Annotated in this window: 54 protein-coding genes and 2 pseudogenes (1 of these 56 cut by a window edge); 38 read left to right on the top strand and 18 right to left on the bottom strand. The window is 70.8% G+C overall.

The features are described 5' to 3' along the window. Nucleotides 1-1,154 precede the first annotated feature (1,154 nt). The 17 genes and pseudogenes from ACFQS1_RS24985 to ACFQS1_RS25065 all read left to right on the top strand — a co-directional run bounded on the left by ACFQS1_RS24985 (nt 1,155) and on the right by ACFQS1_RS25065 (nt 16,717). Nucleotides 1,155-1,616 carry a hypothetical protein gene (locus ACFQS1_RS24985; protein ID WP_378972612.1) on the top strand — a complete coding sequence of 154 codons (462 nt, stop codon included), beginning with the start codon at nt 1,155-1,157 and terminating at the stop codon, nt 1,614-1,616. 309 nt (nt 1,617-1,925) lie between these two features. After that, nucleotides 1,926-2,471: pseudogene (locus ACFQS1_RS24990) on the top strand (FtsK/SpoIIIE domain-containing protein); the annotation flags it as partial. 3 nt (nt 2,472-2,474) lie between these two features. Further along, nucleotides 2,475-2,699: pseudogene (locus tag ACFQS1_RS24995) on the top strand (NUDIX hydrolase); the annotation flags it as partial. A 380-nt stretch (nt 2,700-3,079) separates the two neighbouring features. Then, nucleotides 3,080-3,364: a hypothetical protein gene (locus tag ACFQS1_RS25000; protein WP_378972614.1), complete on the top strand. Its 285-nt coding sequence runs from the start codon at nt 3,080-3,082 to the stop codon at nt 3,362-3,364. Between the two features lie 307 nt (nt 3,365-3,671). Continuing rightward, complete coding sequence (gene epsC, locus ACFQS1_RS25005) at nt 3,672-4,220, top strand: serine O-acetyltransferase EpsC (RefSeq protein WP_378972616.1); 549 nt, start codon at nt 3,672-3,674, stop codon at nt 4,218-4,220. Continuing rightward, nucleotides 4,193-5,149, top strand: coding sequence for a cysteine synthase A (gene cysK, locus ACFQS1_RS25010; protein WP_378972618.1), 957 nt, complete (start codon nt 4,193-4,195; stop codon nt 5,147-5,149). The genes epsC and cysK overlap by 28 nt, the downstream gene beginning before the upstream one ends. A gap of 145 nt (nt 5,150-5,294) precedes the next feature. Beyond that, nucleotides 5,295-8,879 (top strand): nitrate reductase subunit alpha, encoded by a 3,585-nt coding sequence (locus ACFQS1_RS25015; protein WP_378972841.1) that lies wholly within the window; start codon nt 5,295-5,297, stop codon nt 8,877-8,879. Then, on the top strand, nt 8,879-10,378 hold the full coding sequence (narH, locus tag ACFQS1_RS25020; protein ID WP_378972620.1) for a nitrate reductase subunit beta: 1,500 nt from the start codon (nt 8,879-8,881) through the stop codon (nt 10,376-10,378). The genes ACFQS1_RS25015 and narH overlap by 1 nt, the downstream gene beginning before the upstream one ends. Further along, nucleotides 10,378-11,025: a nitrate reductase molybdenum cofactor assembly chaperone gene (gene narJ, locus ACFQS1_RS25025; RefSeq protein ID WP_378972844.1), complete on the top strand. Its 648-nt coding sequence runs from the start codon at nt 10,378-10,380 to the stop codon at nt 11,023-11,025. Before narH ends, narJ begins: the two co-directional genes overlap by 1 nt. Then, on the top strand, nt 11,022-11,846 hold the full coding sequence (gene narI / locus ACFQS1_RS25030; RefSeq protein ID WP_378972622.1) for a respiratory nitrate reductase subunit gamma: 825 nt from the start codon (nt 11,022-11,024) through the stop codon (nt 11,844-11,846). Before narJ ends, narI begins: the two co-directional genes overlap by 4 nt. A gap of 34 nt (nt 11,847-11,880) precedes the next feature. Next, nucleotides 11,881-13,089 (top strand): MFS transporter, encoded by a 1,209-nt coding sequence (locus ACFQS1_RS25035; protein WP_378972624.1) that lies wholly within the window; start codon nt 11,881-11,883, stop codon nt 13,087-13,089. Between the two features lie 47 nt (nt 13,090-13,136). Then, nucleotides 13,137-13,622 (top strand): hemerythrin domain-containing protein, encoded by a 486-nt coding sequence (locus ACFQS1_RS25040; RefSeq protein WP_378972626.1) that lies wholly within the window; start codon nt 13,137-13,139, stop codon nt 13,620-13,622. Beyond that, on the top strand, nt 13,619-14,326 hold the full coding sequence (locus ACFQS1_RS25045) for a Crp/Fnr family transcriptional regulator (RefSeq protein WP_378972628.1): 708 nt from the start codon (nt 13,619-13,621) through the stop codon (nt 14,324-14,326). Before ACFQS1_RS25040 ends, ACFQS1_RS25045 begins: the two co-directional genes overlap by 4 nt. 128 nt (nt 14,327-14,454) lie before the next feature. Next, entirely contained in the window at nt 14,455-15,222 is a 768-nt protein-coding gene (locus ACFQS1_RS25050; protein ID WP_378972630.1) for a hypothetical protein, read from the top strand. A gap of 62 nt (nt 15,223-15,284) precedes the next feature. After that, nucleotides 15,285-15,443 (top strand): hypothetical protein, encoded by a 159-nt coding sequence (locus tag ACFQS1_RS25055; RefSeq protein ID WP_378972632.1) that lies wholly within the window; start codon nt 15,285-15,287, stop codon nt 15,441-15,443. Nucleotides 15,444-15,689: 246 nt separating this feature from the next. After that, nucleotides 15,690-16,469 (top strand): DUF2975 domain-containing protein, encoded by a 780-nt coding sequence (locus ACFQS1_RS25060; protein WP_378972634.1) that lies wholly within the window; start codon nt 15,690-15,692, stop codon nt 16,467-16,469. Next, complete coding sequence (locus ACFQS1_RS25065) at nt 16,469-16,717, top strand: helix-turn-helix domain-containing protein (RefSeq protein WP_378972636.1); 249 nt, start codon at nt 16,469-16,471, stop codon at nt 16,715-16,717. Before ACFQS1_RS25060 ends, ACFQS1_RS25065 begins: the two co-directional genes overlap by 1 nt. 43 nt (nt 16,718-16,760) lie before the next feature. Here ACFQS1_RS25065 and ACFQS1_RS25070 read toward each other — a convergent pair whose 3' ends face one another. The 15 genes from ACFQS1_RS25070 to ACFQS1_RS25140 all read right to left on the bottom strand — a co-directional run bounded on the left by ACFQS1_RS25070 (nt 16,761) and on the right by ACFQS1_RS25140 (nt 28,556). Beyond that, on the bottom strand, nt 16,761-17,042 hold the full coding sequence (locus tag ACFQS1_RS25070) for a hypothetical protein (RefSeq protein WP_378972638.1): 282 nt from the start codon (nt 17,040-17,042) through the stop codon (nt 16,761-16,763). 275 nt (nt 17,043-17,317) lie between these two features. Continuing rightward, nucleotides 17,318-17,899 (bottom strand): carboxymuconolactone decarboxylase family protein, encoded by a 582-nt coding sequence (locus tag ACFQS1_RS25075; RefSeq protein WP_378972640.1) that lies wholly within the window; start codon nt 17,897-17,899, stop codon nt 17,318-17,320. Beyond that, complete coding sequence (locus ACFQS1_RS25080; RefSeq protein ID WP_378972643.1) at nt 17,899-18,204, bottom strand: hypothetical protein; 306 nt, start codon at nt 18,202-18,204, stop codon at nt 17,899-17,901. Before ACFQS1_RS25080 ends, ACFQS1_RS25075 begins: the two co-directional genes overlap by 1 nt. Further along, nucleotides 18,194-18,694, bottom strand: coding sequence for an SRPBCC family protein (locus ACFQS1_RS25085; protein WP_378972645.1), 501 nt, complete (start codon nt 18,692-18,694; stop codon nt 18,194-18,196). Before ACFQS1_RS25085 ends, ACFQS1_RS25080 begins: the two co-directional genes overlap by 11 nt. After that, a complete protein-coding gene (locus tag ACFQS1_RS25090) occupies nt 18,691-19,011 on the bottom strand; it encodes an ArsR/SmtB family transcription factor (RefSeq protein ID WP_378972648.1) in 321 nt (106 codons plus the stop codon). The genes ACFQS1_RS25085 and ACFQS1_RS25090 overlap by 4 nt, the downstream gene beginning before the upstream one ends. A gap of 87 nt (nt 19,012-19,098) precedes the next feature. Next, the gene (locus ACFQS1_RS25095) at nt 19,099-20,031 is read right to left on the bottom strand and encodes a tachylectin-related carbohydrate-binding protein (RefSeq protein WP_378972650.1); all 933 of its coding nucleotides are present in this window, start codon (nt 20,029-20,031) and stop codon (nt 19,099-19,101) included. 62 nt (nt 20,032-20,093) lie between these two features. Further along, nucleotides 20,094-20,732 carry a nuclear transport factor 2 family protein gene (locus ACFQS1_RS25100; RefSeq protein ID WP_378972652.1) on the bottom strand — a complete coding sequence of 213 codons (639 nt, stop codon included), beginning with the start codon at nt 20,730-20,732 and terminating at the stop codon, nt 20,094-20,096. Then, nucleotides 20,729-22,156 (bottom strand): aldehyde dehydrogenase family protein, encoded by a 1,428-nt coding sequence (locus ACFQS1_RS25105; RefSeq protein ID WP_378972654.1) that lies wholly within the window; start codon nt 22,154-22,156, stop codon nt 20,729-20,731. Before ACFQS1_RS25105 ends, ACFQS1_RS25100 begins: the two co-directional genes overlap by 4 nt. Next, complete coding sequence (locus tag ACFQS1_RS25110) at nt 22,146-22,835, bottom strand: 3-oxoacid CoA-transferase subunit B (RefSeq protein ID WP_378972656.1); 690 nt, start codon at nt 22,833-22,835, stop codon at nt 22,146-22,148. The genes ACFQS1_RS25105 and ACFQS1_RS25110 overlap by 11 nt, the downstream gene beginning before the upstream one ends. Next, nucleotides 22,832-23,494: a 3-oxoacid CoA-transferase subunit A gene (locus ACFQS1_RS25115; RefSeq protein WP_378972659.1), complete on the bottom strand. Its 663-nt coding sequence runs from the start codon at nt 23,492-23,494 to the stop codon at nt 22,832-22,834. Before ACFQS1_RS25115 ends, ACFQS1_RS25110 begins: the two co-directional genes overlap by 4 nt. Next, nucleotides 23,491-24,684, bottom strand: a complete 1,194-nt coding sequence (locus tag ACFQS1_RS25120) for a thiolase family protein (protein WP_378972662.1) — start codon at nt 24,682-24,684, stop codon at nt 23,491-23,493. The genes ACFQS1_RS25115 and ACFQS1_RS25120 overlap by 4 nt, the downstream gene beginning before the upstream one ends. After that, nucleotides 24,681-25,661, bottom strand: coding sequence for an LLM class flavin-dependent oxidoreductase (locus ACFQS1_RS25125; protein WP_378972664.1), 981 nt, complete (start codon nt 25,659-25,661; stop codon nt 24,681-24,683). Before ACFQS1_RS25125 ends, ACFQS1_RS25120 begins: the two co-directional genes overlap by 4 nt. Beyond that, on the bottom strand, nt 25,662-26,756 hold the full coding sequence (locus ACFQS1_RS25130) for an ABC transporter substrate-binding protein (protein ID WP_378972667.1): 1,095 nt from the start codon (nt 26,754-26,756) through the stop codon (nt 25,662-25,664). Between the two features lie 15 nt (nt 26,757-26,771). Beyond that, the gene (locus ACFQS1_RS25135) at nt 26,772-27,638 is read right to left on the bottom strand and encodes a cupin domain-containing protein (RefSeq protein WP_378972669.1); all 867 of its coding nucleotides are present in this window, start codon (nt 27,636-27,638) and stop codon (nt 26,772-26,774) included. Between the two features lie 27 nt (nt 27,639-27,665). Then, nucleotides 27,666-28,556, bottom strand: a complete 891-nt coding sequence (locus ACFQS1_RS25140) for a DUF6282 family protein (RefSeq protein WP_378972672.1) — start codon at nt 28,554-28,556, stop codon at nt 27,666-27,668. A gap of 200 nt (nt 28,557-28,756) precedes the next feature. On the opposite strand from ACFQS1_RS25140, the gene ACFQS1_RS25145 reads away from it, so the two are divergent. From ACFQS1_RS25145 to ACFQS1_RS25195, 11 genes are all read left to right on the top strand, one after another. Further along, on the top strand, nt 28,757-29,536 hold the full coding sequence (locus ACFQS1_RS25145; RefSeq protein ID WP_378972676.1) for an IclR family transcriptional regulator: 780 nt from the start codon (nt 28,757-28,759) through the stop codon (nt 29,534-29,536). A 50-nt stretch (nt 29,537-29,586) separates the two neighbouring features. Next, the gene (locus tag ACFQS1_RS25150) at nt 29,587-30,375 is read left to right on the top strand and encodes an ABC transporter ATP-binding protein (RefSeq protein WP_378972678.1); all 789 of its coding nucleotides are present in this window, start codon (nt 29,587-29,589) and stop codon (nt 30,373-30,375) included. Between the two features lie 8 nt (nt 30,376-30,383). Next, entirely contained in the window at nt 30,384-31,253 is an 870-nt protein-coding gene (locus ACFQS1_RS25155; RefSeq protein WP_378972681.1) for an ABC transporter permease, read from the top strand. A 3-nt stretch (nt 31,254-31,256) separates the two neighbouring features. Then, on the top strand, nt 31,257-32,009 hold the full coding sequence (locus ACFQS1_RS25160) for an HpcH/HpaI aldolase family protein (RefSeq protein WP_378972683.1): 753 nt from the start codon (nt 31,257-31,259) through the stop codon (nt 32,007-32,009). Further along, nucleotides 32,006-32,761, top strand: a complete 756-nt coding sequence (locus ACFQS1_RS25165) for an SDR family NAD(P)-dependent oxidoreductase (protein WP_378972686.1) — start codon at nt 32,006-32,008, stop codon at nt 32,759-32,761. Before ACFQS1_RS25160 ends, ACFQS1_RS25165 begins: the two co-directional genes overlap by 4 nt. A 48-nt stretch (nt 32,762-32,809) precedes the next feature. Beyond that, nucleotides 32,810-32,941 (top strand): hypothetical protein, encoded by a 132-nt coding sequence (locus ACFQS1_RS25170; protein ID WP_378972688.1) that lies wholly within the window; start codon nt 32,810-32,812, stop codon nt 32,939-32,941. A gap of 34 nt (nt 32,942-32,975) precedes the next feature. Continuing rightward, a complete protein-coding gene (locus ACFQS1_RS25175; protein WP_378972690.1) occupies nt 32,976-35,174 on the top strand; it encodes an MMPL family transporter in 2,199 nt (732 codons plus the stop codon). Between the two features lie 92 nt (nt 35,175-35,266). Next, complete coding sequence (locus ACFQS1_RS25180) at nt 35,267-35,632, top strand: PadR family transcriptional regulator (protein WP_378972692.1); 366 nt, start codon at nt 35,267-35,269, stop codon at nt 35,630-35,632. Then, nucleotides 35,629-37,005 carry a permease prefix domain 1-containing protein gene (locus tag ACFQS1_RS25185; protein WP_378972694.1) on the top strand — a complete coding sequence of 459 codons (1,377 nt, stop codon included), beginning with the start codon at nt 35,629-35,631 and terminating at the stop codon, nt 37,003-37,005. The genes ACFQS1_RS25180 and ACFQS1_RS25185 overlap by 4 nt, the downstream gene beginning before the upstream one ends. A gap of 566 nt (nt 37,006-37,571) precedes the next feature. Then, a complete protein-coding gene (locus tag ACFQS1_RS25190) occupies nt 37,572-38,495 on the top strand; it encodes a hypothetical protein (RefSeq protein ID WP_378972696.1) in 924 nt (307 codons plus the stop codon). Nucleotides 38,496-38,514: 19 nt separating this feature from the next. Continuing rightward, nucleotides 38,515-39,237, top strand: a complete 723-nt coding sequence (locus tag ACFQS1_RS25195) for a hypothetical protein (RefSeq protein ID WP_378972698.1) — start codon at nt 38,515-38,517, stop codon at nt 39,235-39,237. A gap of 148 nt (nt 39,238-39,385) precedes the next feature. Here the strand turns inward: ACFQS1_RS25195 and ACFQS1_RS25200 are convergent, their stop codons facing one another. From ACFQS1_RS25200 to ACFQS1_RS25210, 3 genes are all read right to left on the bottom strand, one after another. Then, complete coding sequence (locus tag ACFQS1_RS25200; protein WP_378972847.1) at nt 39,386-41,956, bottom strand: penicillin acylase family protein; 2,571 nt, start codon at nt 41,954-41,956, stop codon at nt 39,386-39,388. 164 nt (nt 41,957-42,120) lie between these two features. After that, nucleotides 42,121-45,063: a helix-turn-helix transcriptional regulator gene (locus ACFQS1_RS25205; RefSeq protein ID WP_378972700.1), complete on the bottom strand. Its 2,943-nt coding sequence runs from the start codon at nt 45,061-45,063 to the stop codon at nt 42,121-42,123. Between the two features lie 152 nt (nt 45,064-45,215). Further along, nucleotides 45,216-45,386, bottom strand: coding sequence for an MbtH family protein (locus tag ACFQS1_RS25210; RefSeq protein ID WP_378972849.1), 171 nt, complete (start codon nt 45,384-45,386; stop codon nt 45,216-45,218). Between the two features lie 492 nt (nt 45,387-45,878). On the opposite strand from ACFQS1_RS25210, the gene ACFQS1_RS25215 reads away from it, so the two are divergent. The 10 genes from ACFQS1_RS25215 to ACFQS1_RS25260 all read left to right on the top strand — a co-directional run. Then, entirely contained in the window at nt 45,879-46,019 is a 141-nt protein-coding gene (locus ACFQS1_RS25215) for a hypothetical protein (RefSeq protein WP_378972702.1), read from the top strand. Between the two features lie 49 nt (nt 46,020-46,068). After that, the gene (locus tag ACFQS1_RS25220; RefSeq protein WP_378972705.1) at nt 46,069-47,736 is read left to right on the top strand and encodes a condensation domain-containing protein; all 1,668 of its coding nucleotides are present in this window, start codon (nt 46,069-46,071) and stop codon (nt 47,734-47,736) included. Then, nucleotides 47,733-50,804, top strand: a complete 3,072-nt coding sequence (locus tag ACFQS1_RS25225; RefSeq protein WP_378972708.1) for a non-ribosomal peptide synthetase — start codon at nt 47,733-47,735, stop codon at nt 50,802-50,804. The genes ACFQS1_RS25220 and ACFQS1_RS25225 overlap by 4 nt, the downstream gene beginning before the upstream one ends. 96 nt (nt 50,805-50,900) lie before the next feature. Next, nucleotides 50,901-51,641, top strand: a complete 741-nt coding sequence (locus ACFQS1_RS25230; RefSeq protein ID WP_378972711.1) for a 2OG-Fe dioxygenase family protein — start codon at nt 50,901-50,903, stop codon at nt 51,639-51,641. Beyond that, the gene (locus tag ACFQS1_RS25235) at nt 51,638-52,735 is read left to right on the top strand and encodes a M20/M25/M40 family metallo-hydrolase (RefSeq protein WP_378972713.1); all 1,098 of its coding nucleotides are present in this window, start codon (nt 51,638-51,640) and stop codon (nt 52,733-52,735) included. The genes ACFQS1_RS25230 and ACFQS1_RS25235 overlap by 4 nt, the downstream gene beginning before the upstream one ends. Then, complete coding sequence (gene lysX, locus ACFQS1_RS25240) at nt 52,732-53,595, top strand: lysine biosynthesis protein LysX (RefSeq protein ID WP_378972717.1); 864 nt, start codon at nt 52,732-52,734, stop codon at nt 53,593-53,595. Before ACFQS1_RS25235 ends, lysX begins: the two co-directional genes overlap by 4 nt. Further along, nucleotides 53,592-53,948: a hypothetical protein gene (locus tag ACFQS1_RS25245; protein ID WP_378972719.1), complete on the top strand. Its 357-nt coding sequence runs from the start codon at nt 53,592-53,594 to the stop codon at nt 53,946-53,948. The genes lysX and ACFQS1_RS25245 overlap by 4 nt, the downstream gene beginning before the upstream one ends. Next, nucleotides 53,945-55,291, top strand: coding sequence for a DegT/DnrJ/EryC1/StrS family aminotransferase (locus tag ACFQS1_RS25250; RefSeq protein ID WP_378972721.1), 1,347 nt, complete (start codon nt 53,945-53,947; stop codon nt 55,289-55,291). Before ACFQS1_RS25245 ends, ACFQS1_RS25250 begins: the two co-directional genes overlap by 4 nt. Then, on the top strand, nt 55,288-56,103 hold the full coding sequence (locus ACFQS1_RS25255; RefSeq protein ID WP_378972723.1) for a transketolase: 816 nt from the start codon (nt 55,288-55,290) through the stop codon (nt 56,101-56,103). Before ACFQS1_RS25250 ends, ACFQS1_RS25255 begins: the two co-directional genes overlap by 4 nt. Continuing rightward, nucleotides 56,100-56,266 carry the beginning of a transketolase family protein gene (locus ACFQS1_RS25260; protein WP_378972726.1) on the top strand. The gene runs 802 nt beyond the window's last position, so the window shows 167 of its 969 coding nt (coding positions 1-167); the start codon lies at nt 56,100-56,102; its stop codon lies off the right edge, out of view. Before ACFQS1_RS25255 ends, ACFQS1_RS25260 begins: the two co-directional genes overlap by 4 nt.

Consider the following 56,266-nt stretch of genomic DNA (forward strand, 5'->3'; position numbering starts at 1 on the left):
GACCACGACACCCACTGGCGCAACTGGCGCCGCCGCCACCAAGCCCGAGCACGCTGGTTCCACCAACGCGCACGTCTCCGACGAGACTATGTCCTGGCCAGCTAGCAAATGGCGGCTGCCGTACTAGATGGAATTGTCTTGAAGCTGAATGATGATGTCGATTCGGGAGTTTGACAGGCCCGGAATCGACAATATTCAGCGATAGGGATGGATCAACTGAATTGGGCCAATCACGAGGTTGTAGTTATTGGTGCGCCGGTCTGATGGAATGCCGTGGGTGGAGGACCTGCGAACGATTTTCTACGCTGTCGTTTGGTCCTCCAGGCACCACTACTGACGGTTGCGCTCCGGGGCGGAAGGTTGTCGGTGGTTGCCTGCGCCTGTGCGGGTTGCCGTCATCGGAAACCTGACATTCAGACACATCGATATAGGGCGAGTGTCGCCCGATTGGTGGCGTGCCGCATGGAGGTGCGACGTCGATCGCCAGACGTGCGTCGAGGACTGGTTGACTCGGCAATCGCCACGGCCTTCGCTGGACGCGGATCGCTTGCTTCTGGTTCGTGGTTCGGTAACCCTGGGGGTGCGCGCGGGGCCGTAAGCCGTAGCGCGTGCGCGCGGCCCGGCGGACGCCGGGCCGCTCTTGATTATGTAGAGCTTTTGAACCAGCCTGGTCGCGGGTGTGGCCTACTGCTTGGGTTCGCGGGTGCGGCCGCTGACGGGCGCGGATATCCCACACGTACTATGTGCTAGCCGGCAACACCCCGGTGCTGGTCCATAACACTGGGCCGGCGTGCCTCGTGGCCGGGGGGCCTCGAGTTCGGCCGGGACGCGACGTTTTCCCGGACGAAAACGGTCTCATCCACGCACCTTCGGCAGACGATCTGGCAGGTCTGAATGTTCATGGACTTTCGGTATTTGACACCGTGGATAACCTTCGAGCTTCCGGCCTTAGCGGCCAGGTTCGGGCGCCACGAGGTGCGCTGCCGGATGGCCTGGGGATGGTTGCCGATGGTGCTGGCGTTGGTGGTCGAATGCCTTTGGGCCATTCCGCGATCTATCCAACGCGGAGCATGACTGTCGACGAGTTCGACGGGCTAATCAAGGGCATGGACTGGCAGAATATTGGCGTTAAGCTGCCCTAGCCGAGGAGGCCCATGAGTAAGGACCAGGATCTTTGGGCGGCGATCGTCGCAGCCGATCAAAAGTTGGCACGGGTCCGCGCGGAGTTTTACCAGCATGCCGAGGCGCGTCACGAGGTGCTAGTGGCCGCTCTGCAAGGGTCCAACTGGGATCGAGGCGCGGCGCTCGCGTTCCTTGAGGTGTTATCGGATGATGTTCCGGAACTACTTGAGCAGCTAGTCGAACATGCGATGTCGCCTCGATGGGCGTTGGCGGCGCGGCGCGCGATCGCAGCGGGACGACATGAGGAGGTTGCGCCAGCGCTTCGACAAATAATCGATAGGCTGCTGCCCACCGCAGACCCCGAGGAATATCGAAGGCTGGCTGAGCTACTGCGACATTTAGGTGATAGGGAAGGGCTTCGTATGCTCCTTGACGGGGCCAGCAGAAGGGATGACCCAGATATTCGAGAAGTGGTCGATGACTTCTCGAGCTAGGAGTCGATTCGTTCGTAATCGCAGTTCATGGAGGTGCATGTGGTGACGGCACTGTCCTCGGCACGGTAGATAGCGGAGTGTAACGATAGCCAGTACAGGTTCGCTATGGTCGATGCGTGTTGCCGTCACGGTTGCCGTCAGGCAGGGAAGCCTATGCAGATTGGTCGATGGGCATACGGCGTTGGCGGCGTGCGCGCGGGGCTGTAGGCCTGTAGCGCGTGCGCGCGGCCCGGCTTCGCCCGCTTTCTTGATCCTGTAGAGCAGTTTTGGGCCAGCCCCCTCTTGGCCTGGGTTACTGCTTGGGTTCGCGCCGATGTGTGGCGGGTGCCGCTGGTCCGGGTTGAGCAGACCCGGTCCGGTCGGGTGCGGCTACGGGCATTGCTGTCCGACCCGCTCACCGAACCGTCGGCGTGGACCGGCACCTCCGGTGACCCGGCGGTGTGGGCGGCCGGGATCGACGCCGACGGGCAGCCGGTCACCATCCGCAGCTCCGGGGTGTCCGGCGTCGTCGTTGCGGGCCTGGCCGGTTACGGCAAGACCAGCTTCCTCAACGCCCGCTTGTGCCAACTCGCCGCCAACGCCGCCGTGCAGTTCGTGCTCATCGACGGTAAAGGCGGCCCGGACTACGACGACCTGTTCACTCGCGCCTGGCTCTCGGCCAAGGACGATCCGCAGCTCGTACGGGACCACCTCGCGCGCCTGCGGGATCTGCTGGTCGCCCGGCAGCGCTCGATCCGGGCGGTGCTCGGCGTGAAGAACATGTGGCACGTCCGCCCCACCGTGACGTGGCCGCTAGTTGTGGTGCTTGTCGATGAGGCGCACACCTTCCTGAACGAGACCAAGGGCACAGACGCCGACGGCTTCGACATCGAGATCACCGGACTGCTGGGCATCTTCACCGACCCGCAGCACGTCATCGGCTACGCCGACGGTGAAGTCCGCCAAGAGTTCAACGTGACGTACCTCGGCCGAGTCGTCGGCGGCACGATCACGGCAAGCGACGAATCCACCGACGTCCGCTTCATCGACCCCGCCGACTTCGACAACATCTCGATCCACGACAGCGTCCGGCTCCGGCTCCACCCGGTACAGCGGCCCTATTCCTCGGTGCGTTGCCGTAAACCGCCTTGCTGTGCATGTGCGGCGGGGCGTTCCCGGTCCTCGCAGACATTGCGGCAGCCACGACGCCGTCATAGTGGTGGGTGGCCTTACCGAACGGCCGTTGTTCGCTGCCGTTGCGGAGCTTCGGCCCTGTCCGGGCGCTCGTCGCCGGATCGGCCTGAAAGACGTGATCCATTTGGTCCTCGGCGCCGCAGGAGTGGCCCTGATCGCCGCCGCCGTCATCATGACCTTCAACGGCTGGTCTGGCCGGCGAGCCGTCATGTCGGGAACTGACGCGGCAATGCATCGGCTTCCCGGGCGAGGGGCTGCCCGACGAGCTCGCGTCTTACACCGGGCGGTCCGTGCGGACCGGCGTCGACGCGCGGGCCTATTCCGATCTCATCGCCCGCCATGTCGCCGCGGCCACGGGTGGGCGCACCTACTCGGAGATCGCCGACGAATGGCTCGTCGGCGGGCGCACCGATGACCGGCTGGCCCGCCTGCGGGAGACCGCGTTCATGGGCCAGTCGCTGCGTGGCGCGCTGCTCGGCGCTTACCAGGCCCGGCAGATCACCGTGCTGGTGATCGGTTTCGGCGCGCTGTGCGCGACAATCGGCGTCGCTTTTCTCGCTCTCGCGTTCCGGTAGGGCCCGCGGCAGTCGTCAGACGTCAGTCTCGAATCCTGACAATCGTGCCCGCGCCGGGCCGGAGACGGGGCCGAAGGGCCGGCGGGTCTTTCGGCCCTGTCCGGGGTCGAAGTACGCCCATAACGTCCGGGTCATGAGCGGACGGGGCAATGGGCGGGGCAGTGGACGGGGCACCAATCGGCGGCTGGCCGGCCTCCGTTTCGCCGTGCCGCTGGCCGGCGCGCACGTTCGCCGGGTGTTCGACGAGCGGTGTCCGGGGCGCTGAGCTCCGCGTCCCCGCTCCGCTCGCTCGCCGGAGGAATCTCTCGTGCTGGACGACATCCGCGCCGCCTGCCGGCGTGACCCGGCCCTGTACGGCATGCACCGCGTCGAGGTTCTGCTCTACCCGGGGCTGTGGGCGATCTGGGGCCACCGGATCGCGCACCGGCTGCACGGGTGGGGCGTGCCGCTGCTGCCCCGGATCATCTCGCAGGCGATGCGGAATCTGACCGGCATCGAGATCCACCCCGGCGCCGTCGTCGGCCGGCGGCTGTTCATCGACCACGGCGCCGGGGTCGTCATCGGCGAGACCGCCCGGATCGGTGACGACGTGACCCTCTACCACCAGGTCACGCTGGGCGGCCGCGGCTGGCGCCGCGATCCGAAGGGTGGCCGTCGCCACCCCGTCGTCGGCGATCGGGTGGTGCTCGGCGTCGGCGCCACCGTGCTGGGGCCGGTGCGCATCGGCGACGACGCCGAGATCGGCGCGCTCTGCCTCGTCCTCTCCGACGTCCCGCCGGGCGCGCGTATCCGTGCGCCAGTGGCCACCACCTCGACCAGGAGCCGCACATGGTATTCCGCGACATCACCGAACTGATCGGCCGTACCCCGCTGGTGCGGCTCTCCCGCTTCGAACCGGACCTCCCCGCCGCGCTGGTCGCCAAGCTCGAGTCGGCCAACCCCGGCGGCAGCGTCAAGGACCGCATCGCCCTCGCGATGATCGAGGCTGCCGAGGCCACCGAGGAGCTCCGGCCGGGCGTGCCCATCGTGGAGGCGACCAGCGGAAACACCGGCATCGGCCTGGCCCTGGTCGCCGCCGCCCGCGGCTATCGGCTCACGCTGACCATGCCGGAGAGCATGAGCGCCGAGCGGCGTGCGCTGCTGGCCGCGTACGGCGCCGAGCTGGTCCTGACGCCGGCGGCCGACGGCATGCGGGGCGCGATCGAGCTGGCAAGGCGCATCGCCGACGAGCGCAAGGCGTTCCTGCCCCGGCAGTTCGACAACCCCGCCAACGCCGACGTGCACCGGCGTACCACCGCCCTGGAGATATGGAACGACACCGACGGCGACGTCGACATCGTGGTCGGCGGGGTCGGCACCGGAGGCACCCTGACCGGCGTCGGCCAGGTGCTCAGGGAGAAGAAGCCCGGCCTGCGGGTGTACGCCGTGGAGCCGGCCGAGTCCCCGGTGCTCTCCGGTGGCGCCCCGGGCCCGCACGCCATCCAGGGCATCGGCGCCGGCTTCGTCCCCGAGGTGCTCGACCCCACCGTGTACGACGGGGTCGTGCGCGTCGACGCCGACGAGGCTCGGGCTGCTGCCCGGCAACTGGCGCGTACCGAGGGCATCCTCGCCGGGGTCTCCGGCGGTGCGGCGCTGCACGCGGCCTCCGGCATCGCGCGCCGGCCCGAGAACGCCGGCACGACCGTCGTGGTGGTGCTGCCCGATACCGGCGAGCGATACCTGAGCACACCGCTGTTCGGCCCTTCGGGACCTTCGTCCCCTTCGGACGGGACCACTCGCCCATGATCCATAACGGCGCGTTGCCGCAGGCTGACCCGGAGCCCGCGATCGCGTGCTCCGAAGTGGACCGAAGGAGCGCCTTGTGTCGCCAGATCCTGTGACGGACGCCGTCCCCGGCACCGCACCGCTGCTCGCGGCCCGTCGCTTCCTCATGCGGGAGACCGTCGGCGACCGCGGGCGCACCCTGCACCAGTACGACGGCGCCTGGGACGCCTTTTACCGCGACCGCTGGCGCTACGACAAGGTGGTCCGCTCCACCCACGGAGTCAACTGCACCGGCTCGTGCTCCTGGAACGTGTTCGTCAAGGACGGGCTGATCACCTGGGAGCACCAGGCGACCGACTACCCGACGACCGGGCCCGACTCGCCGGACTACGAGCCGCGGGGCTGCCCGCGCGGCGCGTCGTTCTCCTGGTACGAGTACTCGCCGTCGCGGGTGCGCCACTCGTACGTGCGCGGGGTTCTGGCCGAGATGTTCCGTGAGGCGCGGCAGCGCCTGGGCGACCCGGTGCTCGCGTGGGCCGAGATCGTCGAGACGCCGCTGAAGTCGCAGGCTTACAAGTCACAGCGCGGCCGGGGCGGTTTCGTGCGGGCGAGCTGGGACGAGGCGATCGAGATGATTGCCGCGGCGCACGTGTACACGACCAAGACGTACGGCCCGGACCGGGTGGTCGGGTTCTCGCCGATCCCGGCGATGTCGATGGCGTCGTTCGCGGCCGGTACCCGCTACCACGCCCTGCTGGGCGGGACCCTGCTGAGCTTCTACGACTGGTACGCCGACCTGCCGGTCGCCTCCCCGCAGATCTGGGGCGACCAGACCGACGTGCCCGAGGCGGGCGACTGGTGGAACGCCACGTACCTGATGATGTGGGGTTCCAACATCCCGGTGACCCGCACCCCGGACGCGCATTTCCTGGCCGAGGCCCGGTACCGGGGAACGAAGGTGGTGGCGATCAGCCCCGACTACGCCGACAACGTCAAGTTCGCCGACGACTGGCTGGCCCCGCACCCGGGCACCGACGGCGCCCTGGCGATGGCGATGGGCCACGTGGTGCTGACCGAGTTCTTCCGCGACCGGCCGGTGCCGTACTTCCTCGACTACGTGCGCAAGTACACCGATCTGCCGTTCCTGGTGACCTTGCGCAACACCGGCGACGCGTGGGCGGCGGACCGCTTCCTGACCGCCGCGGATTTGGGTGAGGCGAACGGGGAGCACAAGACCGTTCTGCTCGACGCGGCGACCGGAGAGCCGGTCGTGCCCAACGGGTCGCTCGGATTCCGCTACGCCGACGACGGCGAGGGCCGGTGGAACCTCGATCTGGGCGACGTCGTGCCGGTGGTCGGTCTGGATCCGGCCGGCGAGACGGTCGAGGTCGATCTGGCCCGGTTCGACACCGGTGAGACCGAGGGCGGTACGACGATCCGGCGTGGCGTGCCGATCCGGTGGATCGCCGGGCACCCCGTCACCACCGTCTTCGACCTGGTAATGGCCCAGTACGGCGTGCGCCGCGGCGACCTGCCGGGGGAGTGGCCGGCCGGCTACGACGACGCGGACGCGCCGAACACGCCGGCCTGGCAGGAGAAGATCACCGGGGTGCCGGCCGCGCTGGCCGCCCGGATCGGCCGGGAGCTCGCCCGCAACGCCGAGCGCAGTCACGGCCGCTCGATGATCGTGCTGGGGGCCGGGGCGAACCAGTGGTTCCACTCCGACATGACCTACCGGGCGCTCATCTCGCTGGTCACGCTGACCGGCTGCCAGGGTGTCAACGGCGGCGGCTGGGCGCACTACGTCGGGCAGGAGAAGGCGCGGCCGGTCACCGGGCAGCAGCATCTGTCGTTCGCGTTCGACTGGCAGCGACCGATGCGGCACCAGGCGGCCACCCCGTTCTGGTACCTGCACACCGATCAGTGGCGCTACGAACGGGTGCCGGCCGACGAGCTGTCCTCCCCGCTGGGCACCGGCCGGTTCGCCGGGATGGCGTTCGCCGACACGGTCGCCGCCGCGCAGCGGATGGGCTGGACGCCGGGCCACCCGTTCTTCAACCGCAACCCGCTCGACCTGACCGACGAGGCCGCGGCGGCCGGGCGTCCGGTTGCCGAGCACATCGTCGCGGAGCTCCGGGCGGGCCGGCTGGGCGCGGTGGCCGACGACCCGGACGATCCGGCGAACTTCCCGCGCTGCCTGACGCTGTGGCGGGCCAACCTGCTCGGCTCGTCGGGCAAGGGCAACGAGTACTTCATGCGCCACCTGCTCGGCGTCGAGGGATCGGCCACGGCCGCCGAGTGCGAGCCCGCCCAACGCCCTCGCGACGTGGCGTGGCGCGACGAGGCGCCGGTCGGCAAGCTGGACCTGCTCACCGCGATCGACTTCCGGATGACCAACACCGGCCTGCACGCCGACGTCGTGCTGCCAGCCGCGACCTGGTACGAGAAGAACGACATCTCCACCACCGACATGCACCCGTTCGTGCACGCGTTCAGCCCGGCCGTCGAGCCGCCCGGCGACGCGCACACCGACTACGACACCTTCCTGGCCCTGGCCGACAAGGTGAGCGAGCTGGCCGTCGACCATCTCGGTGTTCGCCGCGACGTGCTGGCCGTGCCGCTGCAGCACGACACCCCGGACGAGCTGGCCACGCCGAGCGGACGGGTGCGTGACTGGCGGGACGGCGAGTGCGAGCTGATCCCCGGCCGTACGATGCCGAAGCTGATCGAGATGGAGCGCGACTACACGCTGCTCGGCGCGAAGATGCGCACGGTCGGCCCGCTGCTCGACAAGCTGGGCACCACCACCAAGGCGATCACCGTCGACGTCGGCCCGGAGATCGAGTACCTGAAGCACCGCAACGGCGTGATCGACGGCCGCCCGTCGCTGGCCACCGCCATCGGCATGTGCGAGGCGATCCTGGCCCTGTCCGGCACGACCAACGGACGAGTCGCGCGAGCGGGGTTCGCCGCGCTGGAGAAGCGGACCGGGCAGCCGTTCACCGATCTCATCGCCGGGCACGAGGACGACCGGATCACCTATGCGCAAACGCAGGACGCGCCGCAGCCCGTCTTCACCAGCCCGGAATGGTCGGGCTCGGAGAAGGGCGGCCGCCGCTATTCCCCGTTCACGCTCAACGTCGAACGGCTCAAGCCCTGGCACACCATCACGGGACGGCAGCACTTCTTCGTCGAGCACGACTGGGTGGCCGAGCTGGGGGAGCAACTGCCGGCCTTCCGGCCGCCGCTGAACATGGCCCGGCACTTCGGCAAGCCGGGCGACGCGGTCGACGGCGGCGTGACCGTACGCTTCCTCACCCCGCATGCGAAGTGGTCGGTGCACTCGATGTACCACGACAACGAGCTGATGCTGGCCCTGTCCCGCGGCGGCCCGGTGATCTGGATGAGCGTGCCGGACGCCGCGAAGATCGGCGTACGCGACAACGACTGGATCGAGGCGCACAACCGCAACGGCGTCGTGGTCGCCCGCGCCGTGGTCAGCCACCGGATGCCCGAGGGCACCGTCTTCCAGTACCACTCGCCGGAACGCACGGTGAACGTCCCCAAGGCCGAGAAGTCGAAGCGGCGCGGTGGCTACCACAACTCGATGACCCGTCTGCTGGTCAAGCCGACCCATCTCGCCGGTGGCCACGCCCAGCTCACGTACGCCTTCAACTACTACGGCCCGATCGGCAGCCAGCGCGACGAGATCACCGTGATTCGCCGCCGCACCCAGGAGGTGGAGTACTGATGCGGATCCGCGCACAGGTCGCCATGGTGATGAATCTCGACAAGTGCATCGGCTGTCACACCTGCTCGGTCACGTGCAAGCAGACCTGGACCAACCGGGAGGGCACCGAGTACGTCTGGTTCAACAACGTCGAGACCAAGCCCGGCATCGGCTACCCCAAGCACTACGAGGACCAGGATCGCTGGAAGGGCGGCTGGATCCTGGACCGCAAGGGGCGCCTGACATTGCGCTCCGGCGGCCGCGCCAAACGGCTCAGCCGGATCTTCGCCAACCCGGACCTGCCCTCGATCGACGACTACTACGAACCGGCAACGTTCGACAAGGACCTCCTCGTCAGCGCCCCGGCCGGACTCACCGACACCCCGGTCAAACGGCCCCGCTCGGCCCTGACCGGCGAGCCGATGGCCATCACCTGGGGCGCGAACTGGGAGGACTCGCTCGGCGGGCAGTCCGGTCAGGACGACCCGAGCCTCGCCCGGATGGCCACCAAGGTCAAGCTCGAGTTCGAGAAGACCTTCATGTTCCACCTGCCGCGCATCTGCGAGCACTGCCTCAACCCGGCCTGCGTGTCGGCCTGCCCCTCCGGCGCCATGTACAAGCGCGCGGAGGACGGCATCGTCCTGGTCGACCAGGACCGCTGCCGCGGCTGGCGGATGTGCGTGTCGGCCTGCCCGTACAAGAAGGTCTACGTCAACCACGCCACCGGCAAGGCCGAGAAATGCACGCTGTGCTTCCCGCGCATCGAGGCGGGCCTGCCGACCATCTGCGCGGAGACCTGCGTCGGCCGCTTGCGCTATCTGGGCATCGTCCTGTACGACGAGGACGCCGTCCTGGCCGCCGCGTCGGTGCCGGACCCGCAAGATCTCCTCGATGCGCAGCGCGCGGTCTTCCTCGACCCCCGCGATCCCGGCGTGGAGCGGGCCGCCCGCGACGCCGGGATGCCGGACGAGTGGATCGAGGCCGCCAAGCTCTCGCCGATCCGCAAGTTGATCAGCGAGTACCGGATCGCGCTGCCGCTCCACCCGGAGTACCGCACGCTGCCGATGGTCTGGTACGTGCCGCCGCTGTCGCCCGTCCTGGACGCGGCGGGCGCCGCCGGCCGGGACGACGCCGACGCCGACGACGTCTTCCACACCATCCGCGACCTGCGCATCCCGGTCGAGTACCTGGCCGAGCTGTTCACCGCCGGTGACACCGAGGCGGTCGCCGGAGTCCTGATGAAGCTCGCCGCGATGCGCTCCTACATGCGGTCCCGCACTCTCGACGGCACCGTCGCGCAGGACCTGCTCGACCGCATCGGGATGACCGCCGAGCAGGTCGAGGCCATGTATCGGCTGCTGGCCGTCGCCAAATACGACGAGCGGTACGTCATCCCGGCCGCGCACGCCAAGGACGCCGCCGCCCTGGACGCCCAGGCCGCCGGTCACGACGGCTGCGCGCTGGACTGCGAAGGCGGGCCCGGCATGAGCGACCCCTTCCACCTCTCGGCCCGGCCATGATGCCGCCGTCCCCGGCCGATCGCGCCCGGATCTTCGAGCTGTCCGCGTTGCTGCTCACCTACCCCGACGACGAGTTGCTCGGCGCCGGTGGCCGGCTGCGGGCGGCGGCCGCAGCCGTGACCGACGAGCCGGCCCGCACGACGCTGACGGCGTTCCTCGACTGGCTGCTCGAGACGAGGCTCATCGACCTCCAGCGTGAGTTCGTGCGATCGTTCGACCTGCGCCGCCGGTCGGGGCTGTACCTGACGTACTACCTGCACGGTGACACCCGTAAGCGGGGTATGGCGTTGCTGGTGCTCAAGCAGCGCTATCGGGCGCACGGGCTGCGCCTGGCCGGCGGCGAGCTGCCCGACCTGCTGCCGGCGGTCCTCGAGTTCGCGGCGAGTGTCGGCCCCGGCGACGGCGAGGCTCCGCTGCGCCAGCACCGCCAGGGCCTCGAGCTGCTGCGGGCCGCTCTGACCGAGTCCGGCACCCCGTACCGGCTGGTGCTCGACGCCGTCTGCGCGGCGCTCCCCGAGCTCACCGGCGACGACCGCGCCGCCATCCTGGCGCTGGCCGTCGACGGACCCCCGGTGGAGACCGTCGGCCTGGACACCATCGGCCTCGCCCCGTACCCCGTCTGCTCGCCCCTGGAGGCGTCGCGATGACCACCCTGCTCTGGGTCGTGCTGCCCTACGCCTGCCTCGCCGTTTTCCTCGCCGGGCACGTCTGGCGGTGGCGGCACGACCAGTTCGGCTGGACCACCCACACCAGCCAGCTGCTGGAGAGCCGGCTGCTGCGGCTCGGCTCGCCGCTGTTCCACCTGGGCGCCTTCGGTGTCATCGCCGGCCACGCCATGGGCCTGCTGATCCCGGCGTCGCTCACGGCGAAGCTCGGCGTGTCCGAGCATCTCTACCACCTGGTCTCGGTGTCGGCCGGCACAGTGACCGGCGTCATGCTGCTGGCCGGCCTGGCGCTCCTGATCGCCCGCCGCTTCGTCGTCGGCCGGATCCGTCGCGTCACCACGACCATGGACAAGATTTTGTACGCCTTCCTGGCCGCCCTGGCCGTGCTCGGCATGACCGCCACCGTGGGCGAGAACCTGCTCGGCGGCGGCTACGACTACCGGGAGACCATCGCCGTCTGGTTCCGCGGCATCTTCTGGTTCCGGCCGCACACCGAGCTGATGACCGGAGCGCCGCTGGTCTACCAGATGCACGCGATCGGCGGATTCCTGTTCCTGGCGCTGTGGCCGTTCACCCGGCTCGTGCACGTCTGGTCCGCGCCGCTGGCGTATCTGTGGCGGCCGTACGTCGTCTACCGCACCCGCCGGGGGCCCGTGCCGGCACCACAGCCCGCGCCTGCGACCGTCCGCGACGCCGGGCGTGGTCTCGCCGGCCAAGGCCGTCTGACCAGCGGCTGCACAGGTCCCGATGAGCCGGGACCAAGGTCCCTGGTGCCGTCGGACCTGCGAACGCCACCCTGGTGATGCGATACCTGACCGTCGAGCCACGGAGAACGAGATGAGCACAACCCCGACCCGGCCGGTACGCGCCGGGGGCCGTCCCGGCGTGATGCTGGCGCTGGCGACGATCGGCTTCGCCGTGAACTTCTGGGCGTGGGCGCTGCTCAGCCCACTGGCCACGAAGTTCACCGCCGCCCTGCACCTGAGCTCGTTCCAGCAGTCGCTGCTGGTCGCGGTGCCGGTCGTGGTCGGATCGCTGGGGCGCATCCCGATCGGCGCGCTGACCGACCGCTTCGGCGGCCGGGTCATGTTCCCGCTGGTCTCGCTGGCCACCATCGTCCCGGTGCTGTACCTGGGCCTGTCCGGGCACACCTCGCTGCCGGCGATCCTGGTCGGCGGGTTCTTCCTCGGCATCGGGGGCACCGCCTTCGCCGTCGGCGTGCCGTTCGTCAACGCCTGGTTCCCGGCGGAGCGGCGTGGCTTCGCGGTCGGCGTCTTCGGCATGGGCATGGGCGGCACCGCGATCAGCGCCCTGACGACGGTCAAACTGGTCGACGCGCACAGCATGCAGACCCCGTTCCTGATCACCGCGGCCGTGCTTGCGGTCTACGCCGTCGTCGCCTGGGTCGTGCTGCGCGACGCCCCGAACCGGGTCGTGCCGTCCACCCCGGCAGCCGAGCGCCTGGGCGCCACCCTCAAGCTGCCGATCACCTGGCAGGCTGCCGCCCTGTACGCGGTCGCGTTCGGGGGCTACGTCGCCTTCTCCGTCTACCTGCCCGCGTATCTGAAGAACGCGTACGGGCTGGCCCACGCCGACGCCGCCAACCGGATGGCCGGCTTCGTGCTGCTGGCGGTCCTGATGCGCCCGGTCGGCGGCTGGCTGGCCGACCGGATCGCGCCGAGCCGCGTGCTCGCGGCGACCCTCGGCCTGGTGGTCGCCGGTGCCGTGGTGCAGGCCTTCACGCCGGGCCTGGCCCCGATCGGCACCGTCGCGTTCCTCGGTATGGCCGCCGCCCTCGGCACTGCCAGCGGCGCCACCTTCGCCCTGGTCGCGCAGAAGGCCCCGGCCAGCCAGGTCGGCTCGGTCACCGGTGTGGTGGGCGCGGCCGGCGGCCTCGGCGGCTTCGTCCCGCCGCTGGTGATGGGCTCGATCTACGGCAGCTACCACTCGTACGCGCTGGGCCTGTCCCTGCTGGCGATGGTGGCCCTCGGCGCCCTGGTACTGAACCTGCTCACGGTCGGGCGGCGCCGGGCTGTCACCGCCTGAGCGGTCCCGTCGGGTCCGTACCACCACGTCCAAGAAGGGCATTACCCATGTGCGAATATTGCGGCTGCCAAGCCGTCTCCGCCATCGACCAGCTGACCCGCGAACACGATGTCGTCGTAGGCATGATCGGCGATGTCCGCGGCGCCGCCGCGGCCGGTGACGTCGACCGGATGGCGCGACTTGCCCGGGACATCGCCGCGATGCTCGGCCCGCACACCGAGGTCGAGGAACACGGCCTGTTCCCCCTGTTGGCCGGCGAGTTCCCCGACCAGGTGGCGGCGCTGGAGGCCGAGCACCGCCGGATCGATGCGGTGCTCGGCGCGGCGGCCGCCGGCACTCCGGCGGACCCCGCCTGGCCGAGCCTGCTGATCGAGACCCTGGAGATATTGCGCGACCACATTCTGAAGGAGCAGGACGGCGTCTTCCCGGCGGCGCTGACCACCCTCAGCGGCGCCGACTGGGACACGGTCGACGAGGTGCGCGTCAAGGTGGGAACGCTGCTGCCGAACAGCGGGAACGTCGCGCCAAAGTGATCAACGCGACCGGCGGGCAGGAGGCGGCCAAGTCCTGTGTGTCGCTCGTGCCGCTGTTCTCCGGGTTGACTGCCGGGCAGCAGGCGGAGGTCGCGAAGCTGGCTCGTCCCCGCCAGGTCGGACGAGGTGAGTACGTGTTCCGGGCGGGGGAGCCGGCCGCGACCCTGTACGTCGTGCACACGGGCCGGGTGCGGATCAGCCGTCTCTCCGCGGGAGGGCAGGAACGCGTGCTGCGGATCCTGGGCCCCGGCGAGGTGGTCGGTGAGTCCGCGTTCCTGACCGGCCGCCCTCCGGAGAACGACGCGACCGCTGTCGAAAACACCCGGATGTGCGTGTTCGACCACGGCCGGCTGGCCGATCTGGTGCGCGCATTTCCGGACATCGCGGTGGCCATGTTGCGTGCGGTGTCCGCCCGCCTGGCTTCGACCGAGCGGATGCTTGCCGCGATGACCGGCGCCGACATCACGGGCAGGGTGGCAGCCTATCTGCTTGACTGCGAGGTGGCCCGCGGGGACGGCGGCCGGGTACGGGTGCAGCTGCCGGCGTTCAAAAAGGACATCGCCTCGTTCCTGGGCACGACTCCGGAGACCCTCAGCCGCACCCTGGCGGGCCTGGCGCGGGAAAAGGTGATCGTGCTGTCCGGCCATGCCCAGGTGGAGATCCTGGACATGCCACGGCTGGAGCTGCTCAGCGCCGGCGTCTGACATGTCTCCGGCGGACTTGATCCAGGTCAAGGCGGTTCGGAGCCGCTGTTCCTACGGTGAAGGGGTCAGTCACCGCCCCGAAGGAGCTCGCGAATCGCCACCGCGGGGCTGCCGCCCAGGAGGATGCCATGCAGCTGATCATGTACGGGGACTTCAACTGCCCGTATTCGTTTCTGGCCAGTCAGCGCGCCGAGGCGCTGGAGCGGCTCGGTCACCGGGTCGAATGGCGTGCCGTGGAACACGATCCGCACCTGTCGATGACCGGCACGCTCAGCGCGGCCGATGCCGACGGGTGGGGGTGCGAGCTGGCAGAGGTGGCCGGCTTGGCGCTGACCGGCGAACACGTGCCCACCGGCGCACCGGGCATGATCAGTAATACCTACGCCGCCACGTCGGCCTACGCCGAGTCACTCACCGACGGGGTCGCCGGCCGGCTACGGCGCGACTTGTTCAACGCCATCTGGATGTCCGGCGCCCATCTGAGCAACGCCTACGACGTTCGTCCGCTGATCGCCGCGCTGACTTTCCCGCGCGGACCGGTGGGCCCCTGGCTGGGTCTGGAACGTCCCCGGCCGGGACTGGGCGGTCCCGACCCCAACCAGCCGACCCGCATGCTCGGCGGCACGATCACCCCCACCGGAGCCCCGCTGACGACCACCGGCTGGCGGCGGATGACCGGGTGGCGGCGCGATTGGCTGGCGCTCGGCGTGCCCGTGCTGCCCGCCGTGGCCGAGCCGGCCGGGGTCGTCCGCTTCGGCGTCGATGCCCTGACCTGGCTCGCCGGTCTGCTGCCCGGCCAGGGGACCGGTGCCCGGCAAGCCATCCGCCGTCCGCCGGAACCGGCGAACCGCATGCACCTTTCAGGCGTCCTCAAGAACGGTCTGGTCGCCGGGTGACGACCGTCGTGCGACGGGCCGCAATCACCACCCGCCACGACATTTGCACAGTGCAAAGATGGATGTCCGCGCGCGAGCGGGCATTGGGACGGCGTGACGCGCCCACGGCGCTGGACGCGCCGGCGGGCCGCACGCAGCCGTTGCTGATCGCGGCGGCGACCCGGCTCTTCGTGCCGCTGGTCCGCAACGCCCGGGCACCGGACCTCAGCCTGCTTGTCTGAGCGCCTCTGTGTTCAGGACGTCGTCATGCCGGGCGATTTGTGTGCCATCTCGGTACACGGTTACCCCGCCCGTCCAGGCGCAGTACGTGACCTGCTCGTACCGGCTGATGTGGTCGTCATGATGGCGGATTTCCAGGATGTCCGCCTCCGTGGCCGCCATCAGCGGCCTCCAGCGCGGCCCGGCACCGAGCGCGGCAATGGGGTCTGCGACATCGGACGCTCCTCCCGTGGGATCGGCTGGGGGTTGTGGGCGCGTCCAGCGCCGCAACCACCTACGGATCTGTCCTTTCGGCGGCGGAATCGTCGACTGAAGTGATCGCGGGCTTCCGCATTGCGGTGACCGAGATCATGATCGACCGTCGCTGGCAGCCGGTGAACCCGGACCGCACCCGGATGACGTTACGCAACCGAGGGCGAGCCGGCCGGGTTCGCGAACCTCCGGACAGTGCCGCCCGAGCGTTGCGTATACTATCGAAAAACGATAGAGTCCTGTCGAGATACGGCAGGAAGGAATCGATAATGAGTAGGTGGGTCATTCACACCCTGCGTGTGGTGATCGCGATCGGACTGATCGGGTCGGTGGTCGTCCAGGCGGTGGTCGCGGCCCTGCCCTGGTGGGGCGCGCAGCGCGAGCCGACCGGGATCGGGGTGTCGTTGGCGGTCATCGGTGTTCTCGGCGTCGCGACTTTGCAGATCATCGCCGTGTGCATCTGGCGGCTGCTGACGATGGTGCGCCGCGGGACTGTGTTCTCCCATGCGGCGTTCCGTTTCGTCGACCTGATCATCGGCGCGATCGGCGCCGCCGCGGTGCTGACGTTCGCCGTCGCCGTGGTTGCCCGGTTCGCCAACCATGCCGTGCCCGAGGATGAGATCGCACCCGGCCTGGTGGGGGTGATCTGCGGGGCGGCGTTGGTGATCGCGGGGGTCGCGCTGGTCGTCTACGTGATGCGGACGTTGCTCGCCCAGGCGGTGGCGCTGGACTCGCAGGCGAAACACCTGCAGTCCGAGCTCAACGAGGTGATCTGATGCCGATCGTCGTCGACATCGACGTGATGCTCGCCCGAAGGAAGATGTCGGTCGGTGCGCTCGCGGACCAGGTGGGGATCACCCCGGCCAACCTGGCTGTCCTCAAGAACGGGCGAGCGAAGGCCGTTCGGTTCACGACCCTGGCCGCCCTCTGCGAGGCGTTGGACTGCCAGCCCGGTGATCTCCTGCGGTGGGAACCCGACAGCGCCGACGCCCGGCCGCCGATACATCAGGAAATCCGTCCCTGACCAGCATCGGCAACCCGGCACAGCAGTACGGCGACGTGCCCGCCTACGACTCCGGCCTCTGGTACCGGCCGTTGTAGCGGACTCCGCTGCGGGCGTCGGTGAAGCTGACGCCCACGGGAACTCCGTTCTCGACGGTCCATCGAACCTCGTACGTCGCTCGGTACGTCGGCGGCCAGAACGACGCGAAGGTCCCGTCATCCACAACGGACCATTCCCCGGACGACCTCGCGCCCCGCTCGACGTAGGTGGTTCGGCCATCCGCCGTGAACGATTGGGTCGCACCGTCCTGGAACACGAACTGCGCGGCGGTCAGAGCGGTGATCATGTCCGCCGCATCGACCGGCTGGCCATCGGCAACCTCCGTACCGGAGGGCATATCGTCCATCAAACTCTCCCGACACTGGGCGCGACACCGGCCGCCGCCTCTTGACGATGGCACCAAACTGGGAACGCCTTGGACTATACAGTCCTCTCACCGACTGGCGGAAACCGCCCATCTGGCGCTTTGCGCCCCGGTCGCTGAAAACCCGTGGACTATTTCGTCCAATTACTGGATCGGGCAGACTCTGGTCGTCCGTCGTCGCGCACGCGGTGCTGGCCCTACTGATAGCCGCGCTTGAGCAGGAACTTCGCGCCCGCGGCGAACCCCTTCTCGTCGAGCACCCGGAAGTCGAAGGCGTCGGCGAGCCGGTTGGTGATGTTGAAGGCGGCGCCGACGGCCAGCGCATCCTCGACCTGCGCGCGGGAGACCCCCGAAGCCAGCACCTCTCGCATGTCGGCCGCGGTGACCGTGCCCTCGCGGGTGAGCTTGTCGAGCATGCGCAGCGTCGCCCGCAGCCCCTCCTCGATCGGCGCCGTCGCCAGGTCGTCCAGGACCGCCCGGACGCGCGGGCGATCCGCGTACGCCTGCTCCGCGGTTGCGGTGTGCGCCCCGATGCAGAACGCGTTTTCGTTGGCCCGGGACACGACGGCCGCCATCAACTCCCGGTCGCCGACCGACCAGTCCGACGGCCCGCGCATCGCCAAGTGGGTGAAGCGTTTCGCCGGGTTGCCGTAGAAGTCCGGGCGATAGAACACGAGTTTGGCGGCGTCCGGCAGCGGCCGGCCGGAGAACAGCCGGATGACCGCGAACAGCAGCTTGGTCGCCGGCTTGAAGCCGCTGTTCAGCACCTCGGGCCGCATCAGCCGGCCGCCTCGTCGAGCGCCGCCAGCGCCGCGTCGTACATGCGGGTCGACTGGCCCACCGCGGACGCGATCACCAATTCGAAGAGCTGGTCCTCGCTGAGGCCCGCCGCCCTGGCCGCGTCGAAATCCGCGTCGGTGATCCGGGCCGGGCTGGCCGCGACCTTGGCCAGCAGCGGGTCCATGGCCGAGCCGACGCCCGCGTTCTCGAACGCGTGGGCACGCTGATCCGCCGTCGTGCCGCCTGGCCCGCGCCGGATGCGATCCACCAGAGCTTCGTATGCGGTGCGCTTCTCATCGGGCACGGTGGCCTCCGTCGCCGTCCGCTGCGAACAGGCCGGCGTAGCGGTCGAGGTAGAGCGGCCAGCCCTGGTCGTGGCCGATGCCGTCGCGGACCGACTCCCAGCCGGGCCCGTGGCGATCGAGATGGCGATGCTCCAGCGTGACGCGGGTCCGGTCCGGCGTCTCGGCGGTGAAGGCCACCTCCACCTCGCTGGTGTGCCCGGGGTCGGATTCGATCTGCCAGGTCGGCCCGATGTCCCAGCTGAACACCACGCGATGCGGCGGCTCGTAGGCCAGGATCCGGGCCCACCGGCATTCGCTGCCGTCGGTGCCGCGGTCGTAGATGTGCCCGCCGACCTTGGGCTCGAAGACCGTCTCGGCGATCGGCACCGCCAGCAGGTTGTGCTCCGGCGGCTTGAAGTCGCCGAACCGATCGGTGAACACGCTGAATGCCTTTTCGAGCGGCGCGTTGACCACGATCTCCCGCCGTACCACCGTGTCTGCCTGCGTCATGAGCTCTCCTCGCGATCCTCGACGACGTCCTGGTAACCGTCGAGGGCGCGGCGCCAGAACGTGTCCAACTGGTCTTTCAGGGCGGCCACCCCGGCCGGGTTCAACCGGTAGACCCGGCGGGTCCCGTCGGCCCGGTTGGTGACCAACCCAGCGCTTTTGAGCACTTGCAGATGCTGGGACACGGCCTGCCGGCTGATCGGGAGCACCTCGGCGATCTCCCCGACCGCGCGCGGCCGCTCGGCCAGGCACTGCACGATGGCGAACCTGCTGGGATCGCCCAGCGCCTCCCAGCCCTCATGCCCTTTGAAAGTCGCCACTAACGAAAGCTACGACTTACGGTTCCCTTCGTCAACTGATGGTGGCCCGCACCGCCGCGCGGTACGGGCCACCATCAATCGCCGGTTCTACATCCAGCCGGTGCCGATCGTGGCACCGCACAGCGGCACCGGGTCCCAGTCGGGGGTGCCGTAGGTGGAGCCGGGATGGCGGAAGTAGCGCAGGCGGCCGGCGCTGTCGACCGCGTGGATGACCCCCGAGCCGCCGGAGAGCACGGTCTGGAATCCGCATGGGCCGCCGTACCAGCCGCTGCCGACCACCTTGGCGGCGCCGTCGTTCATCCAGTAGTCGCCGCCGTTGTAGGCCACCGCGTGCCGCTGGTACCAGAGCAGCTGACCGTCGGTCTGCGCCGCCCAGAAGGTGCCGTCGTACATCGCCGTCACGAACGGGAAACCGCCCCAGCCGCCGCCGATGACCTTCGGCGTGGTGTTCCAGCCGCCGTAGTAGTCGCCGTCCCATCGATGCCAGTAAAGGTCGCCGTTGCCGGTGATGGTGTAGAAGTACGCGGCCGCCGGAAGGCCCGGTATGACGGTGCCGTGGCCGCCACTGATCAGCTTGCTGACGCCGGACCACCCCGAGTTGCTCAGCGCGGCGACATAGCGCGGGCCGTCCCAGCTGAGCGTGCCCTGATGCCAGTAGTAGACGTACACGCCGGCGTCGGAGCCGCTCGTGTCGATCGCGACGAACAGGTTGTCGTACGTCATACCCACGCCGACCATCGCGACGTGGCTGAACCGGTCCCAGCCCTCCCCGCGCTTCACCGGCCCGATCCAGCTGGACTGGTTCAGATACTCGGTGGCCCAGCCGGTCCGGTAGCCGATGTAGAGATCGCCGTTCGGGGTGATCAACGCGAAGTTGCCGTGCTGACCGTTGAGAACCAGATTCTTGGTACGGGCCGCCGACGCCGGCCCGGCGGTCGCGACCAGCGCCGCCGTGATGGCCAGGACGGCGATGATCGCCAGACTGAGCAACCGTCGTGGAGCCCCCGTGAACTTGTGCATTGCACACTCCTCTGTGTCGAAAGAGGACCGACCGTACTAGCCCCATCCCACGGGCGACAGCCTCATGACGGGGATCGGACGCCGCTCGCCGTCCGGGTTCCGCCGGTGCCGGTGAGCCAGGCGGTCTCGCCCCGATGGAACGCGTCGAGCTCGGCCGGCCGGTCGTCGCCGAGCAGGTCCTGGCTCACCGTCACGCCGCGGGTCGACTGGATCCAGGTGAGGAAGCGGTAGGACGGCCGAAGGCCGGCGAGCTGGGCCGCGTCCACCGGGAGCGCCTCACCCGCGTAAACCGGACGCAGCTCGTCGCGCTCCAGCAGGACCTCGAAGCTCATCAGCTTCCAGCGCCCTTCCTCCCGTACGGCACGGGAGAAGAACCGGCAGTAGGCGTGGAAGTCGACCTCCACGCCTTGCACCGTGGTCCGGTTGAAGATCTTCGCCGGGCTCTCGACGGTCGCCCGGTCGCCCGAGACCCGGGCGTAGGCGGGGAAGACCCAGTGCTTGCTGTTCCCGGTCCGTGCCATCCAGGTCTTGGTCGCCTCGACGTACGCCTCGCCGCCGCGTCCCTCGTACCACGTGGTCCGGACATAGGCGTCGTCGTGGAAGCAGTCCCGCATCACGTCGAAGAGCCGCTGGTCACGGGCGAAGCGTTCGCGCCGGACGAGGTCGAAGAGCTCCTCGCGATCCGCGAAGGCGGCGTTCATCGCGGATACCCGAGGATGGCCTTGACCTCGAGGTATTCCTCGAAGCCGAACCGCCCGAACTCGCGTCCGTTCCCCGACTGCTTGTAGCCGCCGAACGGCAGGCTGCGGTCGAACGGAGCGCCGTTGAGGTAGACGCGGCCCGCCCGGATGCGGTTGGCGACCCGGCGGGCGCGGTCCGGGTCCTTCGACTGCACGAAGCCGGCCAGCCCGAACGGCGTGTCGTTCGCGATCTCGACGGCCTCGTCCTCGGTCTCGTAGAGCAGGATCGACAGCACCGGGCCGAAGATCTCCTCGCGCGCGATCCGCATCCGCGGCGTGACGTCGCCGAAGACGGTCGGGCGGACGTAGAAACCGTGGTCGAGCCCGTCGGGGCGCCCCGGGCCGCCGGCAACGAGCGTCGCGCCCTCGTCGATCCCGGACCGCACGAGCGCGGTGATCTTCTCCAGCTGGGCGCGGCTCACCACGGGCCCCATCGTGGTCGACGGATCGAGCGGGTTCCCGAGCCGGACCTGCTCGACCGCCCGGCGCGCGGCGGCGTACGCCTCGTCGCGCTGCGAGCGGTGCACGAGCATCCGCGTGGGGGACTGGCAGTTCTGGCCGCCGTTGGTGTAGCACGAGTGCACCCCGACGACGACCGCGGATTCCAGGTCCGCGTCGGGCAGGATGATGTTGGCCGACTTGCCGCCGAGCTCGAGCGCCACGCGCTTCACCGTGTCGGCCGCGAGCTTGGCGACCCGGATGCCGGCGCCGGTCGAGCCGGTGAGCGAGACCATGTCGATGCCGGGGTGCGCCGCGATGGCCTCGCCGACCGTGGGACCGTCCCCGTTGACCAGGTTGAACACGCCGGGCGGCAGCCCGGCGTCGTGGATGACCTCGGCGAGCACCATGGCGCTGAGCGGCGCGATCTCGCTCGGCTTGAGCACCACGGCGCATCCGGTGGCCAGGGCCGGGGCCACCTTCGACGCGACCTGGTTCAGCGGCCAGTTCCACGGCGTAATGAGACCGCACACGCCGATCGGCTCGCGCCGCACGATCCCGGCGCCCATCTCCTCCTCGAAGGGGTAGTCCGCAAGCACGCGGGCCGCCTCCTCGAAGTGGAACAGCGCCACCGTGGCCTGGCGCTCCGTCGAGAACGTGATCGGCGCCCCCATCTCGCGCGTCATCGTCCGGGCGATCTCGGGCAGCCGGGCCCGGAAGCCGGCGATGATCTTCTCGAGGTACTCCAGCCGTTGCCGCACGCTGACCTGCGAGTACGTGGCGAAGGCCGCGCGCGCCGCCGCCACCGCCCGGTCGACGTCCTCGGCCGTCCCCAGGCTGATCTCCGCGAAGGTCTCCTCGGTAGCGGGGTCGAGGACCCCCAGGGTCCGCGGCGCGACCGGGTCGACCCACCCGCCCCCGATGTAGAACTGGTGCCTAGTGAACATGTCGCTCTGCGACCTCCAGACGAGCCATGGTGAGCGGGACGTCGACGCGCGAGCGGAGCTCGTGGAACGAGATCCCCCACGTCTCCCGGACGAGGACCTGGCCGTCCCCGGTGATCTCGAACGTAGCGGCGTCGGTGTAGATCCGGTTGACGCACCGCAGCGCGGTGAGCGGATACGTGCATTCGTTGACCAGCTTCGGCTCGCCGGTCCGGGTGAACAGCGACATCAGGACGAAGACCTGCTTGGCGCCCACGGCGAGGTCCATCGCCCCGCCGACCGCCGGGATCGCGCCGGGCTCGCCGGTGTGCCAGTTGGCGAGATCCCCCGATGCCGAGACCTGGTAGGCGCCGAGGACGCACAGGTCGAGGTGGCCGCCGCGCATCATGGCGAACGAGTCGGCGTGGTGGAAGTACGAGGCGCCGGGCAGCTCGGTGACCGGCACCTTGCCGGCATTGATCAGGTCGGGATCGATCGCGGCACCCGTCGCCGCCGGCCCCATGCCGAGCATGCCGTTCTCGGTGTGGAGGGTGATTTCCGCGTACGGCGGAAGGTGGTCGCCGACAATCGTGGGCTGGCCTATCCCGAGGTTGACGTAAGCCCCGCGGGGAATGTCGCGCGCGAGCACCCGGGCCATCTCGTCCCGTCCGAGCGGACCGCGTTCGGTGTGCTCGACGCTCATGACGGCACCCGCACTATTCGGTCGACGTAGATGCCCGGGGTGACCACGGCCTCCGGATCCAGTGCCCCCGGCTCGACCACGTGCCGCACCTGCACGACGGTGGTCGCCGCGGCCGTCGCCATGACCGGAGCGAAGTTGCGGGCCGTCTTGCGGTAGACGAGGTTGCCGAGGGTGTCCGCGGTGTGGGCGCTGATGAGGGCGACGTCGCCCACGATGGGCAGCTCCAGGACGTACGCGTCGCCGTTGATCTTGCGGATTTCCTTTCCCTCGCTGAGGAGGGTGCCGACCCCGGTACGGGTGTAGAACCCGCCGATCCCGGCGCCGGCGGCGCGCATCCGCTCGGCCAGGGTCCCCTGCGGCACGACCTCGAGCTCGATCTTCCCGCTGCGGTACAGCTCGTCGAAGACCCAGGAGTCGGTCTGCCGGGGGAACGAGCACACGACCTTGCGCACCTGCCCGGCCGCGAGCAGCGCCGCGAGCCCGGTGTCCGCGTTGCCCGCGTTGTTCGACACGACGGTGAGGTCGCGCGCGCCCTGCCGGATCAAAGCGTCGATCAGGTCGAACGGCATGCCGGCCGTCCCGAAGCCGCCGACCAGCACCGTCGAGCCGTCGGCGATGCCGCTGACCGCCTCGTCGGCGGAGGCGCAGAGCAGCGTCATGCGACGTTCTCCAGCACCACCGCCAAGCCTTGACCCACACCGATGCAGATGGCGGCCACGCCCCATCGTTCACCAGAGTCCACCAGCCGCGCCGCGAGAGTCCCGAGAATGCGCCCGCCCGAGGCGCCCAGCGGGTGCCCGATGGCGGTCGCCCCGCCCTTGGCGTTGACCACCCCGGCGCCCCGCAGCCCGAGGTCGAGCCAGGCGTCGACACAGGCGATCGACTGGACGGCGAACGCCTCGTTCAGCTCGACGGCGCCGATGTCCGCCCAGGCGATGCCGGCCCGCTCGAGCGCGTCGTTGGCCGCCTGGACCGGGGCGTACCCGAACTGCTGCGGCTCCAGCGCCGCCCAGCCGCGACCGGCGATCCGCGCGACCGGGTCGCGGCCGATGGCCGCGGCCGCGCTCGCCGAGCCCAGCAGGACCGCGCTCGCGCCGTCGTTCAACGGTGAGCAGTTGCCGGCGGTGATCGTCCCGTCCGGCCGGAACGCCGGCTTCAACTTGGCCAGCGCCTCGAGCGAGGTGTCGGCCCGGATGCTCTCGTCCCGTGCGAGGTCGGTGCCGGGGACGGGCACCACGAGGTCGTCGTAGAAGCCGTTCTCCCACGCCTCCGCCGCGAGACGATGCGAGCGAGCGCCGAACTCGTCCTGCCGCTCGCGCGAGATCGAGAACTTCTCCCGCAACTGCTCGTTGCACTCGCCCAGCGAGGCCGTCCACTCGGCGGGCATCCGCTCGTTCACCAGACGCCAGCCCAGCGTCGTCGAGACGGCGGTGACGTCGCCGGCCGGGAACCGGCGCGACGGCTTCGGCAGGACCCACGGCGCCCGCGTCATCGACTCCACGCCGCCGGCGATGGCGATCTTCGCGTCGCCGACCTCGATCATGCGGGCGGCCATCATGGCGGCGTCCAGCGACGAGCCGCAGAGCCGGTTCACCGTGGTGGCGGGCACCGAGACGGGCATGCCCGCCAGCAGCACGGCCATCCGGCCGACGTTGCGATTGTCCTCGCCGGCGCCGTTGGCATTGCCCCAGAACACGTCGTCGACCAGGGCAGGATCAAGATCAGGCGTACGGCCGAGAAGTCCGCGCAGCGCGGTCGCGGCCAGGTCGTCGGTCCTCGTGTCGGCCAGGGCCCCGTTGAACCGGCCGAACGGGGTCCGGGCCGACGCGTACACGAATGAGCTGCTCATCGGGTCGTCTCCACTTCCTGCCCCAGGTCCGGAGCCGTCGTGTCGTGCCAGTTCGGGAGGACGTGCCGCCCGACGAGGTCGAGCGTGTGGCGGGCGACCTCCGGCGGCGTGCCGGCCGGGGCGACCCGCAGCTGGACCGACGTGACCCCGGCCCGGACGTACCGGTCGATCGTCGCGTCGATCTCGTCGGGCGTGCCCACCATCGGGAGCTCGAGCTCGGCCGGGCCGTCCGCGCCCAGCCATGAGCCCCGCGCGGTGTAGTAGCCGGTCGCGGCCGTCAGGTGGCGCGCGGCGAGCTCGCGGGCCGTGGCGGCATCCTCGTGGACGACGCAGAACCTGGTGGTGGCGACCGTTCCCGGTCTCTCGCCGCGACACGACCAGTAGGCCGCCGCCTGTTTGATCAACAGGTCGTCGCCATAGTTCGTCGCGCCGTAGAACCCGTCGGCGAGCGTCGCGGCACGACGAGCGGAAGCAGCCACCTTGCCGCCCACCAGGATCCGCGGCCCGCCGCGCCGGGCCGGGGGTGGGATCGCCACCGGCGCATCGGCGCTCGGGCCGGCGGACCAGGCGTCTCGCAGCAGCTTCAGCGTGGCGTCGAAGGCCGCGCCGGCCGGACCGGGCGCGGGCAGACCGACCCGCCGGGCCACCTCCGGGCGGCCGAGCCCCAGGCCGAGGGTGAGCTTCCCACCGCACAGCTGGTCGAGCAGCGCGGCCTCATAGGCCAGCTTCCGCGGACTGTACGCGCGCAGGAGGAGCACCGCCGATCCCAGCGCCAGCGACGTCCGTCCGGCCAGATGTGCCAGGACCACCAGGGCGGACGGGAGGTGGAACGGCTGAGCGGCCGCGTGATAGCTCTCGCCCACCCACGCGGAGTCGAAACCGTGCCGCTCCGCGCGGGTGAGCATCGTGACCGTGCGGTCCACCTGTGGGCGTACCGGCTCCTGGGAGCTCAGGTCGAGCGCGACCCCCAGCCGCATTCAGCTCGCGCTCTCTGCTCGCTTGACGACGTCGTCGTACGAGAAATTGTTGAATGCCTGGAACATCTCGTCGGTGTAGATGTCCCTCGCCGGGAACTTCTTGATCAGCCCGGCCGAGGCCATGAAGTCGAGCGAGCGGGTGAACGCGGCCTCGTCGATCCGGCCCAGGGTCTTGTCGTCGAAGCCCTGCCCGTCCAGGCGTACCTGGAGGACCTTGACCCCGTCGGCCAGCGCCTTCGCCTCCGGGTCGGACCCGCGGGTCTCCGGGTAGAGCTTCCACAGGTCGCGGATCGCGGCCTCGGGGTTGGCCTTGGCGAAGACGAACGCCTTCGCCACCGCACGGCCGAACCGTTCCAGGATGTCCTTCTTGGCCTCGAGGTTCTTGCGGGTCGTCGCGAAGCCGCCGCCCCACGCGTCCGCCGTCTCCTTGACCGGAAGCGGCGTCAGGGTGACGCCGGCGTTCTTGACGATCTGGTACTGGATGTCCCAGAGCGCCAGCGCGTCGACCTGGCCGGTCTTGATGGCGTTGATCTGCTGGGCGCCGGCCCCGATCGGCACCAGGCTGGCCGCGTCCTGGCTCATCCCGTTGAGCTCCATCGCGGTCCGGGCGAACGTCGCGCCGGAGCTCGCCACCGCGGTGACGCCGATCTTCTTGCCCTTCAGGTCGGCGATGCTCCGCACGGCCGAACCGTCCGGCACCTGCAGGCTGTAGATCCACTTCGCCCAGTAGGAGCTGAAGTAGGCCAGGTTCAGGTTCTTGTCGTGCCCGATGGCCACCGGCTCGACGGTCATCAGGCCGAGGTCGGCGCCGCCGGCGGCGACCTGCTGCGCTGCCTGGGTGGCCGACGGGAAGAGGTTGGTCGTGACCTTCAGACCCTCCTGTTCGTAGAAGCCCTCGGCCTCCACGACGGCCATGACCGCGTAGCCGGCGTTCCAGCTCGGGGACGCCATCGCGAACTTCACCGGCGTCAACTCGCCGGGCTTGGCCGAGTCGCCGGCTTCGTTGTCGGAACCGCCGCACGCACTCAGCGTCGCGGCCACGCACAGGACGGCGACCGCCCCGCTCACAACCTTTATCGCTCGTCTGGTTCTCACGATGGAACCTTCCTTTTATTGATGGGGGAGCGGATAGGTGTCTTCGTTGAGCACTCGTCCCGGCGTCCGGGAGAAGTCCAGACGCGGCGGGCAGAAGATGTCGATCAGCTGGTTGGTCCCCGGGCCGACGGCCTCGCTGGTGTGGATCATGGGTGGCGGGATCACGGCCACCGACGGACTGCCGCACCGCAGGTGCCGGTCCGCGCGCCACTCGCTGCGCCGCTTCGACCACGGGGTCCGCAGGTGGTGGACGTACTCCCCCTCCACGGCGAGGGAGCACTGCTCGAAGTCGTCGTGGTCGTGCGGGGAGAGGCTGTCCGGATCGCGCGGGCCGATCCGGGGCGCCAGGAAGTTGACCATGAAGGTGCTGCACCGGACGATCTGGCCCGGGCGGACGGCGTCCGGCGTCACCTCCAGGTCGGCCAGCCGATAGGGCCGGATGCGATACCCCGCCGGCGGGTCCGGCCACGGCTCGAACGGCTTGGTGTTCGGGTGCGGTTCCGCGTACGAGTCCCGGTTGCGCGCCCTGTTCAGCAGGTCGGTGGATCGGGAGCTGAACAGCCGTACGACGGTGCAGTCGACGACGCCGGCGATCGCACTGCGGCCCGGCGGGACCATCACCACCGCCTTGCCCGAGACCGCCGCGACCTCCCCGGACGCGCGGACCTCGACGCTGCACTGTTCGTAGGGGAGGATCACGACGTACTCGTCCGGCTGATCATCTCGTGCCAGCACGTCGCCGGCGACCAGCGTCGTGTAACCGAGCACGAAGTTGTGTCCGCGGAAGTACCACGTCGACGATCCGCCCGGGGTCGTCTCGTCGGGATCGCCCGTGCCGAGGTCGGAGAACTCCACGTCGGGCGGGGTGGCCAGGGTGGTCATCGCCTGTCCTTTCGGGTCAATGCCGGTTCAGTCGTCGAGGCCGAGCAGGAAGGCCGGGTTGTCGCAGAAGATCTGCCGCAGCGACCTCTCGTCCAGGCCGAGGTCCAGCAGCGCGGTCGCGACGCGGATGTAGGAGTCCACCGGCAGTGGCCGATCCTTCTGACCGAGGTCGGAGGCGATCACGGTGTGCTCCGGGCCGACCTTCTCGATCCAGTCCAGGAGGATCTTCGGGTCCCACTTCTTGGTCCCCTCGGGGTCGTAGAAGCCGGTCTCGTGCTCGATGAACGCCCCGTAGCCGACGAGCTCACGGCACTTCGCCAGGTCCGCGCCGATGACGTAGTCGGGATGGTTGAGCACCATCCGGGTGACGCCCTTGTCCTTGGCCGCGGCGAACAGCTGGGTGATCGACTCGGTCTCCATGTGACCGCCGGTCACCATCGCGCCGCTCTCCTTCACCAGGTCGAGCACCTCGTGGACCTCGGGGATGAGCTCACCGTCCGCCCGGTGGATGTCGACCCGGGACGACGGCACCTCGACGCTCGCCGTGGGGAAACCGACGCTCTCCGGATGACAGTCGATGTGCCGGCCGGCCGAGAACGTCGGGAACCACACGGCCCTGCCCCCCATGCGCAGGCACATGGCCACCGCTTGCGGGTTGATGCCGCCGACCATGCTGTTCAGGGTGATGCCACCGAAGACCGGGGTGCTGATCCGGGCCAGCCGGTCGCGCATCGCGAGCAGGTCCATGACGGTGTTGTGGTGGTGGGACTTCACCAGCACGCCCCGCATGCCGAGCCGCTCGCCGTCCTTGCCGGCCTCGGCGTGGTCGATGCGTCGGGGGAACGGGTTCGGGCCGGAATGGCAGTGCAGGTCAACGCAGCCGGTCAGCAGCTTGACGATGGCGGGCGTGTCAGTCATGAAGTCTCCTGGCGTCGGCGGCGTTCGCATCACAGACTGAGAGTTCACCATCCGGTCTGTCAAGACACCCGGGTTACCCATCGCTCTTCGATGAAACCGCAGGGAAACCTTGCCGAGAGACGCAGGGCACGCTTAGTCTCCGTCCGTACTGCGAACTACGCGCACTCTTTTCGGACACTCGACGAGACGGGGGAGAGCCCATGGCCGAGGGCCAGGTCGACGAGCCGGTGACTGCTCGCGAGCAGGACATCCAGGCGGTGAGCCGGACCGCCCAGATCCTCGGATTGTTCGGTCCGGAGACTCCGGAGCTGTCCGTCGCGGAGACCACCCGCCGGCTCGGCCTGAACCGCACCACGGTGCACCGCTACTTCAGCTCGATGATCAGCTCCGGCCTGCTCGAGCGCGTGGAGGACTCCGCCCTGGTCCGTCCCGGACGGTCGATCCTGCAGCTCGGCAGCTTCATGCTGGGACAGCAGCGCATCATGCAGATGGCGCCGGCCTACCTGCGCGAGCTCGCGCTCGAGATCAAGGTCAGCATCGTGCTGTCGCTGTGGGGCACCTCCGGCCCGGTGGTCTCGCTGGTGGAGGAGGCCGACCATGCCACTCTGGTGACTGTTCGCGTGGGCTCGCAGCTCGCCCTGAACTCCTCGCAGGCCAAGGTCTTCCTGGCCTTCCTGCCCGACCAGTTCCACGCCGACCGGCTCACCGGCAGCCTCCCCGAGCCCCAGCGCACCGAGACGCGCCATCGGATCGAGGCGATCCGGCGGGCGGGCATGAGCAGCAACGTCAATCACCGCGGCATCTGCGTCCTCGCGGCGCCGGTGTTCGCGGCGCGGGGCATCTGCGCCACGATCGCGGCCGTCGGCACCGAGCGGATGCTGCCGGAGGCGCTGGACTCCCGGGAGGCCACGGCGTTGAAGGCCGTCTGCAAGCGACTGACCAAGGAGATGGGCGGCACGTGGCCCGCGGGGACCGACTGATTCTCGCTCGACCCAGGCTTCGCGCTCCACCCAGGTGAGGAATGACCGACATGCCGACCAGCACCGACACCGACTGCGTGATCCGCTTGGACGCGTTGTCCATGGTCTACCCGACGAAGTCCGGCGGGACCGTCCAGGCTCTCGACGACGTCTCCCTCAGCGTCCGGGCCGGCGAGTTCATCTCCATCGTCGGCCCCAGCGGCTGCGGCAAGAGCACGCTGCTGCGGATCATCATGGGCCTGTCCCGCCAGACCTCCGGACAGGTCACCTTCGGGCCGTCCGACGACACCCACCGCAACCAGCTCGGGATGGTCTTCCAGCAACCGCTGCTGCTGCCCTGGCGCACCGTACGGAAGAACCTGCTGACATCGCCGGACCTGCACCGCGCCCGGGACGCCGCGACCCACGCGAAGGCCGAGGAACTGCTGGTGATGCTCGGCCTGGAGGAGTTCGGCGACCGGTACCCCCACGAGCTGTCCGGCGGGATGCAGCAGCGGGTCGGGATCGGCCGCGCCCTGATGCACGACCCGCGCATCCTGCTCATGGACGAGCCGTTCGGCGCCCTCGACGCGATGACCCGCGACCAGATGGGACTGGACCTGCTGAAGATCTGGGACCAGGACCGCAAGACCGTGCTGTTCGTGACGCACAGCATCCCCGAGGCGGTGCTCCTCGCCGACCGCGTCGTGGTGATGACACCGCGACCCGGCCGGCTGGCGGACGTGGTGGAGGTCGCGCTCCCTCGGCCGCGGCGGCTCGAGAACATCAACACGCCCGAGTTCGGCGAGATCGTGCTGAAGATCCGCAAGCTGCTCGACTCCGAGCACAGCGCCCACTAGGAGACCTGATGTCCACCAACACCGAGCGCCACCCCGGTGAGACCGTGCCGGTGGAGGCGCCCGCGAGCTCGGACCCGGCCACCCCGGTCCGGCGCCGGCGCCGCCGCGTACCGGAGATCACGTACAGCGTGCTGGTCTTCCTCGGGCTGCTGGTGGTCTGGCAGGTCGTCGTGAAGGTGTTCGACGTCTCCACCATCCTGGTCCCCGCCCCCACGGCCGTCGCCGACTCCCTGATCGACGGCTTCCAGGACGGCAGCCTGGTGACCCACTCGCTCGTCACGTGCAAGGAGATCCTGATCGGGTTCGGCATCGCGGTCGGCGCGGCGCTGGTCTCCGCGGTCCTCATCACCCAGTTCCGGGCAGTGGAGCGGGTGCTCTTCCCGCTGCTCATCCTGACCCAGACCATCCCGAAGGTCGCCATGGCGCCGCTGCTGATCGTCTGGTTTGGCATCGGGATCAGCTCCAAGGTGCTGACCGTGGCCCTGATCGCGTTCTTCCCCCTGCTCATCAACGCCGTCCTGGGATTCCGGTCCGCCGCGCACGAGCAGGTCGAGATGCTCCGCTCCTTCGGCGCGTCCCGCACCCAGGTCATGCGGCACCTGCAGATCCCGTCGGCGCTCCCGCACATCTTCGCCGGACTGGAGGTCGCCGTCATCCTGTCCGTGACCGGCGCCGTGGTCGCGGAGTTCGTGGGCAGCTCCGAAGGTCTGGGCTACCTGATCCAGGCGAGCAACTTCACCCTGGACGTGGCCCGGACCTTCGCGGTGATCGTCGTGCTGTCGGCCATCGGCATCGCGCTGCACGCGATCGTCGTGCAGCTCGGCAAGTGGCTGGTCTTCTGGACCGCCACCCCCACCGACACCGCCGGCGAGGTCTGAGCCATGGCACGGGTGCGCGACGGGATCAACGGCGGCACGCTCGGGACGTGGATCAAGCTCGCCAGCCCCGAGAGTGTCGAGATCATGGCGTACGCGGGCTTCGACTTCGTGGTCATCGACCTCGAGCACACGACACTGGACCTGGGCGCCGCCTCGACCCACATCGCGATGGCCCGCGCGCTGGGCCTGGACCCGCTCGTCCGGGTGCCCGACCACGGCCGCAGCGCGATCCAGCGGGTGTTGGACGCCGGCGCGGCCGGGGTGATCGTGCCGCACGTCGACACGGTCGAGCAGGCCCGGGCGGTGGTGCGGGCCACCCGCTTCCCGCCGCGCGGCGACCGCGGGTCCGGGGGCACCAGCCGGGCGGGTCGGTGGGGGCTCCTGCCCCGGACGGACTATTTCGCGTACGGCAACGAGCAGGCTCTCTGCGTCGTCCAGCTGGAGAGCGAGCCGGCGATTCGAAACGCGGGGGAGATCCTGGCCCTCGACGGCGTCGATGCCGCGTTCGTCGGGCCGGCCGACCTCTCGATGTCGATGGGCGTCGCGGCGGGAAGCGACGAGGTGGACCGGCTCGTCACGTCGGCGCTGGCGGCCGCCGCCGCGGCCGGTGTGCCGATCGGCACCGCGTCCGCCACGAGCGACCAGGCCCGGGCCGCGCTGGCCCGGGGTTACGACTACGTGGTGGTCAGCAACGACACCTCGATCCTCGCCAGCGGAAGCCAGGCCATCGTGCACGCGCTGAAGGCGGCCCGATGAGCGCGCCCCGGGTGGCCGTCGTGACGGGCTCCAGCTCCGGGATCGGGGAAGGGATCGCCCGCGCGCTCGCCGCCGACGGCTTCACCGTCGTGGTGCACTCGGCCACCTCGGTCGAGGCGGGGGAGCGGGTCGCGGCCGAGCTCCCGGGGGCGAGCTACGTCCAGGCCGACATCGCCGACCCCGCCGACGCCGTACGCCTGGTGGAGACCGCCGTGGCGCGGCACGGCCGGCTCGACCTGCTGGTGAACAACGCCGGGGTGTCGCGTCCCGTGCCCCACACCGACCTGGACGGGATCACCGCCGACGACTGGCACCGGATCCTCGGCGTCAACGTCGTCGGCACCTGGCAGGTCTCCGTCGCCGCCGTGAAGGTCCTGGCGCCCGGCGGCCAGATCATCAACATCACCTCGGTGGGCGGCTCGCGCCCCCTCGGCAGCTCCATCCCCTACGCCGTCAGCAAGGCCGCGCTCGACCACCTGACGAGGCTGCTGGCCAAGGCCGTGGGTCCGGACGTCCGGGTGAACGCGATCGCCCCCGGGCCGGTCGAGACCCGGCTGACCTCGGACAGCCTCGCCACCCGGGCGGCGCGCACCGCGGCGATGACACCGCTGCGCCGGCTCGGCCAGCCATCCGACGTCGCCGCGATGGTGCTGGCACTCACCAAGGTTCCCTTCGTCACCGGCGAGGTGATCCACGTCGACGGCGGCATCAACCTCGTCACCCACCTCGACGCCCCGCGCGGCGACGCGTGATCCGGATGCGCCGACCTCGTCCACACCGGTGAGGGCGCGTTGATCTGGATGCCCGACATCGATGCCTGGGCCACCGAGATGGTCTCGTCGTGGTACGGGCCCGGCGCGGCTACCGCCATCGTCGTACGCGGTCGCCTCTGCCTGGACGACGACTTCCGGCGCGCGTTCCGGGACCTTTGAGCGGTCCGTTTCACCGGCTGCTCGGGAGATTTCGATGGCCACCTATCTGTACCGGCTCGGCCGGCTCAGCTTTCTGCGCCGCAAGCTCGTCCTCGCGATCTGGCTCGCGATCCTGGGTTTGCTCGGCGTGGGCGCCGCCACGCTCTCCGGGCCGACCTCCGACGACTTCACCATTCCGGGCACCGAGGCGCAACAGGCCCAGGATCTGCTCGCCGAGCGCTTCGGCGAGTCGCCGGCGGGCGGGGCCGAGGCCCGGGTCGTGTTCGCCGCGCCGCCCGGCGAGAAGCTCACCGACCCGGCCAACCGGGCCGTGGTCGACCGTACCGTCGCCGCCCTGCGCACCGGGCCGCACGTGGGCGAGGTGAGCGATCCGCTGCACGGCACGATCAACACCGAGAGCACGATCGCGTACGCGCGGGTCTCGTTCCGGGTGCCAGCCGCCCAGGTGGACGAGGCCGATCGGGAGGCGCTGCTCGCCGCCGCGGAGAGCGGCCGGGACGCCGGGCTGACGGTGGAGGCGGGCGGCGATGCCCTGCAGCGGGAACCGGAACAGGGACTCAGCGAGGTGATCGGGTTCGGCGTCGCCGCGGTCGTGCTGACCGTCACCTTCGGCTCGCTCCTCGCGGCCGGGCTGCCGCTGCTCACCGCGTTCCTGGGGGTGGCCGCCACGATGGCCGGCATCCGGCTCGCGTCCGGCTTCCTCGACCTGAGCAGCAGCACGTCGACCCTGGCCCTGATGCTGGGCATCGCGGTCAGCATCGACTACGCGCTGTTCATCGTGTCCCGTTACCGGCACGAACTGGCCGCGGGCCGGACCGGCGCGGAGGCGGCCGGGCGCGCGGTCGGCACCGCCGGGTCGGCGGTCACCTTCGCCGGACTCACCGTGCTCGTCGCGCTCACCGCGCTGGCGGTGGTGAACATCCCGGTGCTGACCGAGATGGGCCTGGCGGCGGCCGGTGCGGTCGCGGTGGCCGTGCTCATCGCGCTCACCCTGCTGCCGGCGCTGGTCGGCTTCGCCGGCCGGCGGATCACCGGGCGCGGCGGGCACACCCGCGACATCGAAGCGGACGGCGAACGGCCGGCCTGGAGTCTGCGGTGGGTCCGGGCGATCACCCGGCGTCCGCTGCTGACCGTGGTGGCCGTGGTCGCCGCGCTGGGGGTGATCGCCCTGCCGGCGCTGGATCTGCGGCTGGGCCTGCCCGGTGACAACATGGCCGCGCCGGACGCCACCGAGCGCAAGGCGTACGACCTGGTTACCGCCGGATTCGGCGCCGGCTACAACGGGCCGCTGCTGGTCGTCGTGGACGCCGCCGGCAGCCCGGACCCGAAGGCGGCGGCCGGCGCGGCGGCCGGCACGATCACCGCCCTGGCCGGGGTGGTGTCGGTCAGCCCGCCGGCGTTCAACCCGGCCGGCGACACCGCGATGCTGCAGGTGGTGCCGGCCAGCGCGCCCGACAGCGCCGAGACCACCGACCTGGTGCACGCGATCCGGGACGCCGACGCCGACTTGCGCGCGCGCACCGGCGCGGACCTGTCGGTCACCGGCACCACGGCGGTCACCATCGACATCGCCGCCAAGTTGGGCGCCGCGCTGTTGCCGTACGTCGCAGTGATCGTTGTTTTGGCCTTGTTGCTCCTCACCGTTTTGTTCCGCTCGGTGCTGGTGCCCGTCAAGGCGATCGCCGGGTTCCTGCTGTCCGTGGTGGCGACGTTCGGCGCGGTGGTGGCGGTCTTCCAGTGGGGCTGGCTGTCCGGCCTGTTCGGCGTCGACCAGACCGGCCCGATCGTCAGCCTGCTGCCGGTGATCCTCATCGGCATCGTCTTCGGCCTGGCGATGGACTACGAGGTCTTCCTGGTCAGCCGGATGCGGGAGGAACACGTGCACGGCGCCCCGCCGACCGAGGCGGTGCGCGTCGGCTACGCGCACGGAGCCAGGGTGGTCACGGCCGCGGCGATCATCATGATCAGCGTGTTCGCCGGCTTCGTCCTGACTCCCGACCCGTTGATCAAGTCGATCGGCTTCGCCCTGGCGGCGGCCATCCTGCTCGACGCGTTCCTGGTCCGGATGACGATCGTGCCGGCGGTGATGGCGCTGCTCGGCCGGCGCGCGTGGGCGCTGCCGCGATGGCTGGACCGGCTGCTGCCGAACGTCGACGTCGAAGGCGAGCGGCTGCGCGACGCCGTACCGGTCGAGCCGCCGCCCCTGCCCGAGCCCGTCGGCGCGGGTCGCTGACTCCGGAAGTGCCGGCGTGGCCCGTTGCGCCCGGCAATACCTATCACTACTATGCATCGCAATTCTAGGTATGGATTGCGGAGTGATGCCTCGTGAAAGTCGCCAAGGATCTGGTGGCCGCCTCGGCGACGCCATTGGTGCTCGGCATCCTGGCCGAGGGCGAGAGCTACGGCTACGCCATCCTCCGGCGGATCAACGAGCTTTCCGGCGGCGAGCTGGACTGGACCGAGGGCCTGCTCTACCCGTTGCTGCACCGACTCGAGCGCCTCGGTCATGCGCAGTCGAGCTGGCAGTCGGTCACCGGCGAGCGAAGGCGTAAGTACTACCGCATCACCGACCAGGGCTTGGCCGAGCTGGCCGAGCAGCGCCGCCAGTGGGACACCGTCGTGGACGCGCTCAAGGAGATCTGGCACGACCGGGTGCCGCAGACGGTGCGCCCGCTGGAGGGCCTCGCATGACGACCCGGGACGGGCAAGAGGAGCTGGAAGCGCAGTTCGCGCAGTGGCGGCAATACGTGCTGCGCCGCAAGGAGCTGCAATCGCTCGACGCGGACGAGCTCGAAGACCACCTGCGAGGGTCGGTCGACGAGCTCGTCGCGGCCGGCCTGAGCCCGGATGAGGCGTTCCTGGTCGCGGTCAAGCGGATGGGCAGCCTCGACGAGCTCTCCCGCGAGTTCGCCCGGGAGCATTCGGAACGGCTGTGGAAGCAGCTGGTGCTGACCGCCGACACCGGCAGCTCGATCGCCGGCACGCGCTCCCGGCGGGACCTGTGGGCCATGCTCATCTGCGCCGCGGGCGCGGTGGTGTCGGTGAAGGTGCCGGCGCTGTTCGGGTTGAGCCTCCAGGACGACGGCGCCTTCTACGGGCGCAACTTCGCCCTGTTCGCCCTGCCCTGGCTGGCGGGGTACCTGGCCTGGCGCCGCCGCGCCGGACGACCGGTGATCGCGATCCTGGTGGCGCTGTTCGCTCTCGGCGCCGTCGCGGCCAACGTCTACCCCCTGACCGACGACTCGCAGTCCACGGTGCTCACCGGCATCCACCTGCCCATCGCGCTGTGGCTCGTGACCGGCCTGGCATATGTCGCCGACGACTGGCGCTCGTCGCGCCGGCGCATGGACTTCATCCGCTTCACCGGCGAGTGGTTCATCTACGTCGTGCTCATGGCCCTCGGCGGCGGTGTCCTGTCCGCCTTCCTGTACAGCACCTTCGAAGCCATCGGGCTCTTCCCGGATGATTTCATCTCGCAATGGCTGCTTCCCTGCGGCGCCGTGGCCGCGGCCGTGGTGGCCGGCTGGCTCGTCGAGGCCAAGCAGAGTGTCGTCGAGAACATCGCGCCGGTGCTCACCCGGCTGTTCACCCCGCTGTTCACGGCCGCCCTGCTCGCTTTCCTGGTCGCCGTCGTGTGGACCAGCCACGGCATCGACGTCGATCGCGAGACACTGATCCTGTTCAACCTGTTGCTGGTTGTGGTGCTGGGGCTGCTGCTCTACTCGCTCTCGGCCCGCGACCCGCTGGCGCCGCCCGGCCCGTTCGACAAACTCCAGCTCGCGCTCGTCATCAGCGCGCTGGCCATCGACGTGCTGGTGCTGCTGGAGATCACCGGACGCATCACCGACGAATACGGCGGCACGCCCAACCGGGCGGCCGCGCTCGGCGAGAACGCCATCCTGCTGGTCAACCTCGCCTGGTCGGCATGGCTTCTGCTGAACTTCATCCGCCGGCGTACGCCGTTCGCGGCACTCGAACGATGGCAGACCGGCTACCTGGAGGTGTACGCCGCGTGGGCCTGGATCGTGGTCCTCGCCTTTCCTCCGTTGTTCAACTACGTCTGAACCTCCGCTGCGGTCTTCCACTTCGCATCAGTGAGCGGTCGTTCCATGCTCCTGGTCTGGTTTCTGCCCATTCCGCGCCCGGTCGGCGCTCGGATCGGTCGGCTGCCACCTGGCTTTTTGGGACCTGTTCGGAGATCATCTTGAGGTGAGACCGCAGGTGATCGCCGTCCTTCGCTGCGCAGCGGCCGACCGGCGGTGGCCTGCCGACGACGCTGTCCGAGAAGACGGCTGCCGGATACACGGAGCAGGTCAAGGCCAAGTTCGCGGCCTGCCTGCGCGGCCAATCTCGGGCGGACCTGGAATACGTCCTTGGGCTCGAGCCGGCCGTCCTGCCCGACCGCTACGCGCACGAACCCGGCTCCTGAAGGAACGCTATGCCCAAATCTCTTCGGCCTCCGCCCGGCGCCTGCGCCCGACTCGCCGGACTCCTGCTGCTCGTGGCGGCCCTCGTGGGTACGCCGGTGAGCGCGTCGGCAGCCGGTGCGCATGTCACGGCGGCCGTCTATCGGCCAATCGCAGAAGGCACTGCGCCCGTACCGGTGGACCAGCTTTGGGTGCGGGGTGACGTGTCGGCCAACCGCGCGACGTTCTTCTCGTGCTTCGGCGCCTCCGGTGACCGATGCGCGAGCGATCAGCGCGACGCGATGCCGTCCGGCTGGCTCGCCGCGATCCTGGTGGTGTGCCTGCTCGCGGGTGCGGTGGGCGCCTGGTACCTCGGCTGGGCTCTCGTCGGCGTCACCGCCGACGCGCTCCGGGACCGCCTCACCGCAGATCGGTTCCGCGCTGTCATGACCTGGCCGGCGATCGCCGCGCTGCAGGTCGCCTGGCTGGTGGTCTTCGACAACCTGGCGTTCGGCTACGCGCTGCCCCGTATCGGCCTGGAGGTCAACGCGCTGGCCGGCTTGGTGCTGTACCCGCTGTACCTGGCTGTGCTGGTCCTCGGTCTGCTCATCATGATCGGCTACCCGATCTTCGCCGCCGGCCTGCTGCGTTCCCGCAACCGGCCGGCCGTCCGTCGGCTCGTGCTGTACGCCGTGGTCGCGGCCGTTCTGATCGGGTGGCGAGAGATCTACCTGCGGGTGCCGGCGGTCGCCGCGGGTCCGTTCGCGCTGCGGACCGCATGGCTGCACGATGCGCTGCACACCTGGACACTCCAATGGCCCGTCACGGTCCTCTGGCAGGCGCTGCGGCTGTTCGCCACGCCGGGCGGCATCGCCACCTTCTGCTGCCTCGCGCTGATCTCCAGCATCCTTCCCGATCGCCGGCGACTCGTTCCGGGGAAGCCCGCACGTGCCCTCTTCGGCGCGGTCCACGGCACCGCGGTGAACGTCGCGGCCTTGGTCGTGGCCACCGCGCTGACGCTGGTCGTGGGCATCACCGCGTTCGCCGTGCTCGCCCTTGCCGCGGCATTCCTCGCCGCCTACGCCATCTACTACGGCCTGGCCATCCTGATCACGGGTGCGATGGTCTCCTGGCTCGTCCGACGCTGAACATTTGGAGGCAATGCAGATGACCGATTTCGACGACATGGTGGCCGCCGAACGCCGACGGCTGGACGAGCAGGCAACCGCCGAAACCCAGCGCAAAGCCACCGACGAAGCCCGCCGTGCGACCTGGGAGCGCGGTGAGCTGCAGGCGTGGCAGGAAACTGTCGACCGCATCCAGGACCTGTTCTCCACCGCGGTGCGGCACCTCAAGGCCGAAGGCGTCGAGCCGCTTCCGGTCCTGGAACGCCGCCGGGCACGAGTGTCGTTCCAAGGCGTCGACCGGTACGTCATCGCGGGATACCGGTGGGAGCTGGAGGGAAGGTTCGCCCTGGACAAGCGGGGCCGCGCCTACCCCGCCGTGGGCGCCAAACCATTGATTCCCGCCGAGCGGCGGCCGGACCGCAGCATCGCCAAGCGGATGAACAAGTATCTCCGCGACAGGGGCCTCGTGCCGGGCGCCGTCACGGGACAGTCATCGGCGCAGCGTTTCGCGGAACTCGATGACAAGGAACGGCTGCGCACCGGCCTGGCGGCGGACCAACTGGTGTTGGTGTGCCTCGGCGACAGCCGGTACCCCATCGACATCCAGCCGGCCAAGGGGGTCGAAACCGGCCGTATCGACTGCTTCGGCAAAGCGGCCGACGGCGATCCGCTGCTGCTGGCCGCCACCTCGGACCGCGAACCGGAACCGCTGAACGCCTTCATGGCCAGAGCCGTCGCGCGGCTGCTCGCCCGGCAGTCGTGACGAACAACCGAACCTGGACGTCGAGGTTGCTCAGTTCGCGTACGACGCCGGCTCCGGTTGCCGATACGTGATCGGTCGTCGTGGTGTTCCGATCGGTACGCCCGCTCCGGTCATATCTCGACCTTGCGAAGACCTGCGGGACACAGCCTCAGGGTTTCAGGGTCAGCGTGTTGCGGGCCTCGTGGCCGATAGTGTCCTGGTTCCAGCGCATCGGCAGGAACTTGCCCGTGCGCCAGAGTTCCAGCTGATCGGTGTAGTGCGGGCCGAACGCGTGGCCGGACTCCCCAGTGAGCTGGATCCAGCGTGAGCCGTCCAGGTTCGACAGGTCGACGACCATGCGCATGGAGGGCACGGCGTTCACCGCGTAGCCGGGCTGGGAAGCGTCGTAAGCGTTGGCGTCGACGATGCCGCCGCCACCGCCGACCGCCACGGGATCGGGGTTGAACAGCCATTCGATGGGCGCGATGCCCGACGTGCCGAACGACTGGTTCCGCAGGGACAGGGTATGGATCGCACCCCATCGCCACGCGGCAGGGTCGCCGCCGAGCGAGCCCGTCAGCTCGGCCGAGGCCTCGGTCATCGCCTTGGTGACGATGTCGTCGCGCTTCTCGACCGCCAGTGTCGACCGCACGTCCCACCAGGCATCGGCCGGCTGTTTCATCAGGTTGGTCATGACCAGCCACCAGCGTTCGCCGCCGGTCGGCTTCCACGGCGCGGGCAGCTCGTCGAAGGTGTCGGCGAGCAGGTGCTTCCAGACCGCGTTGAAATAGGCGGCCGCCGCCGAGCTGTGCCCCGCCGTGCTGCCGGCCGGGCCCGTGGCGGGTTGCTGGAAGTCCCAGCCGCGCAGCAAGTCCTGGGCCTTCGCCGCGCTGCCGGTCAGGCGTTCGGACAGCAGCGTCGGGGTGATCGAGGCGGCGACGGTGCTGTGCTGGTCGAAGGCGAGGTTCGCGGCGCTCTCGACGGACAGCGGCGCTTGCGCCCGGACCAGGTCGAGCAGGCGCTGGCTGCGGTAACCGTCGGCCCAGTCGCCGGTCAGCAGGTACGGGTACGAGTGCGGGTCGATGACCTGGTTGTTCGCGGTGGCGATCACCCCGGAGGGCGGGTTGTACGCGTAGGGCAGGGCAGCCGGCGGAATGTAGCCCTTCCAGCCGTAGGCCGAGTCCCAGCCCGGCACCGGCCAGCGGCCGTCGCCCTTGCCGCGGATCGGGATCCGGCCCGGCGCCTGGTAGCCGATGTTGCCGTCGACGTCGGCGTACGTGAGGTTCTGCGCGGGCACCTCGAACTGCGCTGCCGCCGCTCGGAACTGAGTGAAGTCCTGCGCCTGGTTCAGCGCGAAGAGGGCGTCCATCGTGCGGCCGGGTGTCAGCGCGGTCCAGCGCATGGCCACCGCGTACGCGTCGGCCGGGATCGCCGCCGGTGCCGGGGCGACGGACAGCGGCGCGCCGGACGGGTCGACACCGGGTATCCGGCCGAGGTTGCGGATGTTCTTCGACACGGCGTCCATCAGCGGCCCGTTGTCGGTTTCCCGGACGGTGAAGGTCACGGGCGTTCCACCGGACACCTTGATCACCTCGGTGCGGACGGCGAGGTCCTTCCAGACGCCGTCGACCAGGTACTTGTCGCCGCGTACTTTCTCCAGGAAGAGGTCGGTGACGTCCGGGTTGAGGTTGGTGAATCCCCAGGCCACGCGGTCGTTGTGGCCGATGATGACGCCGGGCATGCCGGAGAACGAGAACCCGGTGACGTTCCGGCCGCAGTCGCAGTGCAGGCCGATCTGGAACCACACGCCCGGCATCGACGGCGCCAGGTGCGGGTCGTTCTCGAGGATCGGTTTACCGGTCCTGGTGAGTGCGCCGGACACGACGTAGGAGTTCGACCCGATGCCGGACATGCGAGCGCCGGTGAGCGCCGGCAGCGCGTCCATGCCCCTGCCGATCGCGGTCAGCTGCGGCGCCACCTCGCGCAGCTCGCCGGCCGTGACGGACGGAGTGCGGTAGCCGGCGGGCGCGGTCACCGGGATGCGTCGCAACGGGGTGAAGACGCCATTCTCGACCGAGCCGCCGGCCACGATGGGCGCGTTGGTGGAACCGGGGTACGGCGGGTACAGCGACTCGACCTGGGCGCGGGTGAGACCGCCGGCGAGCAGGTCGGCCCGGGTGATCTCGTCGTCCAGGTTGCCGCGCAGGTCCCAGGCCATCGCTTTCAGCCAGGTGACGCTGTCGAGCGGAGTCCAGGGCGCGATCCGGTGATCGGCGCCCTCGAGCCCGAGCAGGGTGTATTCGAGGCTCACCTGTCCGGCCGACTTGCCCGCCAGGTAGGCGTTCACGCCGTCGGCGTAGTCCTGCAGGTACTGCCGGCTCTGCGGCGAGAGCATCGGAAGCTCCTGCTCGGCGACCCGGCGCCAGCCCATCGTGCGGATGTACTCGTCGTTGGCGACCTGACTCGCGCCGAACATCTCGGCGAGGGTGCCGCTGGTGACATGCCGGCGGAAGTCCATCTCCCAGAAGCGCTCCTGGGCGGTGACGTATCCCTGCGCCTTGTACATGTCGTCGGCCGTGTGGGCGTAGATCTGCGGCACGGCCTGGGCGTCGCGGTAGACGGTGACGGGCTGGGAGAGGCCGGCCAGGCGCAGCGTGCCGTCGTATTGGGCCAGGGGCCGGCGTACCGACCAGACGCCGTAGTACCCGACGCCGGCGATCAGTACCAGGAGAACGACCATGATCCACATCAAGATCCGGGGCCACCGGCGACGCTTGCGCCGTACCGGGGGCTCGGCCGCGGTCTCGGGTTCGACGATCGCCGATGTCTCTTCGCTCACGTTCGTCGACGCTAGGACGATCGGCTCCGGCATGTGATTCAGGTCTTCTCCTGACAGGACGGGCCCTACAGGCCGGTCGTGAGACACTCGCGGCCGGTGCAGGGCTCGCCGTTGCCGTTGTCGGCGCCGCCCAGCGCGCCGCAGCCGACGAGCGTCGCCACCGACGAGCGCGACGACACGCCGAGTTTGGTGAAGATCCGCGCGAGGTATGTCTCGACTGTCTTGTGGCTCAGCGTCAGGAGCCGGGCGATCTGGCGGTTGGTGTGTCCGTGACTGACCAGCTCGGCGATCTGCAGTTCCCGGCCGGACAACGCGGTGAACTCGGCGACCTGCTCGGCCGGGGGTTTGACCGCGGCGGTCTGCGTCTGCACCCGGGCCTGCGGACGTGGGCCGTTCTCCTCGCGCAGGACGGCCGCGAGGTTTTCCGCGCCGCACTCGGCGAGGACCGCCATGGCCTCCTCGTCGGCCTCCCGCGCGGCGTCTTCCCGGCCGGCGGCGGCCTCGGCGGCCGCGGCGACCAGCAGGGCCTGCCCGGCGTCGAGCCGCTGGCCGGCCTTGAACGCCAGGTCCGCGGCGTGCCGGGCGTGCGACGCAGCGGCGCCGGGATCGTCGCACAGCAGCAGCCGGGCCGTGGCCAGTTCGGCGATCCCGACGTGGCCCGGCTGCGCCTCACCGGCGAGGTGCTGGGCGCGTTCGGCCCACTGCCGGGCGGCGGTCAGGTTGCCCCGGGCGAGGTCGGCCCGGGTCAGATCGGCGTAGACGCCGAGCCGGTACGGCGCGGGCAGGGCCAGCAGGTCGGGGCCCTCGCCCGCCTCCAGCAACATGCTCGCGGCACGCTCCGGATGACCCTCGTTCAGCAGGGCGTGCCCGAGTGCGGCGCGGGCGAGCCGGGCGGGTTGGCCGCCGGTGCGCCCGGCCAGCTCGGCCGCCCGATAGGCGAGGGTGGACGCCGCCGGGTCACCGGCCGCGGCGGCGATGCGCGACTGCAGGAGGATGTGCCGGATGCGCAGCACGCCGGGCTGACCGATCGAGCCCAGGCTCAGCTCCAGCTGGCCGGCCACCTCGGCGGCGGCGCCGAGCCGGCCCTGGCTCAGGTGCGCCTGCGCGATCAGCGCCAGCAGGTACGGCGCCAGGTGCAGCTGCCCGCTGTCGCGGGCCACCGCGTACCCGCGGATGGCGTGCTCGCGGCCGCGCTCGTAGCGTTCGAGCTGCACCTCGGCGGTGCTCAGCCAGATCAGCGCCCACAGGTTGCCGACGAGCTCGCTGTCGTCGGCGGCGTCGATCAGCTCGGCGGCCAGGTCGGCCGGTTCCTCGGCGTCGGGACGGCCGTACGCCAGGCGGGTCGCGGCCAGGACGGTTGCCGCGCCCGCCTGGGTGACGGGGCTCGTCAGGCCGGCGGGGACGCTGACCAGGTCCTCGGCAAGGCTTGGGTCCACGGTGCTGTCGTGCAGCGCGACCGTGCACAGCCGCAGCCGCAGCCGGGTGGCGTCGGGCTGGCGTTCGCCGACCGCGGCCAGTTCGGCCCGCAGGCGGCGTCGGGCGCTGTTCATCCGGCCCAGCAAGAGGTCGACCTCGGCGGCCCGCAGGGTCACGGTCACCCGTTCCGGCATGTCGGGGGCGCCGAGCAGCTCGGTCAGGGACTGCCGGGCTTCGGTCAGCCGTCCGCTGCGCAGAAGCGCGACCGACAGCACGTCGAGGACCTCCAGGCGGCGCTCTCGGACCTCGGCGTGCTCGCCGAGCAATCGCAGCGCGGCCGTGAGCCAGTCGGCCGCCTGGCCCGGCCGCTGGGACAGCACCTGCCGTGCGGCGTCGAGCAGGATCCGGCTGCTGGTCGCGTCGCCCGGTGCCGCCGCGAACTCCAGATGCCGGGCCAGCTCGACCTGGGGGGCGCGCCGCCGGCTCAGCACGGCGGCGGCCCGGCTGTGGGCGCCGAGCCGCCAGCCGCCGCTGGCTTGCTGATAGGCGACCTGGCGCAGCAACGGATGGCGGAACTGGAACTGCTGCGAGATGTCGAGCGTCTGGATCAGGTCGTTCTGCAGCATCTCATCGATCGCGCCGAGCACGTCGGCCTCGCCGACCTGAGCCACCTCGGCCAGCAGCTGCGGATCGAAGCCCGGCCCGGCGACGGCGGCGGCGTGCGCCACGACCCGGCCGACCGAGCTCAGCGCCTCGAACTCGGCCAGCAGTGGCGCCGTGCTCAGCGGGGGCAGGACATGTGGTCCCCGGCCGTGCCGGGCGGCGGCGCTGAGCACCTCCAGGTAGGCCGGGTTGCCGTGGCTCTTGCGGTACGTCAGGTCCCGCTGCCAGTGCATCATCCCCGGGTCGAGCAGCGGTTGCGCCTCGTCGCAGGTGAGCGGCGACAGCACGATCCGGTGGGCGGTGCTGCGCTGGGCGGCCGTGGCGAGCTCGCGGACCAGGCGCGGGTCCGCCCGGCCCGGCCGGTAGGCGACCGCGATCAGCACGGCGGCGTGCGGCGGATGGCGCAGCAGGTAGCCCAGCACGGCGGCGGTGAGCGTGTCGCAGCGGTGCAGGTCGTCGAGGACCAGCATCAGCCCGGAGGCTTCCGCCAGGAGGCTGAGCAGGGCACGGATGGCCCGCAGCAGGCGATACTCCTCGATCGGGCGCGAGCTCGGCGTGCGCGGCTCGGGAACCGATGGGAAGACCGTGCTCAGCAGCGCGAGACTGCCCGGGTGGGTCTGTTCGAGCGGGCTCAGGTCGACGGCGTTGAGGTGATCGTCGAGGGCGTCGACCAGCGGGGCCAGCGGCAGCGAGGAGCGGAATTCGGCCGGCTGACCGCAGACGACCAGCCAGCCGTCGTCCCGGGCGCGCCAGGCGGCTTCGGCCAGCAGCCGCGTCTTGCCCATGCCGGGATCGCCGATCACCTCGGCGACCTGGGCGTGCCGCTCCTGGCGGGCGCGGGCGAGGGCTCCGGTCACGGTCGCCAGCTCGTTCCGTCGGCCGGCGAAGGGGCTGGGTAACGGGCCCTGGTCGACCTCTGGTGTGGACATTGTCGGTCACCCTCCTTGGCGCTCCACCGCCCGCAGCGGGTGCACCGGCATGCGGCCCGGCCGTGGCCGCGCCGCATCGACGGATGGCGCCCGATGCGACTTCCCGCCCGCGACGGTGTTTCGCAGGCGGCCCGCACCCCCGTGCCGGGTGACTACTGCTGCATCGACAGCCGAACGCTGCGGGGTCGCATGTCCGTCCAGTGCTCGTCGATGTAGGCCAGGCATTCGTCCTCGGAGCCGGTCGCCCCGGCGGCCCGCCAGCCGGCCGGGATCGGCCGGTCGGCGGCCCAGATGGAGTACTGCTCCTCGTCGTTGATCACCACGTGGAACTGCGGGGCAGAGGGCTGGGCGGCAGGGGACTGGGCGGCAGGGGACTGGGCGGCAGGGGACTGGGCGGCAGGGGACTGGGCGGCAGGGGACTGGGCGGCAGGGGACTGGGCGGCAGGGGACTGGGCGGCAGGGGACTGGGTGGCAGGGGCTTGGGGGTCCATGTCGTCCTCTCGTGCGTCCGGGCATGCGGCGGCGGGCTTCCGCCGGAAGCGTGCCGATCCGGCGTCGCGTTGAGACGATCCTGCGTCGGCGAGGAGCCTGTCAAGACCCAGCGTCATCTTCCTGACACGCTCTGTCCGGACAAGGAAAAGCTGGTAGGACCCCTAAGGACGGCAATGGTCATCTATAAAGGGCAAACCGGGCGCGGCCCGTTTTATGCCCGGCGAGCTGTCCGGCATTGTCCTGACTGGAGGGTCGTTGCGTCCGTACCCAAGGTGATTCTGGTGCCGCACTCGCTCCGGCACCCCGGGCGAGGAGGACGGGACATGGACCCTTGGTTGCGGCGGTGGAAACCGTCGTCACTGGCCCGCGTCCGCCTCGTCGCGCTCCCGCCGGCCGGTGGCGGCGCCCGCCTCTACCAGCCACTCGCCGCGCTGCTGCCCGGCGGCGTCGGGCTCATCACGTGATCGCCGCCGATCTGGAAGCCGTTTCCGCATCCGACGCCAGGAGGTTCCCGTGACGCTCGATCCCCGGGTCGAGGCGGCCTACGCGGCGCTGACTCCAGGCCAGCGCGCCCGGCTCAGCCTGGCCCTCGCCGGATCAGTGGCCGCCGCGATCCCCGCGCACACCGGCCCGCCCGTCGTTTCCTCGGGGCAGCTGCGACTGTGGTTCCTCGACCAGTTGCGGCCGGGCTCGGCGGCGTACGTCGTCCCCCTGGCCCTGCGCCTCGACGGCCCCCTCGACCACGCCGCCCTGTCCGCGGCGCTCGACGCGGTCGTCGCCCGCCACGAGATCCTGCGCACCACCTACCCGGCCCGCGACGGCCGCCCGTTCGCCCGGGTGGCTCCGGCGTTGTCCGTGTCGATGCCGGTGGTCGAGACGAGCGACGTGGCGAGGGCCCTCCGCGCCGAGGCGTCCCGGCCCTTCGACCTCGCCACCGGACCGTTGCTGCGGGCGACCCTGCTGCGCGTGGCGCCCGACGAGCATGTCCTGTTGCTGAGCCAGCACCACATCGTCACGGACGGCTGGTCGCTGCCGTTGCTCGTGGGCGAGCTGATCGACCGCTACCGCGGCGTCGCCCCGGCGGCCGCCGGGGCGAGCTACGCCGACTACGCCGCCTGGCAGCGCGACCGCCTCGACCGCGGCGACCTCGACGGGCACGTGGGTTTCTGGCGTGACCGGCTGCGCGACGTGCCGGCCCTGACGCTGCCGCCCGGACCGGGAGCCGGCACCGAGATCAGCTGGCCCGCGGACCTGGTCGCACCACTGCGCGAGCTCGCCCGCGCCGAGCGCGCCACATTGTTCATGGCCCTGCTCGCCGTGGTGGGCGCCGTCCTGGCCCGGGCCACCGGCCGGTCCGAAGTGGTCGTCGGCACCACGGTCGCCGGCCGCAGCCGTCCCGAGCTGGAAGGCACCCTCGGATTCTTCGTGAACACCTTGCCCATGCCCGTGTCGGTGGCCGGTGATCCGACTCTGCGGGAGCTGATCGGCCAGGTTCGGCGGACGGTCCTGGACGGGCTCGCGCACGCCGACGCGCCCTACGAGCGGATCGCCGCCGGCCGGGCCCGGACCGCGCTGACAAGCGTGCTGCTCACCCTGCGCGACACGCCACCCGCGATACCCGGCGTCACCGTCCTGCCGGCGCCGGTGGTGGAGCCCAAGGCTCCCCTGGGCTGGGAGCTGAGCGAGGACGGCACCGGCGGCCTGACCGGGCGTTTCGAGCACGCCCTGCGGCCCGGCGTCGCCGAGCGCCTGGAGCGCGAAGTCCGTGCCGTGCTGGCGGGCGGCCTCCGCACCGGTGCGGCGTGGCTCGCCGCCGATCAGCCGCCCACCGGCGAACCCAGCAGCGGCAGCGCGGCCGGTGAGCTGCCGCGCGACGCCGTCGAGGCGCTGGTCGTGCGCATCTGGGCCGAGATCCTCCAGACGCCGTCGGTCGGCGCGCTCGACGACTTCTTCGACCTGGGCGGCCATTCGCTGCTCGCCACCCAGGCCGCCGCCCGGCTGCAGGAGGCGCTGGGCCTGCCGGTGCCCCTGGACGGTTTGCTCGGCCTGGCCACGGCCCGCGACCTCGCCGGTTACCTGCGCGACCTCGGCGCCGCGGCCGGCCTGGACGTCGAGGCCCGCGCGGCGAGCGGCGGGCCACCGATCGCGACCGTCCGGCGGCTGGAGCGGCGAGCCCGATGAGCGACGACGTGTTCCTGCTGCCCACCTCGTTCGGGCAGGACCGGATGTGGCTGATGCAGCAGCTGGCACCGGCCGCCACGGCCTACCACCTGGCGGTCGGGCTCGAGATGACCGGCCCGCTCGACGTGGGCCTGCTGCGCGCCAGCGTCCGGGCCGCGGTGGCCAGGCACGAGGCGCTGCGCACCACCTTCGGCCTCGGCGAGCACAACAGCCTGGTCCAGGTCGTCCGCGACAGCGCGAGCGTCGACGTGCCGCTGCGCGACCTGATCGGCCGACCCGGCACCGACCTGGACCGGATCGCGTCCGCGCTGGTGGATCGGCCGTTCGATCTGGCCGCCGGCCCGCTGCTCCGGGTGGAGCTGGTGCGGACCGGCGTGCACGAGCACCGGCTGCTGCTCTGCGCCCACCACATCGTCGCCGACGGCTGGTCCCTGGCCCGGCTCGCCGCCGAGATCGGCGAGCTCTACCGCGCCGGGCGCGATCGGGACGAGCCGGACCTGCCGGGACTGACCGTGCAGCATGCCGACTGGGCCGTCTGGCAGCGCGAATGGGCCGACGGCCCGGACGCCGCCGGCGGCGCCGCCTACTGGCGCGATTCCCTGGCCGGCGCTGCCGCCCTGGAACTGCCGGCCGACCGTGCCCGCCCGGCCGTCCCGCGCTTCCGCGGCGGGGAGGTACCGCTGCGCATCCCGGCCGCCACCGGCGACCAGTTCGCCGGGCTGGGCGCCACCGCGTTCATGGTGCTGGCCGCCGCGCTGGCGGTGACCTGGTCCCGCTGGTCAGGACAGGAGGATCTGGTTTTCGGTACGCCCGTGGCCGGCCGGACCCTCGGCGAGGTCGAACCGCTGGTCGGCAACTTCGTCAACACCCTCCCGCTGCGAGCCGACCTCACCGGTGACCCGTCCTTCCGAGAGTTGCTCGCCCGGATCCGCGCCACCTGTCTCGGCGCCTACGCCCACCAGCAGGTGCCCTTCGAACGCCTCACCGAGCTGGCCGGCGGCGACCGTCGCCCCCTGATCCGTACGCTCCTGGCCATCCGCGAGCGCCTGGAGACCCGCTGGCCGGGCGTGCCCGAGCTGACCCTGCGCACCTTTGCGATCCCGACCGGCGGCGCCCAGCTCGACGTGGCCGTTTACCTCGAACCGGACGGCACCGGCGGCTGGACCGGCGAGCTGGTCTACGACGAGGACCTGTTCGACCGGGCGACCGCCGAGTCGATGGCCGTGTCGTTCACCACCGTCCTGACGGCGGCCGTCGCCGCACCTGACACGCTTGTCCGCCACCTGCCGGTGACCACGCGGCCGCACCATGCCGCCGACGGACCGCCGCCCTGCGACACGGGACTGCTGCACGCCGCGTTCGAACGGCAGGCTGCTGCCCACCCGGACGCCCCGGCCATGGACGGTCACACCTACGGCGAGCTCGACCGGGCCGCCAACCGGCTGGCCCGCACGCTCGGCGCGGGCCGCGGCGACATCGTCGGGATCTGCCTGTCCCGCTCGCCCGACATGGTCGTGGCGATCCTCGCCGTCCTCAAGGCCGGCGCCGCCTACCTGCCCCTGGACCCCGGCTACCCGCCGCAGCGGCTGCGGTTCATGGTCGAGGACAGCGGTGCGCCCCTGGTCGTCACCGACCGGGCCGGCGCGGAGGTTCTCGCCGGAACACCGGTCCGGCTGATCGACGTCCGCGACGTACCCGCCGGCACACCGGACACCTGCCCGGCCGTGACCGTGACCCCCCGCGACCTCGCGTACGTCATCTACACCTCCGGCTCGACCGGCCGGCCCAAGGGCGCGATGAACGAGCACGCCGCCGTCGCCAACCGGATCGCCTGGATGCAGGCCGAGTACGGCCTCGAACCGGGCGAGGCGGTCCTGCAGAAGACGCCGCTGAGCTTCGACGTGTCCGGCTGGGAGGTGCATTGGCCCCTGGCGGCCGGCGGCCGGATCGTGCTCGCGCGCCCGGACGGGCACCGCGACCCCGGATATCTGGCGCGGCTGATCGCGGAGCGGGAGGTGACCACCGTCCACTTCGTACCGTCCATGCTGCGGGTTTTCCTCGCGGATCCCGGCGTGCGGCACAGCGCCGGTTCCCTGCGGCGGATCGTGTGCAGCGGCGAGGAGTTGCCGCGCGACCTCGCCGCGCAGTGCCTCCAGGTGCTGCCCGGCGTGGCCCTGCACAACCTCTACGGCCCGACCGAGGCGGCCATCGACGTGACCTTTGCCGAGGTCTCGGCGCAGCCGGGCGCCCGGGTGCCGATCGGCCGCCCGATCGCCGGAGCGAGCGTGCACGTGCTCGACCGGCACGGCACACCCGTGGCCGCCGGGGCGGTCGGCGAACTGCACCTGGGCGGGATCGCCGTCGGCCGGGGCTACCACCGGCGGCCGGCCCTGACCGCCCAGCGGTTCGTGCCCGACCCGCACCGGCCGGGCGGCCGTCTCTACCGGACCGGCGACCTGGTCCGATGGCGCCCCGACGGCAACCTCGAGTTCCTCGGCCGCCTCGACCAGCAGGTGAAGATCCGCGGCCATCGCATCGAGACCGGCGAGATCGAGACCGTCCTCGCGGCACACCCCGCAGTAGGGGCCGCGGCCGTGCTCGCGCTGCCGGACAGCACGGGCGGCGCGCGGCTGGCCGCGTACGTGACCGGCGGCGCCGACCCGGTGCGGCTTCGCCGCTATCTGCGGTCCCGGCTGCCCGAGGCGATGATTCCGGCCGTCGTCATCGAGGTCGGGGAGCTTCCGCTGACGCCCAGCGGCAAACTCGACCGCGGCCGGCTGCCCGCGCTCGGCGCCCAGCCGGCCGGCGCCGCCGCCGAGCCGCCCCGCGGGGACACCGAGGAGGTTCTCGCCGAGATCTGGCGCGAAGTGCTCGAACGGCCGGTCGGGGTCGAGGACGACTTCTACGACCTGGGCGGCGACTCGCTGCGGGCGGTCGCCGTGCTCGCCCGCGCCCGCGACCGAGGACTGTCGCTGCCGGTGGCGCTGCTGCTGGGCAACCACACGATCCGCGACCTGGCGACCAGCGTCGGGGAGATGCCCCATACCGGGGACGCCGTTGTCGCGTAGGGGAAATTCCCTGGTATCGGCGCCACATCGATGAATCTTAATCTGCGGTCATACCCGACGGCAGACCGCCGGCGGGCCATCCGAGGGGGAGCTAGTTTGAACACTGCGACCGTACCCAGCGATCCGTCGGCGACCGTACGGATCGACAAGCGCGCCGCCGAGCTCACGGCGGACGGCTTCATCGCGCTCGGCGGCGACGACTTCGGCATCCTTGCCACCGACCCGGATCTGCGAACCCTGCACGCCGAGTGGGACGAGCTGCCACTCGACGAGGCGATGCCGGCCGGGGCCACCTTCCGGCACCGCCGCTTCGGGCGCCTCGGCGTCGAGATCGACGGGCGGGGCGCGTCCCTCAGCCCGCTGCAGCACACCACGTTCAAGCAGGACGCCACGATCAACCCGATGCACATGGGCCGCGAGCGCAATTTCGCGCCGCTGAGCCAGCAGACGCTGCGGCTGCCCGTGCTGCACGCGCTGATCGCAACGGATGCCGGTATCGCCGCCGCAGCCGCGGGTATCCGGTCCTGGATCGTCAACCTGCACTTCGTCCGGATCATCGCCCGCGGTGACGAGGCCGGCCTGCCGACGCCGGAGGGCCGTCACCGGGACGGACACCTGTATGTGGCGATGCACCTGCTCGGCCGTTCGGGCTGCACCGGCGGCGAGTCGCGGGTCTACCGCGGCGACGAGCAGGTGGCGAAGCTGACCATGACCGATGTCCTCGACTCGCTGATGGTCGACGACAACCGGGTCAGCCACGAGGTCACGCCGATCGTGCCCGACGGCGGCCGGGGCGTCCGCGACATGCTCCTGGTCGACCTGAACGCCGCGGCATGAGCGGCGTTCCTGCGCTGCCCGCCGCCGGGGCGGATGTCGCCACCTGCGTCGCGCTGCTGCGCGCGGTGGTCGGCATCGCCTCGCCGTCGGGCGCGGAGGAGCCGGTGGCCCGCGAGTACGTCCGCTGGATGACCGAGCTGGGCCTGCGGGCCGGGCTCGACCATGCCGGCAACGCGATCGGCGAGACCGGACCGGCCGGCGCCCCCACGGTGGTGCTGCTCGGCCACTTGGACACCGTGCCCGGCGAGGTGCCGGTGCGCTGGGACGGGTCCCTTCTCTACGGCCGGGGAACCGTCGACGCCAAGGGCCCGCTGTCGGCCATGGTGTGCGCGGCCGCCCGGGTCGGCCCCGATCTTCCCGTACGCCTCGTCGTCATCGGCGCCGTCGACGAGGAACGCGAGTCGATCGGCGCCCGGGCCGTGGTCCACGCCTTCGACCCGGCCGCGGTGATCGTGGGCGAGCCGAGCGGCGCCGACGCCGTGGTGATCGGCTACAAGGGACTGATCCGCCTCGCCGTCGACGTCATCCGCCCGGCCGCGCACTCCAGCACCGTCGACCCGAAAGCCATCGAGGTCGCCGCCGACCTGTGGCAGCGGATCCGGCAGTGGCTGCCGGTGGACCCGGACCGCCCCTGGTTCACCCAGGCCCTGCCCACTCTGATCCGGCTCGACGGCGACGGCGTGCGAGCCCGGCTGACGCTGTCGTGCCGCACGCCCGTCGGCTTCGACCACGCCGGCTTCCTGCGCCGGGTGACCGAGGCGGCCGGCGCGGACCGCGTCACTGTCATCGAGAGCACCGCCGCTGTGCTGCGGCCCCGGACCGACCCGGTCGCGCGGGCACTGTGCGCGGCTATCCGGCGATCGGGGGCCACGCCGCGTACGAAGGTCAAGCTGGGCACCGCCGACATGAACGTGGTGGCCCCCTACTGGCCGGTGCCGACCGCGACATACGGGCCGGGCGACTCGAGCCTGGATCACACCGACGCCGAGCACATCGACGTCAACGAGTACCTGCGCGCGATCGACGTCCTCGCCGGCGCCCTGCGCGACATCGCTTCCGACGTGCTCAACCCTGCCCAGGAGCTAAGCCGATGACTCAGCGACCACTAGCCGTCCTCACCTCCCGGGTGCGGATCGAGGAGCGTCTGCTCTTCGCGGAGCTCGACCGCCGCAAGGTCCCCTACGAGCAGTTCGACACCCGCCACGCGATGTTCCGGGTCGACGAGCCCGCGCTGCCGTACGGCGCCGCCCTCAGCCGGGAGATCTCGCACACCCGCAACCTGTACGCCGCCACCCTCTTCGAGCACGCCGGCCTCCGCGTGATCAACAGCGCCAGGATCATCGGGCTCTGCGGCGACAAGCTGCTCACCGCCCTGGCCCTGCATGCGGCCGGGCTGCCCACACCCCGGGCCATGGTGACGCTGACCCCGGAGGCGGCTCTGAACTATCTCGACGACTTCGGCTACCCGGCGGTCGTCAAGCCCGTCACCGGATCCTGGGGGCGGCTCGGCGCGCGGCTGCACGACCACGAGGGCGCAGAGACCGTCCTCGAGCACCGGGCGGCGCTGCCCAGCCCGCAATACCAGATCGCCTACGTGCAGGAGTACGTCGACAAGCCCGACCGCGACATCAAGGCGTACGTCTTCGGCGGCGAGGTGATCGGCGCCATCTACAAGACGTCGGCCACGCACTGGCGCACCAACACCGCCCGGGGCGGCACCCCGCTGGTCTGCCGGCTCACCGACGACCTGGTGAAGCTGCTGAGGAAGACGGCCGACGCGATCGGCGACGGCATCCTCGGCATCGACGTGCTCGAGGATCGCGACGGCCGGATGTACGTCAACGAGGTCAACCACACGCCCGAGTTCCACGGCGCCGTCGAGGTGCTCGGCGTGGACCTGGTCGGCGCGTACGTCGACCACGTCCTGTCCCGGATCGGCGGGCAGCCGGCATGACCGTCAGCCAGGACGCCGCGATCGGACTCGACATCCCGCTGCGCGGCCAGTTCATCGAGGTCGCGCCCGGCGGATACGACTGGATCCAGATGTGGTTCTCGGGTGTGACCGGCGAACAGCCCGGCGACGAGGCCGACGAGGTCGACGAGGTCTGGCTGCACTACCAGGACGGCGCCGACCCGGAATGGCTCTACCTGGCGCAAGCCACCCGAGTGCCCGTGCCGCGGCACGCGACCCTGATGGCGTTCCGGCTGCCCGAGCGGCCGGGCGTCAGGCTGTCCGGCTACCGGCTCGTCGCGGCGGCCGAGGATCGCGTGGAGGCGGCCGGCGACCTGGTGCGGGTGACGTCATGAGCGCGCTGGCCATGTTCGGGGGCGCGCGCGCCGTACCCGAGCAGAGCATCGGCCAGGCGCTGGTGCGGTGGCCTGTCGTCACCGAGGACGAGCGATCGGCCGTGCTGCGGGTCCTCGACAGCGGCAAGTTCACCTCCAACAGCATGGGCCTCGGCGAGGTCCAGCTGCTCGAGCGCGAGTGGGCCGGCTATGTCGGCGCACCGCATTGCGCCGCGCTGTCCAACGGCACCGCCGCCGTCGCGCTGGCCCTGGCCGCGCTCGGCCTGCAGCCCGGCGACGAGATCCTGGTGCCCGCCCTGACCTTCATCGGGTCGATCGCGGGGCCCGTGCAGCGGCTGATCGTGCCGGTCTTCGTCGACATCGACCCGCGCACGTTCACCATGGACCCGGTGGCCGCCGAGGCCGCCGTCACGCCCCGCACCCGTGCCGTCCTCGCGGTCCACCTGCACGGGCTGCCGTGCGACATGACGGCGCTGCGCGAGCTGGCCGAGCGGCGTCATTTGCTGCTGGTCGAGGACGCCGCCCAGGCACACGGCGCGACCTACCGGGGTGTGCGGGCCGGCGCGCTCGGCGACGCCGCGGCCTTCAGCCTCAACGTGACCAAGAATCTGCCGACCTGCGGCGAGGGCGGTCTGGTCACCACCGTGAGCCACGAGGTGCACGAGCGGATGATCCGGCTGCGCCAGTTCGGGGAGGACCTGCGGCCGGGCCGCCCGCGCGACTACGTGTCCCGGGTGCTGGCCGGCAACGAGAAGATGAGTTCGGTCCAGGCGGCGTTCGCCCGGAGCCAGCTCGACCGGCTGCCGTCCTATGCCGACGCCCGTGAGCGCAACGCCCGGCGGCTGTTCGACCGGCTCGGCGTGCTGCCCGGCCTGGTCGTGCCGCTGGTGCCCGAGGACCGTACGCACGCCTGGCACATCCTGCGGATCCGCTTCGATCCGGCCGCAGCCGGATACCCGGACGTCGCGCCCGGGCCGTTTCGTGCCGCCCTGGCCCGCGTGCTGCAGGCCGAAGGTGTTCCGGTGCAGCCGTACCAGCTGGTCCCGCTGCCCGGCCAGCGCGTGTTCCAGACCCGCGAGGGCGTCGGCGGCGGGTATCCGTGGTCGCTGCCGGGCGTGGCCGAGCACGACTACCGCATCGAGGATCATCCGGTGACCATGGCCGTCATCGAGGACTCGCTCACCTTGCAGCGCTGGCACCTCAACCCGGACAGCGGGCCGGTGCTCGACCTGGTCGCGGACGCGTTCGAGAAGGTCTGGTCCCACCTGGACGCGGTCGCGACGATCGCCCGGTCCGCGCCGTACACGGTCCCGTGGGCCGGCAGCATGGCGGTGGCGGCATGAACCTCGACGATCTCGCCGGACGCCGCTGGACGATCCGCGAGCGCATCCTGCGGATGGGCGCGAGCCCCACCGGCGCCCACGTCGGCGGCAGTCTCTCGGCCGCCGACATCCTCACCGTGCTCTACGGCGCCGTGCTCGACGTGCGCCCCGAGAATCCGCAGTGGCCCGAACGCGACCGGTTCGTGCTCAGCAAGGGCCACGCCAGCGCCGCGCTTTACGCCGTCTTCGCCGAGTTCGGCTTCCTCGACCCGGCCGAATGTGACACCTACGGCCAGGCCGGCGGCCGGCTCGCCGGGCACCCGCTGCGCCGCCTGCCCGGCATCGAGTTCCCCACCGGCTCGCTCGGCCACGGCCTGTCCCTCGGCGTCGGTCTCGCCCTCGGCCTGCGCCGGGCGGCCGCCTCCCAGCGCGTCTTCGTGCTGCTCGGCGACGGCGAACTGCAGGAGGGCTCGGTCTGGGAGGCGGTGATGGCCGGGTCGCACCTCGGCCTCGGCAACCTCACCGCGATCGTCGACCGTAACGGCTGGCAGATCAGCGGCACCACCGAGGAGTGCCTGGCCCTCGAACCGCTCGCCGATCGGTGGCGCGCCTTCGGCTGGCACACCTTTGAAGTGGACGGGCACGACCTGGCTTCGCTGCACGGCGCGCTCACCGCCGCGCCCGGCGACGGCCCGCGGGTCGTGCTGGCCCGCACGATCAAGGGCTCCGGCGTCCCCATGTTCGAGAACCGCAAGAAGAGCCACTACGTGACCATGAACCCGGCGCTGCACCAGCGGGCGCTCGCCGGTCTGCGGACGAGGAGCCGGATGTGACCGTCCAGGTGAGCACCGAACCGGGAGCGGACTGGGCCACCCGGTACGCCGGCGCCTGCCGCGATCACTACCGCCGGGTGCTGCTCGACATCGCCCGCGCCGACCCGCGGGTGATCTGCGTCGACTCGGACACCGGCGGCCTCGAGGACGGCTTCGCCGCGCA

This window comes from Paractinoplanes rhizophilus, assembly GCF_042664765.1.
In the GTDB taxonomy this organism is placed as follows: domain Bacteria; phylum Actinomycetota; class Actinomycetes; order Mycobacteriales; family Micromonosporaceae; genus Actinoplanes; species Actinoplanes rhizophilus.

Coding starts and splice junctions, on each gene's coding strand:
- ACFQS1_RS24985 (WP_378972612.1), top strand. CDS start 1,155: ATGAGTAAGGACCAGGATCTTTGGGCGGCGATCGTCGCAGCCGATCAA.
- cysK (WP_378972618.1), top strand. CDS start 4,193: ATGGTATTCCGCGACATCACCGAACTGATCGGCCGTACCCCGCTGGTG.
- ACFQS1_RS25015 (WP_378972841.1), top strand. CDS start 5,295: ATGCGGGAGACCGTCGGCGACCGCGGGCGCACCCTGCACCAGTACGAC.
- narH (WP_378972620.1), top strand. CDS start 8,879: ATGCGGATCCGCGCACAGGTCGCCATGGTGATGAATCTCGACAAGTGC.
- narJ (WP_378972844.1), top strand. CDS start 10,378: ATGCCGCCGTCCCCGGCCGATCGCGCCCGGATCTTCGAGCTGTCCGCG.
- narI (WP_378972622.1), top strand. CDS start 11,022: ATGACCACCCTGCTCTGGGTCGTGCTGCCCTACGCCTGCCTCGCCGTT.
- ACFQS1_RS25035 (WP_378972624.1), top strand. CDS start 11,881: ATGAGCACAACCCCGACCCGGCCGGTACGCGCCGGGGGCCGTCCCGGC.
- ACFQS1_RS25040 (WP_378972626.1), top strand. CDS start 13,137: ATGTGCGAATATTGCGGCTGCCAAGCCGTCTCCGCCATCGACCAGCTG.
- ACFQS1_RS25050 (WP_378972630.1), top strand. CDS start 14,455: ATGCAGCTGATCATGTACGGGGACTTCAACTGCCCGTATTCGTTTCTG.
- ACFQS1_RS25055 (WP_378972632.1), top strand. CDS start 15,285: ATGTCCGCGCGCGAGCGGGCATTGGGACGGCGTGACGCGCCCACGGCG.
- ACFQS1_RS25065 (WP_378972636.1), top strand. CDS start 16,469: ATGCCGATCGTCGTCGACATCGACGTGATGCTCGCCCGAAGGAAGATG.
- ACFQS1_RS25070 (WP_378972638.1), bottom strand. CDS start 17,042: ATGATCACCGCTCTGACCGCCGCGCAGTTCGTGTTCCAGGACGGTGCG.
- ACFQS1_RS25075 (WP_378972640.1), bottom strand. CDS start 17,899: ATGCGGCCCGAGGTGCTGAACAGCGGCTTCAAGCCGGCGACCAAGCTG.
- ACFQS1_RS25085 (WP_378972645.1), bottom strand. CDS start 18,694: ATGACGCAGGCAGACACGGTGGTACGGCGGGAGATCGTGGTCAACGCG.
- ACFQS1_RS25095 (WP_378972650.1), bottom strand. CDS start 20,031: ATGCACAAGTTCACGGGGGCTCCACGACGGTTGCTCAGTCTGGCGATC.
- ACFQS1_RS25100 (WP_378972652.1), bottom strand. CDS start 20,732: ATGAACGCCGCCTTCGCGGATCGCGAGGAGCTCTTCGACCTCGTCCGG.
- ACFQS1_RS25105 (WP_378972654.1), bottom strand. CDS start 22,156: ATGTTCACTAGGCACCAGTTCTACATCGGGGGCGGGTGGGTCGACCCG.
- ACFQS1_RS25110 (WP_378972656.1), bottom strand. CDS start 22,835: ATGAGCGTCGAGCACACCGAACGCGGTCCGCTCGGACGGGACGAGATG.
- ACFQS1_RS25115 (WP_378972659.1), bottom strand. CDS start 23,494: ATGACGCTGCTCTGCGCCTCCGCCGACGAGGCGGTCAGCGGCATCGCC.
- ACFQS1_RS25120 (WP_378972662.1), bottom strand. CDS start 24,684: ATGAGCAGCTCATTCGTGTACGCGTCGGCCCGGACCCCGTTCGGCCGG.
- ACFQS1_RS25125 (WP_378972664.1), bottom strand. CDS start 25,661: ATGCGGCTGGGGGTCGCGCTCGACCTGAGCTCCCAGGAGCCGGTACGC.
- ACFQS1_RS25135 (WP_378972669.1), bottom strand. CDS start 27,638: ATGACCACCCTGGCCACCCCGCCCGACGTGGAGTTCTCCGACCTCGGC.
- ACFQS1_RS25140 (WP_378972672.1), bottom strand. CDS start 28,556: ATGACTGACACGCCCGCCATCGTCAAGCTGCTGACCGGCTGCGTTGAC.
- ACFQS1_RS25145 (WP_378972676.1), top strand. CDS start 28,757: ATGGCCGAGGGCCAGGTCGACGAGCCGGTGACTGCTCGCGAGCAGGAC.
- ACFQS1_RS25150 (WP_378972678.1), top strand. CDS start 29,587: ATGCCGACCAGCACCGACACCGACTGCGTGATCCGCTTGGACGCGTTG.
- ACFQS1_RS25155 (WP_378972681.1), top strand. CDS start 30,384: ATGTCCACCAACACCGAGCGCCACCCCGGTGAGACCGTGCCGGTGGAG.
- ACFQS1_RS25160 (WP_378972683.1), top strand. CDS start 31,257: ATGGCACGGGTGCGCGACGGGATCAACGGCGGCACGCTCGGGACGTGG.
- ACFQS1_RS25165 (WP_378972686.1), top strand. CDS start 32,006: ATGAGCGCGCCCCGGGTGGCCGTCGTGACGGGCTCCAGCTCCGGGATC.
- ACFQS1_RS25170 (WP_378972688.1), top strand. CDS start 32,810: ATGCCCGACATCGATGCCTGGGCCACCGAGATGGTCTCGTCGTGGTAC.
- ACFQS1_RS25175 (WP_378972690.1), top strand. CDS start 32,976: ATGGCCACCTATCTGTACCGGCTCGGCCGGCTCAGCTTTCTGCGCCGC.
- ACFQS1_RS25185 (WP_378972694.1), top strand. CDS start 35,629: ATGACGACCCGGGACGGGCAAGAGGAGCTGGAAGCGCAGTTCGCGCAG.
- ACFQS1_RS25195 (WP_378972698.1), top strand. CDS start 38,515: ATGACCGATTTCGACGACATGGTGGCCGCCGAACGCCGACGGCTGGAC.
- ACFQS1_RS25200 (WP_378972847.1), bottom strand. CDS start 41,956: ATGGTCGTTCTCCTGGTACTGATCGCCGGCGTCGGGTACTACGGCGTC.
- ACFQS1_RS25205 (WP_378972700.1), bottom strand. CDS start 45,063: ATGTCCACACCAGAGGTCGACCAGGGCCCGTTACCCAGCCCCTTCGCC.
- ACFQS1_RS25215 (WP_378972702.1), top strand. CDS start 45,879: ATGGACCCTTGGTTGCGGCGGTGGAAACCGTCGTCACTGGCCCGCGTC.
- ACFQS1_RS25225 (WP_378972708.1), top strand. CDS start 47,733: ATGAGCGACGACGTGTTCCTGCTGCCCACCTCGTTCGGGCAGGACCGG.
- ACFQS1_RS25235 (WP_378972713.1), top strand. CDS start 51,638: ATGAGCGGCGTTCCTGCGCTGCCCGCCGCCGGGGCGGATGTCGCCACC.
- lysX (WP_378972717.1), top strand. CDS start 52,732: ATGACTCAGCGACCACTAGCCGTCCTCACCTCCCGGGTGCGGATCGAG.
- ACFQS1_RS25245 (WP_378972719.1), top strand. CDS start 53,592: ATGACCGTCAGCCAGGACGCCGCGATCGGACTCGACATCCCGCTGCGC.
- ACFQS1_RS25250 (WP_378972721.1), top strand. CDS start 53,945: ATGAGCGCGCTGGCCATGTTCGGGGGCGCGCGCGCCGTACCCGAGCAG.
- ACFQS1_RS25255 (WP_378972723.1), top strand. CDS start 55,288: ATGAACCTCGACGATCTCGCCGGACGCCGCTGGACGATCCGCGAGCGC.